This window comes from Paraburkholderia sp., assembly GCF_049581445.1.
Taxonomy (GTDB): Bacteria; Pseudomonadota; Gammaproteobacteria; order Burkholderiales; family Burkholderiaceae; genus Paraburkholderia.
On sequence record NZ_JBAURZ010000402.1, the window covers coordinates 1 to 45127 of the forward strand.

The window sequence follows — 45127 nt, forward strand, 5'->3', positions numbered from 1 at the left end:
CCCACCGCCTCCGCCGCTCATCATCACGCGGCTGATCGATCGCGCTCAGGCCCATGGCCTGCTGGATGCCGACGTGCAAAGGGCGGACGGCAAGGTCGTTGGCCGTGCAGTGGATATGGTCGCGAACGCGGCTGGCAAACCCATCGAAATGGTCGTGAATCTGCAGGGCTTCCTCGGCGTGGGCGATCGCAAGGTCAACTTCCCGTGGAACCTGTTCCGCTTCACACCGAACGCCAAGGGCGCGACCATCACGCTGAACCTCGCACCGGGACAGTCGGTGCCCGCCGACCGCTCGAAGACCGTCGCGGCCGACACCGCCACCGCCACGCAACTGCCGATGCTCGACGCCACCGTCGAGCGGTCCAATGGAGCGAAAGTGGGCCGCGTGGTCGACGTGCTGATCGACGCGAATGCTCAGCCGCAAGCCGTGGTGCTGGACGTGAGCAGCCTGGTCAGTACCGAGCGGCGCACGATCGCCGCGAACTGGTCGGCGTTGCGCTTCGGCACCCGCGATAAACAGCTCTATCCATTGATGGATCTGAGCGACGCACAGATTGCGGCGTCGCCGTTGTACGCGGCGGGTCAGCCGATTCGCGCCGTCTCGCCAGCTCCACCACCTGCACCAGCGCCGGCAGCGGCGAGCCCGTCGTCTAACGCAGCTGCGGCGTCGAACGCCAGGGCGGCCCGATGACAGGCCGGCTTATGGTTAACGCACGCAGCCTGCGCGCGCTCGACTGGATGAATTTTTTCGTGGCCAATGTGCAGACTGGCTTCGGACCTTTCATCGCGTCGTACCTCGCGTCGCACAAGTGGACCCAGGGCGAGATCGGCATGGCGCTCTCGGTGGGCACCATCAGCGCGATGGTGAGCCAGGTGCCGGCAGGCGCCGCCGTCGATGCCATGCGCAACAAGAAAGGCGCGGCGGCATGGGCGATTATTGCGATCATCCTGAGCGCGGTGCTGCTCGCCAGCAGCCCAACCGTGCTGCCGGTGATCGCCGCCGAGGTCTTTCACGGCTTCGCCAGTTGCATGCTGGTGCCAGCGATGGCCGCGATCTCGTTTGCACTGGTTGGACGCCAGAATCTCGGCGACCGGCTGGGCCGCAATGCCCGTTGGGCGTCGATTGGCAGCGCGGTCGCAGCCGGTCTGATGGGACTGTTCGGCGAGTACTTCTCGTCACGCGCGGTATTCTGGCTCACCGCCGGTCTCGCGATGCCCGCGCTCGTCGCGCTCAGCATGGTCCAGAATACCGGCACGGTCAGCCCGATGCCGCAGGCCGCGCCCGAACCGGATGCAAAAGAGAAGCGCGAGAGTTTGATCGAACTGCTGCGCGACAAGCGGATGCTGACCTTTGCCGCCTGTATCGTGCTGTTCCACTTGTCGAACGCGGCCATGCTCAACCTTGCCGCAGGCGAAGTGACGGCGGGCATGGGCGACAACGTGCAGCTCGTGATCGCGGCTTGCATCATCGTGCCGCAAGCAATCGTCGCGATGATGTCGCCGTGGGTAGGCCGCTCGGCGCAACGCTGGGGACGCCGCCCCATTCTGCTGTTCGGCTTTTCTGCGCTGCCGGTTCGTGCATTGCTGTTTGCAGGCGTGAGCAGCCCTTACCTGCTGGTGCCGGTGCAGATGCTCGACGGTTTGAGCGCTGCGGTGTTCGGCGTGATGTTGCCGCTGATCGCGGCGGACGTCGCCGGCGGCAAGGGACGCTACAACTTGTGTATCGGGCTCTTTGGACTCGCGGCGGGCATCGGCGCGACCTTGAGTACGGCGGCAGCGGGCTTTATCGCGGATCGCTTCGGCAACACGACGAGCTTCTTTGGCCTTGCGGCGGCCGGGGCGTTGGCCGTGCTGCTGGTATGGGCGGCCATGCCGGAAACGCGCGAGAGCGGCACGGAGCAACCGGCGCAGGGTGTACCGGAGGTGCATTAGCGGCTTGTGACGAGCGGGCTGCGCTCAATCCAGAAACTCCGCTGCCCGCTGCCGCAACATCGCGCCAAAGTCGTCGAGCCAGCCAATCGACAGGCGCCAGCTTTGCCAATACAGGTCGACGTCGAGTGGCCTGGACGGCGCCATGTCGACGAGTTCACCCCGTTCGAGGTGCTCCACAATCATGCGCTCCGGACAGGTCCCCCACCCCATTCCCGTGGCGCACACGCGTAAAAACCCCGCGACGTGCGGAATCCAGTGCAGCGGCGGATCGAGTTCTGCACGCGTGATGCGGCGCATGAAGCGCTTTTGCAACTGATCCTTCGGATTGAATTCGACGCAGGGCGCATGCCGCAACGATTCACGCGTGACGCCCTGCGAGAAATGACGCGCGAAAAATTCGGGAGAACAAACCGCGCGGTAACGCATGCGGCCCAGACGCGTTGAGCGGCAGCCCTGCACCGGCTCCGCTTGTGTTGTCACCGCACCCTGCACACTGCCGTCGCGAATCCGTTGGGCGGTGTGATCCTGATCGTCAATCACCAGATCGAGCAGCATCTCCCGCTCCACGCAAAAACCCGCGACTGCATCAATAAACCACGTTCCCACGCTGTCATCATTGACCGCCACCCGCAGCGTCGGCCACGCTTCAACCAGCGCGCCCGGCAGCGCGGGCAAACGCCCGCTCAATTCGGATTCGAGCAATTGCACCCGTTCGGTGTGGCGGCACAAGAGTGCGCCAGAGGAGGTTGCCACGCACGGCTGGCCGCGTTTCACGAGCACACTGCCGACCCGCTCCTCCAGCAATTTGACGCGCTGCGACACGGCCGAAGGCGTCACGTTCAGCTCGCTCGCCGCCCGGTCGAACGACCCGTGGCGCACCACAGCGGCGAGGGCATCGAGCAAGGCATAGTCCAGCATTAGCGTTCCTTAATCGGCATTAAGTAAATTAGCTTCTCTTATGATCCGCATGACCGCAGACTAACGCCAATTCGTCTTACGCGTCTACTGGACTACTTATGGATTGGCTCGCTTTTTCCCATGGAGCGGCGCTGTGCGCGTCGCTGATCGTTACCATCGGCGCACAGAATGCGTATGTGCTGCGTCAGGGCATCATGCGCTCGCACGTCGGCAAGATCGTGCTGCTGTGCACGCTATCGGACTTCATCCTGATTGGCGCGGGCGTGGGCGGCGCATCGGTGCTGGTCGAACGCTATCCGGTGTTCGTCCATATGATGCTGTACGTCGGGCTCGCATACCTCGCATGGTTCGGCATTAATGCGCTGCGCCGTGCGTTGCGTCCCGGTCACGCCGTGCTGGACGTGGATGCCAACAGCAATCGCGACTCCGGAACACCCGCTGCCGCCGCTGCGCAACGCGCGCTGCCCATCATTCTGATGACGCTGGCTTTCACATGGCTCAACCCGCATGTCTATCTGGACACGTTTCTATTGATCGGCACCGCCGGCGCACGTGAGCCGGAAGGCAGCCGGGTGGCGTTTGCGGTTGGCGCCATGGCCGTGAGCGCGGTCTGGTTCGTCGCGTTGGGCTTTGGTGGCCGGGCGCTCGCGCCGCTGTTTCGCCGTGCGATGGCCTGGCGCGTGCTCGACGGCGCCATCGGCGGCATGGTGTTGCTGATGGCCGTGACGCAATTTCGCTAGCGGCTGGGGCAAGCACGGGGGTTTGCGGCCTTCCGCGTCCTGAACGTGCTGCAAGCGGGCTGAAGGAAGCCTCGAAGAAGCCTGGATGATGCCCGGATGAAGCCGTAGAATCAGGGCTTCCGGCCCGAATTTGGCCACTCGGATCTGGCCACCTTTTCGGCCCCGTGCTAAGCCACGCTTTCCGCTACCTGCCGCTTCTTATGGTCAATCCGACCCACTTCGATCTGCAGTCCCTGCGCGTCTTTCTGACGGTTGCTGAAACCGGGAGTCTGACACGCGCCGCCGAGCGCAGCCATATGACGCTCTCCGCGATCAGCAAACGCATCGCCGAACTCGAACGTGCCACCGATTGCACCTTGCTCGTGCGCCTGCCTCGTGGCGTCGAGTTAACGCCTGCGGGCCACGGCCTGCTGAATCACGCGATACAGGTACTCGATCACGTCAACCGGATGGCAAGCGAGATGAGCGACTTCGCCGTCGGCGTGCGCGGCCATGTGCGCGTGTGGGCCAACACGTCGTCGATCGTGCAGTTCCTGCCCACTGATCTGCAACGCTTTCTCGACGACAACCCCAGCGTCAAGATCACGCTCGAAGAACGCCAGAGCGGCGAAATCATCGAAGCGCTGGGCGACGGCCGTGCGGACCTCGGCATATTCGCCGACAACGTGCCCGCGCCGCTCGTCGACAAACGGGTCTATCGCCGGGATCAGCTGATTCTGCTGGTGCCCGCGAACCATACGCTCGCTGGCGCGACGCAGATTGCCTTCGCTGACACGCTTGACTACGACTATGTGGGCCTGAACGCCGGCAGTTCGTTGCTGTTACGCCTGATGGACGCCGCGCTCACCGCCGAGCGTCCGCTGCGGTTGCGCATCCAGGTGCGCAGTTTCGATGGGATTTGCCGGATGATCGAAGCGGGTCTCGGGATCGGTATTCTGCCCGTGGCCGCCGTGCGACCTGAGTTGCTGGCTGCGGGTTTGCGCGCCGTGCAATTGACCGACACATGGGCCGAGCGCACGTTATGGGTTGGCGCAAAGGACGCTCAGGCGCTGACGCCCGAAGCGGCGAAGCTGTTTGAGTTCATGTCGGGCGTGCCGCCGATAGAGTAACCCAGGGCTCGCTTAGTTAAGCCCTTGCCTCGGCGCCACCTCTATTGCCCCGTTTGCTGCGCGCTGAGCAGCGCCTTCACCAGGTCCGGTGAAACATAATGCGGCCCGTCGAACAGGTAGATCCGATAACCGTGATACGCCTGCAATTGCGGCATGAGTTCCGCAGCGCTCGCTGCGCGAAAGCCTCCACCCTGCGCGGGCCTGAAGGCTTCAGCGATGATTCTCACGCGATCCTTGCCAAGCCGTGCCGAAAGCGCATCGGCATAACCGCGCGCTGCCACCGGTCCTCGCGCATACACGCCACAGCCGTCCTGCAGAAACACACCGACATCATGCGGCAACCAGCTATCGAGCCACGCCGCCAGTGCCGGGCCACCAATGTTCGAGTTGTCGTAGACGCTGATCCATAGCGGTCGTGGCAGCGTCTCGAGCAAAGGCTTGAGCGCCGCGGCACCCTTCCACGTGGGGTCGACTTCAACCGGGAAATACCAGCCGTCGACATGCACAGGCGGACGCACTTCCGCCAGCTTGCGCGACTGCTTGACGAGTTGTGCGACCTGCGCGCGTGCCGAGCTCTCGTCGAAGCGACCCGCGAGGCCGACGATCACATTTCGGGCCCACGGTTCGTCTGCGATGCGGGTCCAGTCCGGCAGACGCCTTGCATCCGGCAGACCAGCTCCTTGCAGAAACGACGTATCGTCTACCGCCGTCCACTGCACCAGCAGATCACGCACGCCGAGTTTGTCCCAATCGCCGTGTGGATCGATATGATCCTCGTCCACCTGCCAGACCACGCCTTGCGCGAGCGATCCAGGCTCGGCCGTCTGCATTGAACAGCCGCAGAACAGCGCGGCGAGCATTGCCGCTGCGATCGTGCGTCGGCGCAGCGGTGAAGGCACGCGTGTTAGCGAGCCGCGTCGCGTCCGGTTGTGCTGCCCTGCGGCTGCACTACGACTTGAGATGAGCGTCACGATAATCCTGAGCAAGCTGGGTCCGATCGATCTTGAAGTTGACCGACACCGGCAGCACACGGCAGCCGAGCAACTCAGACGGAATCATATAGGAGGGCAACCGCGCGGCAAGCCGCGCCTTCCAGTCGTGCAGATGAGCGGGCAAGTGTGTCGCGTCGTCGCCGGTCTCGACGAATGCCACGATGCGCGCGACGGAGCCATCGGGCCGGCGTAACGGCACTGCGGCAGCCGCCGGCACACCTGGCAGCGCGCGCAGGGCTGCGTCGATTTCCAGCAGCTCGATACGGTATCCGCCCACCTTCACCTGATCGTCGATACGTCCGTGGCAAAACAGAAGACCCTGTGCATCAACACTGCCCAGATCGCCAGTGCGAAAAGCGCGCCGACCGTCGTGTGTGAACATACGAGTCGCGTTCAGGTCGTCGCGGTTCAGGTAACCGCGCATCACGTGCGGGCCGGCAATGCATAGTTCGCCGTCGTCGATGAACACCTGACTGTCACGCTTGGCCCGCCCAATCGGCAGACGAGGATGCTCCGCGAGGACGGCATCGTCGACGACGATCCATGTCGTCGCCACCGTGGCTTCGGTTGGGCCGTATGTGTTGATGATCCGCGCGGCCGGGAAGCGTTGACGTAGCTGCCTCGATAGCGCAGCCGGTAACACTTCGCCGCAGAACAAAAACGTGCGCAAGCTCTTGAGGCCTTGCTCCGAAAACTGCGGATTAAGCAACTGCTGCTGCGCGAACGAAGGCGTTGAGACCCACGTCGTGACCTGATGGGTAGCCAGCGTATCGAGCAGTGCCGCGCCTTGCGAGCATAAGGTGCGCGACGCGAGGACGATCGTCCCGCCGAGGGCGAGCGTGCCAAACACCTCGTACATGGACAGATCGAAACTGAACGGCGCCTGATTCAGAAATACCGGCGCGGTGCCGAGCGCGAAGTCGGCTGACATCCAGTCCACCAGCGCCTGCACGCTTTCGCGGCCGATTTGCACGCCTTTAGGCGTGCCGGTCGTGCCTGAGGTGAACAGCACATAGGCGAGGCCAGTTTCGCGCAGCGGAGTTGCTGTGGTGGACTCGGGAGGTACCCCCACCTTCGCCGCCGCTTCCCCGTTAGTTCGAAACGCAGCAAAGCGTTCGGCGCTCGCGTCGTAGTACATCGTTGCGCCCAGTTCGTCCGCAATGCGCCGCATGCGTTCGTCGGGGTAGATCGTATCAAGCGGCACGAACGGCGCGCCCAATAACAGCGCACCCGCCATCGCTACGAAGAACGAAGCTTCCTTGTGGCCGCGCAGGATCACCGGCACGTCGGCGGCGAACCCGTGAGCGCGCGCCGACTCGCACCACGCGTCAGCTTCCGCTGCCAGTTCTGACCAGCGTAACGAGCGATCCGCACCGATCACAGCCCACGCATCCGCGGCCACATCGGTTTCGACGAAGCGGTTCTCAGCGAGATCGAAACGCATGGTTCTGTTAGCGATGTGCGGCGATAAACGCGCTCAGTGCGTCCACCGAGACCAGGTGCTCCGCAATCTCGGTCGGAGGAATGCGCACGCGGAATTGCATCTCGACGCCCATCACGATCTCAACAGCCAGCACCGAGTCGACCAGACCGGTTTCGAGAAGCGGCGTATCGCCATCCACGGGACGCAGCACGATGGCTTCCACCAGCGCTGCCACCTCGGCATGTAACGTATCGGTTTGTGTCATTGAGTGATCCTTCTGCAAGCTTCGTTCTGCCAATCAGAACTGGAAATAGAGGAAACGCACTTCACCGTGCAACTGGGCGAGGCCGAACAGCAGCACAGCGACCATCGCCGCGCTCCAACCCAGTGACGGTCGCCACGTCAATACCGCCCCCGCCCGCTCGGCACTGCGTTCAAGCGCCGGCGAGAAACGGCCCATCAGTTGATGCGAGTTCGGCATGCACCAGACAATCGCCAGCAGCGCGACAATCTGCAGTGCGAGCGTCGAACGGCCCGCAACCAGGCGTAACCAGGAGAGCGCATCCATATTGACGACGCCCCATGCCGGCCAGTCTAGCGATTCGATGCCGCGCATGCCGGCCATGCCCTGCAGCAACGCGACGGCATCGCTGACACCGTGGGCGCGGAAAAATACGAACGCGACAAGAGCCGCGACGAAGGTGAGCAACACGCTCGCTGCGTGACGCAACGCTGCCAACCAAGGGGACCTGGTCACGTCCACGTTAAGCGCGTCACGCGGCGCAGCCACGGCAGGCTTGAGCCTGGCGGTTCCGGTTCCTCCGGTAGCCTTCTGCGCCCGCATCCCGCTCCACGCTCGCCACGCATGATTCACCGTCAAATAGGCAGCGTGCAGGAGTCCGTAAATAAAATACTGCAGTCCTGCGCCGTGCCAGATTCCGGCAAGCGCCATCGTGTAGAACGTCGGCACCGCCACCGTCGACGCAAACCCGCTCGCCGAGTGCTGCGCGAGCCGCCCGATCGGCAATCCGCGAAACGCCCGGCTGCGGTTGATGCGCATCGCCAGCGGGTAATACAGATAAGCGGTCAGGTAACGCGTGAGCGTCATGTGCCAGCGCTGCCAGAAATCGATGATGCTCGCTGCCTTGAACGGCGAGTTGAAGTTCAGCGGGAAGCGCACGCCGAACATCTTCGCGAGCCCCACGGCCATATCCGAATAGCCGGAGAAGTCGAAGTACAGTTGCAGCCCGTACGCGAGACACGTACCCCACGCTGCCAGCCACTGCAGATCGTGCGGCGCGGCAAAACCCGCATCGGCATACGGCGCAATGGTGTCTGCCAGCAGCACCTTCTTGGCGAGGCCAATTGTGAATAGCGCCGCGCCAATCGACAGGTTCTCCGCCCGCAGCCGGTAGGTGGCAGCCTGCGCGAACTGAGTCATCATTTCCTTGTGATGCAGGATCGGCCCGGCGATCAGATGCGGAAAAAACGTCACGAACTGCACGTAGCCAAGCGGATCGCGTTCCTTGACGATGCCCGCGTTACAGTCGAGCAGATAGCCAATCTGCGTGAACGTGAAGAACGACACGCCAAGCGGCAGCACCACTTCCTGCATGCCGCGTGCGAGCCATTCCGCTGGCACGACACCGGTTGCGTGGACAAGAGCAGCGAGCAACGTCGCGAGATACTTGTACCGCACCAGCAATGCCAGATCGGCAGCGATAGCCAGTCCCAGCCACCAGCGGCGGCGCGCGGACTGCATCGGGGCCGCGACGATCAGGCAACTCATCGCGTAGTTGAAGACGATCGACCCCGCCAGCAGGCCGACGAAGGTCGGATTCCACCAGCCGTAGAATACGATCGATGCGCCACACAGCCATGCTGCCGCCGCACGCGGCAAACGCATGCCAAGCAGGTAGTAACCAGCCAGTGCGAGCGGCAGGAACAGCGTCAGAAAGATGAACGAATTGAATAGCATGGTCAGCGTGCCCCCTCAAGCGGCATCGACAGTGCATCCTCCGACATCTCCCAGATCACCACGCGCAGACTATGCGGCCAGTTTGCGCGGTCGTGCCAGATCGACTGCAACGCGCGGTCGAACTGGCCGTCGTCGAGGCTCACATTCCAGACCTCCTGTCCAAGCCGCTCGCCGAGGCGCTCGGCAAACGCACTGCGGCGCGAGAACGAACTCCCCGCCAGCAGCACTTGCGCAGCCGGTCCCGCATCGAGCAGCCCACCGCTGTGCTGTGCCTGCAGCGTCTCGTTTGCCACGATATCCGGCGCAGGACGCCACGCGTCGGGCACGTCCGCGAGTCCCGCAAGCGTGAGAAGATCACCGATACGCGGCGCGGCGGGTTCGGTGGCGTGTTTAAAGCGCGCGTCGCCTGCCGCGCCAAGCAGCGGCAACACGGCAGCGCCCACGACCTGTGCCGCGGCCTGTGCCCCGCGTGCGTTCCAATGCACGTCGGTGCGGAAAAAAGCTGGACGTGCGGCCTGTAACGCCGGCAGCAGATCGACGCGAGCGACTCCGCTCTGGTCCAATGCACGCTGCCAGACGGCGAGACGCTGCGTCATCCGCGCGTCCTGATTCAGCCCGCACAGAGCTTCTGTTTCGACGCGCGATTTGTCAGGCACCGTCACGACCACCAGCCGTATGCCCGAGGCCCGCAATGCATCTGCGTAGTGGTGTAACGAGGCAATGCGAGCGTCGGTCAGCACGTCGCTGCCGTCGGCACGCGCAGGCGTTTCCTGACCAGCCTGAACCGGGGCATGCAGACCGTCGGCATAAAACAGCCAGCCGGGACAGCCTTCCCGAACCTGTCGTCCGAGATCGCCGAACACGCGATAGCGCACCGCATCCTGCCAGCGATGCAGCGCAGGCGCATACGGCACATCGATCGCACGGTCCATGCTGTGCCCAAGACTGCCGTCGCGCCAGCCATGCAGATCGAACGGCTTGCCGTCGCGAGCCTGGGTTACGAGTGAAGTCACTGCCGCCAGGCAGCCCATCGCTAGCAAGAACGCGACCAGCCATGCGAGCCGTCGATGTCCGCGCGACAGCGCCTGCACCGACAGCACATTGTTGGCGGGTGCGGTGACGCCAGCGCCACCGGCCGCCTTGCGTCCGACCGACTCGCTCATCCGCCCGTCACCTTCGTGACCCGCGCGAGCCATGCATCGTCCGCCATCACGGACGACGCATCCCACATCCCCGACGCGCTGGGCAGATTCATCATCTGCCCTTCGTTGAACTGCCACACCAGCGCCTGCGGCGGATGCGCCGCAAAATCAGGCCCTTCCAGATAATTGAGCAGCGTCTTCCACGGACCCGTGTCACCAAAGGTCCAGGTCAGGCCCACTTGCCGCTCCAGCAAGTTCGACAGCTTTTGCGGAAAGCCCAGATACGGCTGAACCATGCTATTGCCGACCACCTGCACGAGCGGCGGCGCGCTATCCAGCAGCGCTGTCGCAGGTACGACCGTACGGATCACGAAATGATCCTTGCCGATGGCTTTCTTGCGATCGGGTGGCAACAGTTCGGCGAGGTCGCCGTAATGCACTTCAGTGTTCCATACGCCGAGCTTTTCACCTTCGCCCGGCGCGCCTTTGGTTACACCCACCTTGATAAATTGTGCCGCCGCGCGGGTCGCGAAGGCCTCCGCCGAATGGGCAGTCCAGTGATAGTCGGCGCGAAGGAAGGCGTGCTGGTCGGTGGCGAGCGTGGCGAGCGCGGCGTCGCCATCGATGATCGGCAAGCCAATCGACTGCCCGTGCGCACGGATTGCCGCATACCGCTCCTGCACGGCGTCCGACAGCGTCGTACCGTCCGGCAGGTTGGCCGCAGCGGAGCGCGCCTTCAGCGGGGCAATCATGACAAGGCAGCGAATACCGCGCGCTTCCAGCTTTTGCGTCGCAAGGTGGATCAGATCGAGCGCCTTGAGACAATTGGGCATCGCATCAACGGTGAGGCTTTCCCAGCCGGGATAGAGCCAGCGGTTGCGGCCTTCAATGACACTCGTTGTCGAGGCAGCGCGCGCGTTGCGCGGCAGCCACGCGAGTGTCGGCGCGAGCGTGGCCGCGCCGAGCGCGAGCAGCACGCGCCGGCGGCCGCGATTGACCGGCGCGGCGAGAGAGGATATTCGGCGGCAAGAACGAATTAGGTCGGTCATTGCGATATTTTTTATTAGTTAAACAAAGCAGTACACGGCCTCGATACCGTGCATCACGACATCAGCGCGTCAATCAATGCGCCGTTGGCGGCCATGCGAGTGCATCGCGTACACCGATGAGTTCGGGCTTCGCGGCGTCACCCGTCAAAAACAGGCTGTAGCTGTCACCGGCCGCGAGCGGCGGCAGGGTAAGCGGTGCGCTTTTAGCCGTGCCGCACTGCCCTACCAGCGTCGCGCTGACCGGGTTGATGGCGCGCGAAGTCTGCGCTCCCGTGCCCACCTGATCGAATACAGTGGGACCATCGCCGCCGAGGCTGATCTTCGCGCTGCAACCCGGCGTGAAATTGAACGCATGCAGGGTCGCCTTCAGGCCATCAACGTGCCCGTAACGTCCGCTGACGCGGGTTGCGTGCCAACCCTTCGAATCGTGTGCGAGCGCGATGGTGAGCGCATCGCCGTTGGCGGCAACGCCGTCCAGCGGCAGCGCGTGACCGTCAATCGTGACCCGCACCGGCGTGCCCTGAGTCAGCACGCTAAAGCGCGTGTCCGCGCCCGGCGCCAGCGTTTGCGCGGCCACGCTACCGCTCAGCGCGACCTGCGCGGATTGAGCCGACACGTTGAGCACGCGCAGGTAAGCGGCGTTGGCAGGAGGTTGCGGAGCATAGAGGCTCGCGACGTCATCAGCGGCCGCGCAGGCAATGCCTGGCAACGCCATCACGAGCGCAGCCCCGGCAATCACTTTTACCACCTGGGCCTGCAAGAACATTTTCTTCTTCATCTCAGTCCTCCTGGTTCGATACACCCTCGGTCAATACGCGTGCCTCAATACTCCCGCTTCAATACGAGTAGATCGCGCCGAAGAACACGCCGCGTCCGCGGTCGTCCCCGGCAATCCTCAAGCGGTATTGGACCGACAGATCGACATACGAACGCGGCGCGTCATACTTGCTGTCGCGGAACCAATAGCGGGTCGACACACCAACGCCAGCGCCGAAGGGGATGCTGTGGTCGACGGTCGAGTCGTAGTCCGCGCCGATCACTGCGTACGGGAAAACAGTCCAGCGCGGGCTGAAACGATCCAGCCGGTAGGTGCGGCCCAGTTCGATCGTGCTCGTGCCGTAGGTCGACTCCCTGTTCAGGTAATAGCCGCCTTCCGCGTAGATCTGCGCGGTCCACCATGACGGCACATCGATGCGCCGTTCAGTTCCATAGCCGCCCGAATACGCGAGCCGCGCCAGCCAGTCCGGATTCACCTGATCGCCGATCGGGATGATGCGTTCGAACGCGAAAATCGCATCGATATCGGCGAACGGCTTCACCCGTGCGCCAACCGCAGCCTGCAACGTATCCACGCCGCTCGGCTGGTCATCCTTGACACCAAAGCTTTCGTAGGCGCGCGCATAGACTTCGAACATCCGGTCACCCAGACTTCCGAAGGGCCGCCAGTACGCTTCGGCGCCCGCCTGCCAGTTGTTGGAGACGCCCGGCGTGGGCGTGGATGCGAAGCCCGGCTGCATGCCCGCGCCGCGATAGTTGAGCGAGGTGTCGAAGCCCCAGTTGCGAGTGACGTCGGCGTGCGCGCTGCGCATTTCGTACAACTGAGCGGGCGTCGCCGGAGGATTGCCGTCGGTGGGCTCGAGGGTGGCATCAATGCCACGTTCGAAGTACGCTGCGGCGTCGCTGTTACGGTGGGCCTGCAACGACGCATACGCAGCATCGGCCGCGGCACTGGGCGGCAGCTTGCCCGCCTTGTCGGCCTGCTTGAAGCGCTCGGCCGCGATGCGGTTGTTGCCCGCGCGTTGCGCAATGTAGGCGGCGGTCAGGTCCGGCATCGCCGCAAGCAGACCGTCGCTGATCGCCTGACGGGCCTGCTGGGTGGCCTCGCTTTGTTCGTCTGCATTGGTCAATGCGTTGATCAGCTCGACGCGATGCTCGGCGTCGTTCGGGGCAGCCTTCACTGCCTCACGCGCGAAACCGACGGCAGCCTTCTTGTCGCCGTTTGCCGTCGCGGTTGCCGAGGCGCGTGCCGCGGCAAAGCCAGGATCGGCAGCATAGACGTCGCAGTTGGCGCCGAACTCGCTGACGCTGCAATCGAGTACAGGACGCTTCGCGGGATCGAGTGGTGCTGCGCTCTGGGCGGCCTGCTTCGCCTTCGCCAGTTGCTGACGCGCTTCGTACAGTCGCTGCGCGATCGGCCCATCAGTGGCATCGCCACTCTCCTTGAGCGGCGCGAGCAGATCCACGACGCGTTGAGCCTCCCCTTGCGAGAGCCACACATCGGCGATGATCACCCGTGCCGTGCGCTGATTGCGGGGCGTCGCATCGTTGGCATGCAGCGCCTTCGTAAAGTCAGCGTCGGCCGGCTCCGCCTTGCCCTGCGCCGCGCGCGCATAACCGCGCAACGTGAGCGGCATGATTTCGGTGTCGTCGGTGGCGATCGCCGCACTCGCGGCCTCCTCCACCGCCGGGAGATCGTTTGCCGCAAACAGCACTTCAAGCAACTGCAAGCGGTAGGCAACCTGGTCCGGTGCGTACTCGACCGCCTGACGCGCCAGCGCAGCCGCTTTCGCGAGATCGCCCTGGTTGCGGGCCGCAAACGCGGCAGCTGAGCTCTTCGGCGCGAGACGGTTGCCTATGAACGTGCGGCGCAAGCGCAATTCGTCGGTATCCCCGAAGCGTTTGACCGCATCGAGGTCGGCGTCCCATGCCACCGAGTCCTTCCCACCTGCGCTCGCCGCATCGATCAGCAACAGGCGCAAACGCAGCAGATCGGGACGCAGTGCGATAGCGTCATTAGCGTATTTAACGGTGCCCGCGTAGTCCTTTTTCGCATACGCCTGATAAGCCGCTTGCCCGGCGACGAGCGCCGCGCCAGTCAACGCGTCCGGATCGCTCGGCTTCGCGGGACGGGTGCGCGCCACGGCAAGCGTCGAGATGCGCAGCGCGTCGATCTGTTTGCGCCGTATCACCAGCGCCGGATCGTCGCCCACCTGGGCCATTGCCTCGGTCAGGCTGTGGCTTGCTTCGGTCAGACGGCGTTGCGCCGCAAGTGCATTGGCAAGCAGCAAACGCAACGAGACCACATCAGGACGCTGGCGAATGGCTTCGCGTGCCTGGGTCACCGCGCCGCTGTAGTCGCCGCTTGCATAGTCCGCATACGCCACCTGCGCCACGCGATACGCGGCGCCGCTCAAGGGTAACGGCTGCGCGTCCGAGGCCGACGAGGGGGACGATGCAGACAAGGCGGACGATGAAGCCGCAACAGCCGTCGCATGTGCCGATGCACTCTGCGCGTGGGCTGGGTGAGCGGCACAGAGCGCGACCGTCACAAAGGCCGCGCCGGCACAAGCATGCGCAGTAGGTGCGGCGAGCCTTCGCCAAGTGGGATGGAAATCGATCATTCGGAGGCCACCACACCGCCACGCAGGCGATGCTGTTGCTGGATAACGTTGTCGAGTGCAGCACGCGAAATCACTTCGCGGGCCACCATGTAATCGCCGATACGCCCATGCCGGTCGGGCCGGTAGTGCTGTAGCGCCGCTTCGAATGCTTCGCGCCGCACGTGTCCGTGCTCGATCAGCAGGTCGCCAAGCAGCGGTACGCCGCGCACCGGCGGCGCCGCTTCCTCGGCTTCGGCCTCGGCCTCGCGCTGTGCCGTCTCGACACCGCGCAGCAAGCGCAATCCCGCTGCGATCTCACCTTCGCGGACGATTTCCTGCGTCACAGGTGTGCCGACCAGTGTCTTCAGTTCTTCGAGCACCGTGTCCGGCAGCGGACTCGCCGTCAACAGCACAGCCTCGCCGTTTGGCCCATCGCCTTGCGGAAGCGTCCGATGCCGCACGATCGCTTCGAGAGGTAAGCGCGTAGCGTCGTGCTGCAACTGTGCTGCACGCAGTCGCCCACGCGGCAAATCGGACTGGAACGCGATTGCCTCCGCGAGCGTTTCCTCGTCGAGCCAGCCTTTGGCCATCAGCACGCGGCCAAGCGGTGCCTCACGCGCATGGCTTTCGCCGAGCGCCTGCTCCAGCTTGTCGGGGTCGATGGCCTGCCACGACACCAGCAATTCGCCAAGACGCTGCCGCCGGTCGACAAACCCATCGGCCGACGGGAAGTCGTGCATGGTCTTGTCCCATGCGAGGCGCTTGCCGGTCACGAGGTGCGTGAGGAACAACTTCCACGCCCGCGAAACCGCCATGAAGTTGATGAAGTTGCCTACCACCATGCGCGGCACCGACAACAGGCCGTGCTCCCAACCGTACAGGCGGGTGACGAAGTAGATCCGTTGCACGACGCGCAGAACCAACGCGACGCCGTTCGCCCACAACAACCCCTGCACCCACGGGGAATCGGCAAACGGTGAGGCAATCAGATCGGGCAGGAGCCCGAACAGATCGGCTGCGGCAAATAACAGAAACTGCAGAACCAGCACGTACGCGATCATGCCGATAAAGGCCGTCACCGTGCCCTTGCGGTCGCGCGCCAGCAAATAGCGGTTCGCCAGTGACCCGCTCCAGCCGGTCTGCTTCCAGCCCTGCAAGCCAATCCCTAGCGCCCAGCGCGCACGCTGCCGGTAGGCGGTGCGGAACGTATCGGGAAAGAATTCGCGCACGCACAACGGCATGGTCAGCGTGAACTCGCGTTCCTTACCGAACCCGAACCACGACTTGCGGCGGGTTGAGAACTGCACCGGAAAGCGCGCGAAAATCGAATGCATGCCCATTTCGCCGAGACGCGTGCCTACGTCGTAGTCCTCAGTGAGACTTTCCGTATTGAACGGCTGATTGCCTGTCGCTTCGATCAGCGACAACAATGCGCGCCGCGAAAAGCAGGTGCCCACGCCCGCCGACGGCACGCTGCCCGCGAGGCTTTCGCGCACCACGAGATCCTTCGCATGCCACTCGGCGAACTCGTCCATATAGGTGCCGGCCACCAGTTCGAACCAGTTGCGCTCGAGGGAGGCCACTGGCAACTGGATCATGTCCTTGCGCGGCAGCAGATAGTTGAAAAAGCGCAGCTCCACCGGATGCAGCACGTCTTCACTGTCGTGCAGCACGACACCGGCAAACTCGATGCCGGCTTCCTGCTCGTGACGGAAGATCGCCTGGATGACCCAGTTCAGACAGTCCGCCTTGCAGGTCGGACCATCGTGCGGCACTTCCACACGCCGCAACTGCTTGTAGCGGCGGCGCATACGTTCGACTTCCGCAATGGTCTGCGGGTCGTTCTGGTACGTGCCGACAAACACGATGTAGTTGCGATAATCGAGCACCCGCACCATGTCTTCGATCATTGCCGCAATCACGTCGTACTCATGCCATGCAGGCACCATGATCGCGAGCGGCTGCTCTTCGTTCGCATACAACTGCGCACTGGTGAGCGGCTTGTAGGTGCGCTGCACGGTGAAGCGCCGGATGATAAGGCGCGCCCAGTACCAGACATCCACGAACAGGTCGTCGAGACTCGACAGCAGAATCAGGAACGCCACCGCCGCCGCAACGTATTCGAGCCCGTGGTAATAGTGGGCAACGAAGTAGCCCCCATACCATTTGATGAGTGCAATGCTCACGACTTGTCCTGATTCCTGCGGCGCGCAATCCGGGCGACCAGCAACAGCACGATAAACAGCGCGACCAGTACCGTCGGCACGCCCCAACGCAGCCAGTCGAGCGCCAGCCAACGGCCATTGCCCTCACCCGCGTCCGGCACTTCGCCAGGATGACGCGTATCGAACTGGCGCAACACGCCGCTGCCGTCGACGATCGCCACGTCGCCACGCGACAGTTGCAGCGAGGTCGGAATGATCGGCGGCGTATCGCCTACCGTGCGATAGACGATGCCCGATACGTCACCGGCCTTCACGGTTTCGATCACGCCAAGGCGGTTCAGGCCGGAAACGTCGGCAAGCGTCTTGCCGGATGCGTCCGTGAGCGACAGACGGTCGCTCGCAAGCCGTGCGACGCTGTGCTCGTCGTTCAGCGCGACATCCGCGGCAAGGAACGCGTCCTTCGGGCTGACGGCCTGGCCGTCAGCGGCCACGCTCAATTCAGCGCGCGTCGGGGCGATACCCGTGGCATTGGCGAGACTCGCTACACGTGCGAGGACATGCGGCGCATCATTCAGATAGGCATTCGGCACGATCACGGTCGCGGCCGTTGCGAAGCGCGCCACCATGCCGGTGAAGTCGTCATCGACGCTCGCCTCGACCAGCGATAGATGGCTGCTCGGCAACACGGCAATCGGATGGCCCGGATCGCGCGCCTGGCAGCCGGCATCCGGCTGGCGCTGGAACACGACGCGCAACAGATTGCTCGGCGCCAAGGCATAGCGCGGAATATGTGCGGTGATGCGCTGCGGCTTGCCGTCGGCGTTCAGCAATTGCGAGCCGATCAGCACGTCATTGAAGTAAACGGAGGCGGTCTGGGCGCTGCCATTTGCCGTCGGCGAGGCGGCAACGTCGAGCACCACATCGCCCGGCAGTTTGCCGTTGCCGGAAGCGGCACCCAGATCGAAGTTCGCATCCCACGTGGCGCGCCCTTTCACGTCGAGCGTGCGCGGTTCGCCGCCGAGCAGCGCCAGTGCAATCTGGTCCGCGTGCGTATTCGGCGAGTTGTCGATCTCATGCACGACCAGTTGGCTCGACACGTCAATCGGCAGCCACGCGTGCGCGAGCACCGCCACACCGGCGTTGTCACCCACCACGATAGCCGTCTGTCCACCTAGGTGCGCAAGGCGCACTTCGCCGGCGGCGAGCGGCTTCGCGATCGGGTCCATCGCGCGCACGCGCCATGCGTCGAACGCATCAACGGCATTCGGGGCGGCGCTCACGACCTGTACGCGCAACGCATCAAGCGTGACCTTTAGGGTATTGCGCACGTTGTCGTCCGCGACGATCACGTCAGGCGCGAAGGCCGAACGCGGCGAGAGCGCGACGAGCGCGCCGACTTCCGCCGGATTCGCCAGCTTGTGTGTCCCGCCCGCGGCCAGCGCGGCAAACGCCGGAATCGTGCGCAACGGTCCCGGTACATCGAGGCTGCCGAGTTCGACGGTGTCGCCAACGGCCGGCCATGCCTGGCTGACCGGGCCGTGACCTTGACGCTGCATCAGCGCTTCAATGCGCCAGCCGGCATCGAACGCAGGCGCGCCCAAGGCGCGGGCGCCCACCATCACTACCGGCTTGTGCGGCAGTGCGCTCCACGCGCCGCGCAGATCGCCGATCGCATCCGGATCGAAGCTGTATGTGAGGCGCGTCGTCGGCGCAATGCGCCACACGTTGCCGATCGCGGTCTGATCAGCACAGACGTTATCGCTCAACACCGACGACCAGTCGAGGCCAACCCGCACGAAGCCCGTAGGACGCGCGCTGCCATCCACACCGAGGTTCGCTGCGGCATCGCCCTGCGGATCCGTGGGCGTGCGCGAGAGAACCGGTGAGCCATCCAGCGACAGCAGCATGGTCGTGCGTCCGCCATTGCCGCGCAAATAGCTGCCATCAAGCTGCAAGGCCGCATTGGTGAGCGGCAAGCCGGCCGGCACCGGCAGATACAGTTCCTGGCGTGAGTCCGGCGCGTGCAGCACGATCGGGTCGCGCATGCCGAGTTCGGCAAGCGATACGGTGCGCGTCGCCAGGCGGCCGCTGCCGAGTTGCGCGAAGTCGCCGGCCACATCAACCGGTTGGGCGTGGGCGGCGGAGCATAGAACCATCAACGCGGCGAGTGCCGTCAAGCGGGGGCACGAAAGCTTAGAGGGAGTCACGGTGGTTAGTCTTGAAAATAGAGCGCACCCCATGAAGCTCTGAATGTGCGCTGCTTGGTTTAGCTGAAAATGGTTATGGCCCCGGGGTCCGGGGCTTGCGATCCAGGGGAACGGCGCTTGCCTCTACCGTGTCGCCCGCGGTGGCCTTACTGCACTGTCGCGGCCAGCGGAATACGTCGGCTCTGCGTGGCGGCCACGCTGCCGAATTCGTCGTACGGTCGGCCAGCCAGGGCGGCGACGATGCGCTCCGATGCGCGGCCATCGCCGTACGGATTGACACGGCGCGCGAAATCGTCGCGCTCGCGGGCGTCTTCGAGCAGATCCGTCACCGCGCGCACGATCACTTCGCGCTGTGTGCCGACGAGGCGCACCGTGCCCGCGCTTACCGCTTCCGGGCGCTCGGTGACGTCGCGCATCACGAGCACCGGTTTGCCGAGCGCAGGAGCTTCTTCCTGCACGCCGCCGGAGTCGGTCAGGATGATCGACGCGCGCTGCATCAGGCGAACGAAGCCGAGATAGTCGAGCGGCTCGATCAGATGCACATTGCGTGCAGCGCCGAGCGATTCCTGTACCGGACCGCGCACATTCGGATTCAGGTGCACCGGGTAGACGATCTGCACCGCATTGGTTTTGGCCAGGTCGCTGAGCGCCGCGCAAATGTTGGCAAAGCCTTCGCCAAAGCTCTCGCGGCGGTGTCCCGTGACGAGCAGAACCGGCAGGGAGTTATTCAGGAAGTCGAAACGTGCGTCGAGTTCGGCACGCAGCGCGGCATCGCCGTCAATGCGTGCGATCGTCAGATTGAGTGCATCGATCACCGTATTGCCCGTGACGATGACCCGGCCGTGCAGCGACTCGCGCGCGAGGTTAGCCTTCGAACTGGCCGTGGGCGCGAACATCAGGTCGCTCATCACGTCGACCACGCGGCGGTTCATTTCTTCCGGCCACGGCTGCATCAGATTGCCCGTGCGCAGGCCGGCTTCGACGTGGCCAATCGGAATGCGGCGGTGAAAGGCGGCGAGCGCGGCGGCCGAGGCGGTCGTGGTGTCGCCATGGACAAGCACGCGATCCGGCTGAGCGGCGGCGAGCACGTCGTCGAGCGAGCCGATCAGACGCGACGCCAGGCTGTTGAGCGTCTGATTGCCGGTCATGAGCTTGAGATCGTAGTGCGGCACGATCGCGAACAGATCAAGCACCTGGTTGAGCATCGACTGATGCTGGCCAGTCACACAGACAATTGATTCGATATTCGCGTCGGCTTCGAGACACTTGACGAGCGGCGCCATCTTAATGGCTTCAGGCCGTGTACCGAATATCGATAGGATTCTCGTTGGCATATTATTGTTGCTCTTCCCTGGTGTATTTATCGGCGGCGAGGGCACAGGATTTTCGCAAACTGCGAATGCGTAAAAATTCCCGATCCTGGCCTCTGCGGCACCGATATTCGCCGCCCTCCCAGATAAAGGGAGCCGACTAACCGAACGCTTTGGCCTTGCCTGCTGGATTCATCCGGACCCACCGAAGTGGCCCCTGCCCGGCTTTTTGAATCGCCGGCGAGTATAACGTGTGTTTACGGCAGAAACGCCAAAGGATTTAGGCGCTTTGCGAACTTCGCCACGCGCGATCGCCGCGGCCTGGCGCCTGTTTATCAGCAGTTGCCGGATAAACGCAGACGCGCAAACGTTTTACCGACGCCATTCGCCGTCGGTAAAATCTGTTGTTATTTGACAATGGTTAACCTTCGGATTTAAAGCGGTCGCTTCGACGCGTTGGTCGATACCGATTTAAAGGGGCACATTGGTGTTTACGCGCAAACGTTACAAAGCGGCTAATAGAACGAAGTTATTCAAATGGAGTTTCTCTTGAAGCGAATTTGATTCATTTTTGAATCATTTTCGAACGCGGTTTGGTTTCAACCGCTGGCATGGTTTTGCTCTGACGGTGTCATCCTGGGCACAGCAGTTGCTGTTGTACGCTCGGCGGCACAGACACGACGAACCGGTTCAGGCGCGCGTGAATGACGAAAGCCAGCCGGTTTCACCATCTCAGGAATCCATCGAGGAGAGGCCCATGCTTCGCTACGCAGCAATTTTCTTTATCATCGCCATTATCGCGGCGGTGTTCGGCTTCGGGGGTATCGCCGCGGGGGCGGCCGAGATCGCCAAGGTCCTGTTCTTTATCTTTATCGTGATCTTCCTCGTGACCCTGCTGATGGGTGTCGTCAGACGCTAACGGCAAGAGGAACCGGCTGTGGGCCGCCTCGCATTGCAATAGTTTCCGATCCTCATTGCAATAGTTGCGGCCCGACGCCACAGCGCCGGACCAGACAGCATCGCGCTCGCGCTAAGCGGCCGCAGGATTCAGTTCAACATGCAGTATCACAAGCCAGCGGTGTGGACAGTCGGCCGCAATCTGCGGCCCCACCTCTCCATCACGTGCGGCGCCGACAAAGCCCTTTTCTTTTGCCAGGCAGAACGCGCGGCGCGCATCGGCTTGCAGCCACATCGACACCAACCCGCAGGTCACGAAACCGAACACCGTAACTATCTGCGGCGACAGAGCCGCATCGATCTGCCGCGCGAGCAGCGTGAACGCAGTCGTTAATATCTGGGACGTTGCGATCGCAATCAACACGATCTTCAGCATGCCTCGGAACATCATCCCTGGTCGCGTGCGTACCATTGTTTTCTACTGTCCTTCTGAAAGTTCGATTAACACGTCCTGTGAGGACCGCTTAGCTTATGCAGCACGCGCGATGGGACCGCGCGGTAATTCGAGCCGTCGCGACCACGTCGCAAGAGTGCCAGCAGCCACCGCCGGTTTGCACAGAATCGCACTGTCGTAGCGCTTGCCGTCAAAGTGCAGAAAATCGGTGATGCGAAAGCCGTGGTCACGATAAAACGCAATCAGATGAGCGGCCGGTTGCGGCGTATCGAGCGCCAGTTCCGCATAGCCGCGCGTGGCCGCCCAGTGATCCGCAAATGCCAGCATCAGTGTGCCGATGCCGCGCGACTGCCACGCGGGTTCGACGCCAACCGGTCACATCTGCGTTCTGATTGACGCGTGTGCAGTTCAGGCGCTGCGCGCCGAGCCGCGCAAACGCGCGATGCAGCATCGCCGTGCGCGCCCCGTAGGAGTCGCGCGCCGGATCGAAACGGCGCAATTCGATGCCGCCAAAGGCGCGCCGCACATAGCGGATGGGTATGGGGTGCTGCCGGACTGAGCGTGGGTTCACCGTGATCATCCAGGGTCATCAGGATGATTGAAGTGTAGATTTGGCGGCCTGGCGCCCGCAAGAAAAAATGTCGTAAAAACTGGTGTAAAACCGGCGGCGCACGGCTTCGCGCGCACCGTTTCCAACCGCTGCACTCACGCGTAATGCTCGGCCGCGTAAAGCAGCTTGCCGGCTTCGTCCTTGGGCGCGAGGATAGGCGCAAACTCGATCGGCCAGTCCACGCCGATGTCCGGATCGCTCCATAGAATGCAGCGCTCGTGTTCCGGATACCAGAAGTCAGTCGCTTTGCACAGACACTCGGCCGTGTCCGACATCACCACGAATCCATGCGCGAACCCAGGCGGCACCCACATCTGCCTGCGGTTGGCCGCGCTCAGATGCACGCCGATCCACTTGCCAAAGGTATGCGAACTCAGGCGGATATCCACGGCCACATCGAACACGTCGCCCACCACCACCCGAATCAGTTTGCCCTGTGGATGCTGGATCTGATAATGCAAGCCGCGCAACACACCGCGCCGCGAGCGTGAATGATCGTCCTGGACGAATTCGACGCCGCCGGTCACGCGTTCGGCAAACTCATCCGCATTGAACGCTTCGAATGAACTGCCCAGGTCGTCGCAGAACAGATCCGATTCGACGATCTTGACTTCCGGCAGTGCGGTACGCGTTACCTTGATGCCCATGCCACTCGACCCATGAAGAGAAATCGGCAGCCCCCGATGAGGCCCCGCCCTGCGACTCGCCATCCGCACGCAACTGCGCCGCGTCGTATGTAGCACACCTTGCCTTACCGGCGATGTATAGCGGGCATTCATGCGAGCGCCCCTGCCACCCGGCGCGTAATGGCCAGATACTGCTGCGCTGTATCGTTCAGTGTGAGACCGTCGAGCGAGCGCGCCACGCGTGGCTCGTGCAGTGCGCTGACAAGCGCTTGTCCGTATGCCGAGGTGTCCGTGGTATCCAGCATCTGCACGCCAGGGAAGTCTCGCGCGAACGCAAAGGCTTCAATACGGCTCGCCACCACCGGAATGCCTGTCGCGAGCGCTTCGAGAAACGCAATGCTGTGCCCTTCCGAGCGCGACGGCATAGCGAATACGCTCGACTCGGCAAGCAGCCGTGAGACGTCCTCACGCGGACCGTCGACGACGACCCGCCCGCCAAGCCCTAGCTCGTTCACCAGCGCGTTGACCGCAGCAAAATACGCCGTGTCTTCGACCACGCCGACGAGCAATAGCCGGGCATCGGGGACGACGCGCACCGCCTCGGCGAACGCGCGCACCGTCTGCAACTGATCCTTCACCGCGTTGTAGCGACCAATCTGCACGATCTGCGGCGCGCCGTCCTTGCCACTGCGTGCAGCACCCGCTGTGCAGACGAAACGGCGCGTATCGACACCATTGGGAATCACCTGCATCAGGGGATGGCGGCCAATTGCCGCGACATAGTCCTTGAGATTGGCTTCGGATACGCCGACCACCGCACCCGCCCGGCGCGACAAGACGCGCTCGACCCGGCGAAACAGGGAACGCTCGAAGTCGTTGGCCGCCGAATGCATCACATAGATCACCGGCACGCGAACCGGCAAAGCGCGTGCGTAGAAAGCCGGAATGGTTGCGTGCGCAAGCAGCACGTCCGGCTTGAAGCGACGAATCACCTGGTACAAATGCCACAGCTTGCCGAGACCGCCGTATCTGCGCGCTGGAAACAGACACGTGACCGCGTGCCCATCGAGTTCGTTACGCAATGCGCTGAAGTCATCATGTTGCGGGAGCAACGAAGCGATCGACACTGCATCGCCATGCATGCGTTGATGGATCGCGAGATCTTTGGCCAGCACTTCGGCGCCGGACAAACGCGGCGCGAGAACCAGATGAAGAATCCGCATCACGACCTCTTGATGATCCGGTAGAACATCCATGCCGCGGCGGCGCTCAAACCCGCCGTCATGGCCCATGCTACGCCCGTCACGCCCCACAGATGCGTCGCGGGCGGCACGATGATCACGAGCGCGATCACCTGCAGCACCGAAGCCTGCGTGGCGGCCTTCGGCGCGCCAATCGCGCGCAGGTAGGCAACCAGCATCGCGATCACCGCTCCAATCGCCATGTTAATGACGAAGATCCTGAAGAGCGGGACCGCGGACATCCATGCCGGTCCGAGCACCAGCATGAAAAGCGGCGCAGCGGTCGAGCGCAGCACCAGCACGACCGCCACCAGACCAATGACGATCACCGTCAGATAGCGCGCAAACAGCCTGGCTGCCGAGCCATCCTCGCGACGAAAGTGCGCGGAGAAAGTCGGGAACAGATACTGACTCAGCGCGATCGCAGCATCCGCGAGCAGCATCTGCGCGAGCTTCGACGACATCTGATACGCACCGAGCGCGATCGGGCCGAGCAGCTTCGCAACCAGCACCTTGTCGAACTGGTTGAGCACCAGATTGACGACACTGCCCGCCCAGATCCAGCGGCTGAAATTCACGTAATGGCCAATGCCATGCCACGCAAGCCGAATGGGCGGGCGCGGCCCCATCGTGGTCCATGTCAGCACGGTCTTGAGCGACTCGCCCGCAATCATGCCTACCAGTACCGCAAACGCGCCCAAACCGCCCCATGCGCATGCAAGGCCGACCGCGCAATCGGTAAATGCAGCCGACGTTTCGACGCCAGCCAGTTGCTGAAAACCACGCTCACGCTGGATCATGTAATACGCCGGCGACGCAATACCACGGATCAAGGGCAGCGCGGCCGCCATTTGCAGCAGCACCAGCGACCCGCCCAGATGAAATTGCGCGTTCATCAACGGCGCGAGCGCAATCAGCAGGAGCGCGATCAGGGCGCCGCGCGCGGTGAGCGTGGTCCAGACTGCGCCCAGCTCCGCACGGTTCGGCACGCTCTTCGCCTGCACCACTGCTTGTGCCAGGCCCGTGTCGCTCAGCGCTTCCGCAATCGCCACTGCCAGCAGCGCCACGCTCACACTGCCGATCGCCGCCGGACCTAGCATGCGGCCGATGGCAAGGAATTTCACCGCGACCAGCCCGCGCACCACCACCTGCTGGAGCAATACCCAGGTAGCCGCGCTACCGCCGAATGCAGGCCTCATCGAGACAAGCGGAAGCCTGATCGATCTCACGGATGCCCTCCCCTTTAGCATGCGCCAATCCATGCCTGACACGGTAACGCGGCTGTTTATGCGGGGACCGCCATCTCATAGCCGATATCGGCCCCTGAGCGGATCGCTGTCCTGTTTTTCGCTACCTTGCCGGTATGACAAAAGACACTGTCCTGATCATCGAGCCTGACTTCTCCGGACACCGGTGGCGCTACGCCGAATGGGCCGCGCAGGCCGCTATCGAAGCGGGCTACGCCTGCGTTATCGCGACCGCCTCGGCCAACGCGCCCCATCCTCTTGCGCAACGTATCGCCGCAGCTAGCGAACACAGCGAACACCCTGCAGATCTGCAGATCACGTTTGTCGACCCGCCGGCGCGAGCGCAACGCCGCGGCCCCGGCTCGCTCAGCTATGTGCAATTTTTTCGCTATTTCCAGCATATTTATCGAACCATCGGCAGGGAGTATGGCGTGGTGCGCGTGATCGTGCCGTATGCCGATTACTTCCTGTATGCGCTCCCCGTGCTTGGCTCGCCGTTTGGCTCGATGCCATGGGTTGGCATCACGATGCGCGCCACGTTTCATCATCACGAGGCCGGGGTGCATGCGCCGCGCCGCCCGCTCGTCAATGCGCTCAAGGCACAGTTGTTTCTCCGTGCGCTGCGCACGCCTGGCCTGCGGACTTTGCTAACCATTGATCCGACGCTCGGCGACTGGTGTGCCAAACATGCCACGCCGGATAGCGCGCCGGTTCAGTATCTACCCGACCCCAGCCCCGATACGCCAACACCGGATCCGCAGGACGCGAGAGACCGGCTCGGCTTGACGCTATACGGTCAGCACGTGCTGGTGTATGGCGCAATCAGCGAGCGTAAGGGCATTTACGAACTGATCGATGCGCTAACGGCCCGTGCTGACGCACCTACGCTGGTGATTGCCGGCGCACAGGACATGGACGTGCGTGCGCCGCTCAAACGCCGTCTTGCGCAACTGACGCAGCCGCCCATCGTGCTCGATCACTTCATCTCCACTGAAATGGAGAGCGACCTCTTTTCCGCCTGCGATGTGGTGTGGCTCGGCTACAAAGGGCACTACGGCATGAGCGGTGTGCTGGTGCAGGCCTACCGGTCAGGCACGCCGTTGATTGCGACCGCGGATGGCCTGATTGGGTGGTTCTGCCGGGACGGGGCACTGGGGCCCGTTATCGACGATCTTTCGGTTGATTCGATCAATCAGGCGCTAGACCAGGCACTCGACTGGTCTGCCGAGAATCCGCATGCAGCGAGCGGGCATCTGCTCGAACGCAATACGCTGAGTCACTTCAAACAGACCCTGCAGTCTGCGATCCGCGAGAACCCCGAAGTCCTGTCGACGGATGAATGCAGCCAAGGGGCTGCGGCTTGACGCCTGACTTAGGCAGTCTGACTTAAGGCAGGTTTAGTCAGGCCGTTTGACTCAAGACAAGTTGACTTAAGTACGACCGATGGTCGTGTTCCGGCGCGCGTCACTTACAGCACGTGCCCACCCACTGCCGGCACTTCCAGTTCCTCGGGCATCCCCTCTCCTCTTGCCCCTTTGCGGCGCGCCGGGAAAATCGCATCGCGGATACGCAGGAAGGGAAATTCGATCGCCCGCGTCGTCACATAGCCAATCCCGACAGCGATCACGAACTGTGCGACCAGCACCGGTGCCCACGCCGCGATAGCCGGCACATGCCAGGCCTCGAACTTGCGAATCAGCATGTCGCCCGGGGCGAGCGCGAGTGAGTGCCACAGATAGATGCCGTACGAATAGACGCCAATCCACGCCACGGCGCGAAATAGCCAGGCCTCGCGCAGCGTCTGCGAATACTCGATCGTCAACACGATCAGCGCACAAAAGCCCAGCGCCTGAAGCGTATAGCCAATGCTTTCATCAAGCGGCACATTCTTGGTCGCCAGCACGAGCCATGCAACGAGCGCCAGCACCAGCACGATCAGCGTCTTTTTGTGCGCCGCCATGCGCCGGTACACCTCAGGCTTCATCCAGTAGACGGCCGCCAGAATCACGCCAAACAGCAGACTGTCGATGCGGTATTGCGTATAGAAGAAGGCGGCATCGAGATCGCCTTTGGACACTACTACGCAACGGGCCGCCAGCACGATCGCGCAGATCGATAGCAGAATGGCGAGAATGGCATTCGCGCGCAGTTTGAGCATGGTCACCAGCAACAGCAGCGCTGGCAGGAACAGATAGAAATGCTCCTCAACCGCGAGACTCCATGTCTGGGTAATCGACGAACCCAGGTAGTTCTGCATGTGCGTGAGGTTCTGCACCAGAAAGGTACTGGTCGGATGGCGCCCGGCGAACACATGAAACAGGATCAGCACGTAATACGCGGGCCAGATCTTGAAGATCCGTCTGATGATAAAGCGCCGCGCATCGATGCGGCCCACCTTCGCATACTGCTTGAGCAGCAACCCGCCCACCAGAAAGCCGCTCAACGTGAAAAACAGGTTGACGCCTTCCTTGCCGAAACTCTTGAGCGGGTATTCGATCGCTGCGACGATCGCGCTACCTGTATGCACCGTATGGAAATGAAAGCCCATCACGGCGATGATTGCGATACCGCGAATGAAGTCGAGTTCAATTGACCGTTGCGGCCCTTTGGTGTTTTCCGTGCCGAACCAGCGCATGATTCCCCCTTTCACGGAATGAACGTATCCAGACAGATTTCCGCCATCTGTCCTCATATCTTCTTGTGCCAGGTCCGGTTCCATCCGCCACAATCGCGGCATTCACGGCCATGCGCAAAGGCTGTTGGCAAGTACCAACACGCGCTGCGCGAAGCCGTACCGGCACGGCTGGCAATTCGCGCCGAAGACTAGTCGTTGCACGCCTGCGCAACCGGACGTTAATTTCCCCGCTGCTATATTCGGCTTAATGAATGGGGGAATCGGGGGCCATGGGATTGACCATGCGACACCCCGCCATCGCACTGCCAGCTCCCTACGAGCCCGCACGGTTGCGCCCTTTTCGCCAAGGAGAAGCCGGCCGTGCGCAACAAGTTTACCGTCATCTGGATCTGGCTGTTCCTCGTGCCGTTGGCTCTTGATTTCAAGGGCTCAGAGGACGCCTCCAGCCATCTCACGCAAATTCTGCTGGTAGCGCCATGCGTTGGCGCCGGCTGCCTGCTCCTCCTGATCGCCCCCCGCTTCGAACACCGCTCGCATATGCGCAAGCTTGTCACGTTCGGCATGTTTGCCACCATTGTTGGCAGTGCTTTCACGCAGGCATTGCAAGGTAACGATTTCGGCAATTACCTGCGCGTACTGCTGCCGTTCTTGCTGTTTTTCCTCGGCTACTTCGTCGCCTGTCATCCATGGAGCGATGTACGGCTCGCGCAAATCGAAAAGGCGCTGTTCTGGGCCATGGTGATATCGCTCGCGTTCAGCTTCGCATATGGCGTTGCAACCGGCGGCGGCCTCGACAAGGTGCGCTTTCGCATCGTCTCCGTCACGTTTCTCGGCTTGCAGGCTATTCTGCTGCACGAATTCGTGGTGGCGCGGCGTCACCCTCGCTTCGCGCTGGCGCTCTTTATCGCCACACTCGTGATCGAACTGCTCAGCGTGACACGCTCGCTACTACTTGGCACTGCGTTGCTGTTCGTCCTCGCGACGTGGCTCAGCGCGCCGTCGTTGCGGCATCTGTTGCGCGCAGCTACGCGTGCGATCGTGATGGGCATGCTCGTCGCCGTCACCGTGGCGGGTGTTGCGGCATTGATGCCAAGCGTGTCGGCCCACTGGGTGCAGCGGATCTTTGCCTCGAAGGAAACTGAAGCCGGCGTCGATCCCACCACCATCACGCGCCTCGCCGAAATCAAGAACCAGTACGATCAGGTCACCTCCTCCACCGTTTCGTTGCTGGCCGGTGAGGGGTATGGCCACGCTTATCGCTATTCGCCGAGTTACCTGCCCGACCTGCTAGGCCAGATGAGCGCGAAGGACTTCTTCTCCATACATGAATGGGTAGCCGGCCATAATTTCTGGGTCTATCAACTGTTTGCAGGTGGGCTGCTGTTCGGTATCGGCATGCCGCTCGCCATCGTGTATGCCCTCTATAAAGCATCGCTCGCACATCGTGAATGGCGGCGGCGGATGCCGAACCTGTTATATCTGCCCGTGCTGGGCCGTGCAATCCTGCTGCTCGCTGCGCTACCCGCTACCTCAATTGGCGGCAACCCGCTTGGCCCGCGTTTTTCCGGGCTCATATTCGGCGTTGCGCTAGGACTGGTGGTAGCCACCTACGCACGCATCGCGCAGACCCTGCGCGTCAGGGCCGCGCGCCACGTTCGGCGTCCTCGCAGCGCGCCCGTCATGTCACCCGCGCCACCGTCGTGGCCCGCGGGCAACCTCGACGGTCACTCCGGCGTTGCGCAGTTGCCGCATGGCCTGCATGGCGAGGCGCGGTCATGAAACTTCTGCATCTGCTCTCCACCCTGGATCCGCGTGCAGGGGGGCCCACCGAAGGCGTGCGGCAAAGCGGTATCAACATGACGGCACTTGGCCATCTGGTCGAAGTCGCGTGCATCGACGATCCTGCCGCCGCGTGGCTCAGCGAGTTTCCGCTGCAGGTGCATGCCTTGGGACCAGGCAAAGGCTTTTACGGTTACACACCCAGACTCATACCGTGGCTCGCCACGCATGCGCAGTCGTACGACGCGGTGATCGTCAACGGTCTGTGGCAATACCATAGCTACGCCACCTGGAAAGCACTGCGCCGTCTCGACGTGCCCTACTATGTGTTTCCGCATGGCATGCTCGATCCCTGGTTCAAGCATATCTACCCGCTCAAGCATCTCAAGAAGTGTCTGTATTGGCCGTGGGCAGAATATCGCGTGCTACGCGACGCCACGCGCGTCGTGTTCACCACCCAAGAAGAATGCCGGCTGGCGCGACAGTCGTTCAGACTGTACCGCGCACACGAAGAGGTCGTCGCGTTCGGGACGAGTCGTCCTCCTGTCAATGCGATGGCGTTGCGCGAAGCGTTCTATCAAGCGCACCCGGCGTTACGCGGCAAGCGCCTGCTGCTGTTTCTGGGTCGCATTCACCCGAAGAAGGGTTGCGATCTTTTATTGAAAGCATTCGCTGCCGTGCATCGGCGCGACGCGTCGACTCACGTCCTGATGGCGGGACCCGACACCAGTGGCTGGCTGCCCGCATTAAAGACACTTGCAAACGGGCTGGGCGTAGCCGAACACGTTACGTGGACCGGCATGCTGCAAGGCGACGCAAAGTGGGGAGCATTTCACGCCAGCGATGCGTTCGTCTTACCGTCGCACCAGGAGAATTTCGGCATTGCGGTGGCCGAGGCACTCGCCTGCGGGTTGCCGGCGCTGATCTCCGACAAGGTGAATATCTGGCGCGAGGTCGCCGCGGACGGCGCCGGTTTCGTCGCGCCCGATACGATGGAAGGCACGCTCGATAGTCTGACACGCTGGTTGCAACTCGACCCGCTAGCGGCTGCAGCGATGCGTGAGCAGGCTTCGCAGTGTTTCGAGCGTCACTTTACGGTCGACGCGATGTCGGCTGATCTGCTGCGGGTCGTGCAGCAAGGCCGCCTCGACCATGCTGCACGGCAACGCTCATTAGCGATGGGATAGGGTTCGCTGAGCGCGTCTCGCGCGGTGCGGCACAGCAGCGTCGCACTGCGCCACCAAGGCGGCGCTGCTGCCCTCACTTCTTGACCAGAAACAGCAGGTCCTCACGCACCGGCCGCACCTCCGCTGCGAACGGCAATTTCTCTCCGACGGGCTCGCCTGCGGCGGGCAGCGCATGAGTCAGCGTCGCCACATCAGCCAGCGACGTTGCGTTGCCTGCATGCAGCGTATGCGCGATATGTTCGGCGAGACGCAGCGTTAGCGCGGTGATCGTGATGGTCGGGAAATTGGCCCCCACCGTCGGAAACACTGAACTGCCGGCAACGTACAGGTTCGACATGCCATGTACCTTGCAATCTCGATCCACCACACCGCACTTCGCAGAATCGTGCATGCGCGTCGTGCCCATGTGATGCCACGTCCCTTCCAGTTCCGCGGGCCATGCCCGGCCTTCGAGCGGCGCATCGAGCGTTACCTTCGCGACACCCGCGTTCTCCATCTCCTGGGCGAGTAACGTGTTGGTGCGATCGAAGGTACGCTTCACCAGTTCCGTCAACTGCCAGTCCACCTTCACTCGATTCATACCGAGCCGGTCGCGTTGCGTCGACAAGGTCACACGGCTGTTTCGATTCGGTTCCGCTTCGACGATGGTCTGGAATTTCACGTCAGTAATCAACGCACGCGGCTGGAACAGGCGCGCCGCACCAAACGAGCCGGCTTCCAGCGGATGCAATGCCATCGTCATCAGGTCGCGGCTCAAGCTCCAGCCTGGTTGGTCTTTTTTCAGCACCGCCTGCTTGCAACGGATCAACGCTTCGGCACCCGCCGTGTTCTCGCCGTAGAACATCGAATAGAACCACACGCGTGCATTGAGCAGTTTCTCGCGTTCGAGCACCTGTTGGGTCAGCGCAAACTGCGACGAGATATGCTGACCGTGCGCCTTCACCGCATCGTTCTGGTAGTGATATTTGATGTCGTAGAGCTTGTTGCGCGCCCATGCCTTGCTAAAGCGGATGCTGCCCGACATGACCCGCGGATGGTCCATGAAGTAGCGCCCCACGAGATCATGCCCGTTACCGAGGCCTGATGGCTGTACACGGTTGGCGGCCAGCAGGAGCCGCGCATTTTCGATGCCGCCTGTGGCCAGCACAAACACTTTGGCGGCCACGGCGAAGCGCTGTCCGCTTAACGTACCCACCTGGATGCGCGTTACCTCTTGTGCCTGCGGATCGGTTTCAATGTCGAGCGCGTTGGCGTGGAGCAGCACGCGCACATGGCGCGATTTGATCAATTCGTTGCGATATTGTTTGCCGAAACGAACCGGCGGGCTGAATTGCGAAATGGTGTCGCGCACATTGCCGCTTGGCAGCGGATGACGGCGCACGTCAGCGCGATTGATGGCCGCTTCCCAGTGTGCCGGATCGAATTCCTGCGGGCCGAGTTGCAGCAGGGTATGTGTGCGCGCGTAATAGGGCTGGAGTTCCTCGAGGCCGAACGGCCAGCCACTGTCCTGCACCCAGTCACGTTTCTCGAAGTCCCACGGGTCGAGCGGGCGGCACCAGCCACCCCAGCAATTGCTGCTGCCGCCCAGGAAGCGGCTGCGACTGCCATCGGCGAAGGTGTAGGGAATGCCGACGTTTTCGCCGCGATACAGATCACGGGTATCGTCATCGGGCTTGTACCCGCCGCTTTCGAGCACACAGGTATCAATGCCCAGCTTGTCCATTTCGAGGGCGAACGTAATGCCGGCCACGCCTGCCCCGATAATGCAGACGGTCGCTTCGAGGACCGATCGATTTTCAACACTCCGGCTGTCGATAAACATCCCCGCTCCCCTGATTCTTGTGCAGCCGCCGTCGCACTAGCGTGCGTTACTGCGCACGTGCCTGAGGAAACCGCTTCTTGATGAACTGCGCCGGATTGCCACCGTAGATACCCTCGGCCTCCAGCGAGCGATGCACGACCGACAGCGGCGTCACCAGCGCCGAACGTCCGATCGTCACCCCCATCTGCACCACACACTTCGACGCAATCCAGACACCGTCTTCAATCACGATGGGCTCGACGTGCAGGTCCATCGTGGTGGCGTAATCGTGCGACCCGGTCGTGAGAAAAGCGCCCTGCGAAATGCACACATTCGCGCCGATCCTGATTGGGGCCTGGTTGTAGATCCATGCGTCGACACCAAACCACGAGTTCGCACCCACTTCGAGATTCCACGGCGCCTTCACGCGCAGCGGATGCACAAAGCGGCAGTTCGGACCAATCTTCGCGCCGAACAGACGCAGTAGCGCGACACGCAGCGCCGACACCGGCACCAGCTTGTTATTGATCACGCAAGCCTCGACGATGAACCACATGACCTCAGTCAGGCGCCCCGCGCGCCGCACATAATTTCCCTTGCCGGCCTGGCTCAGATCGATCACACGTGGCACGGGTGCGGCCGCGGCTCGCACGTCCGGATCCCACTCTACCGAGGCATTGAGTTCATCGCGTTTCATCTGAATTTCCGCTCCACTTGCATCCAGTTCGCCTCACCGGAAAACCACGGTACAAGCCCCCTGTTACGCACTTTCAGCATTCGGGATCATGCAATAAATTGTGCACAGTCCGCGTCCGGTTTCGATATTGCAGCCCGCGATTGGCTTGATGTGCACAGGCTTTGTCGGCTTTCGACTGACCTCTCGTTCAAGCTGTGGGACAGTTACCACTACCATTAACCTAAAGGGGCACGCCTGCCCGTTGGCGTGTCGAATCGCACTGGAATTAATCATGAACGCTCTTGACTCCCGCGTCCTGCTCATCGTTCTGCTCGCGCTGGGTGGCAGCGTCGCGCACGCGCAAATGATCGATACCTACGGCGATGCCCCCGCTGCGGAAGCGGCCGGCGCAGCCGACGCTGCGAATCGCGCAGCCAACGGCGCCGGTATGAAGGCAGGTGCGGACGACATGCAACTCATGGGCGGCCCCGCCGCCTACGGCGATGTGTATCAGGCGCAGACCAACCCCGGTGGCCCCCAGCAAAGACTTCCCGCCGCCGGAAACGGACAAGGTGCGACCTCATTCGAACACATGCTCAACAATCCAGGCGCCCCGCAGCAGGCGGGAAATGCAAACCTTAAAGCAGCCGCGCCGGCCAATGCGGCCAATGGCGCGGGTAACGCAGCCCTGCAACTCTACGGCGATGGAACCGCAAACGGCGCCCCGCGTCACGAGATCTACAAGTCGCCCTGGTAGGCCCTCATAGCCTTTCGCAGACGCGACGCGAGCCGCACCGCACTCTCAATCCACCTGCGTCGATTCCAGCGGCGCCTTGGCATGCTTGTCGCACGATACCGCGTTCAGCACGGCAGGCATGTTCTCGCCACGCGTGGCGACTGGCCCGTTTCCACACAGGTGCGCCAGCTGCACACTTAACGCCTCGAACACTTTCGCACTCGACAAGCTCCGTTCGGCGTATTCGCGTCCCGCTGCACCCAACACCGCACGACGTCGTGGATCTGCAGCAAGGGACTCGATTGCCTGAACCAGTGCGCCGATGTTTTCTGGTGGCACGACGACGCCGCGCGGCGCCACCACGTCGTAGAGTTCCGTGCCTGGACACGCCATCGCGACAATGGCGCGGCCACTCGCGAGCATGCCGCCAAGCTTGGACGGCATCACAAGATCGGCGGCGCCGCCGCGCTGCGGCAACACGTGGATGTCAGCGAGGTTGAGCAACTGATTCAACTGATGCAACGGTTGCAGGGGAATAAAGCGGCAATTGGGTGAACCCGCACAGCGTGCTTCAAGCTGTTCACGCATGGGCCCGTTGCCACAGAACACAAAACTGATATCAGTACGACGTACCAACTCGACAGCGGCCGCCACGACGATCTCAAGCCCTTGTTTGGAACCCATGTTGCCGGCATACAGCACGACCGTTTGTGCGACCGGGCTGCCTTCCAGGGCAAGGAGCCGGCGGTAATGGTTGGCGTGCACGAGCGGCACGATAGCGTGTGTGTCGACCCAGTTAGGCAAACAGAACGTCTTGAGCGGATCGACACCTTTGGCCACCGCACGCTCGATCATTTTCGACGACAGGCTCGACACGACGTCAAAGCGCTTTAGCAGCATGCGCTCCACTGCCAGCGCGAATCGCCGCGAGCGCTGTCCCTTGATGAGGCCCAGATCGAAAGCGGCATCCACCTCGTAGTCCTGAATGTGCAGCCACGACTTCGCACCGCACAGGCGCGCAACCAGCCATGCGCCAGGCGCACTCATCAGATTCGGCGCGATGCTCATCACCACGTCGGCACGCCATGCGACCAACGCGGCAAGCACCGGCAACGAGCTGACCGCGAAACTGGCGAGATGCAGCATGCGCGACACGCCCGTCGGTTTGGCGGGCACCCACAACGGTACGCGCATCACGCGTACGCCGTCGCGCACCTCCCGGCGATAGCGCAACGCGCTGAAGCCATCCGCAATCTTCCATTGCGGATAGTACGGCGGCCCGCACACGACGTGCACGTCGTGTCCTTCGGCGGCCAGCGCTTCAGCCATCTCTGCGGTGTATTTACCGACACCTGTGAGCTCCGGCGCGTAGTTGAGCCCCACAATTAATATTTTCATACCCCTCCCTCCGATACATCGTGCGGCGCGCGCCAGCGCCACACTTCCATCTATTTGCTTTCACGTCTACTGCATACCGCTAGCGCGTGAGCATCATGGCGCAGCCGCGTGCTATGTTCGAAGCCGCATGCGGCGGATCGAAGCGTCCAATCACCTCCATGCAGGCGCGGGCCGTTTTTGCCGTGTCGGCAAACGCCTCCAATGCGCTCATCAAGGTGCGCTGCAAGGAAGCTGCATCGCCCGAACGGAAGGCGTAGCCGGTCACGCCATCGATCACCAGCTCCGGCACGCAGCCACAGTTATCGCTGACGACTACGGGGCACCCATGACTCAACGCCTCATTGACGACGAGGCCCCACGGCTCACGGAAACTTGGCAGCACCATACATGTCGCGCCGAAATACTCGCGTGACAAGGCCTCATCCTGCAGACTGCCGACGAAGCTCACGGCATGGTCGAGCCCGGCATCGCGCGTGGATTTTTGCAAGGCCTCGCCTTGCGGGCCTGTACCGACAATACGCAGCCGCGCCTGCGGAATTCGCCGCACGATGTCACCGAAGGCATCGAGTAGCGCGTCAACGCCCTTCTCTTCCGACAGCCGACCCACGAACAAAAACACCGGTTCCTGGCCGCTACGCGCGCGCACCCGCTCATCAAGCGCGCGTTCCGGTACGAACGACAGGGGCAGCGCCGCCGCCTGACAAGGAATGAAAATGCGCTCGCGTTTCGCGCCAAGCGACATCAGATAGTCGCGGCTGCGTTCGCCGAAGCCGAAATAGCCATCGCAGAGGGAGAAAAACATCCGCTTAGGGATAGACGTCAGCAGACGGCGAGGATTGTCGCGTCCCGTCGAATCGCAAAACACCGCCCGGCGCTTGCCCGTCAGAATGCACGCCACCAGCATGGCCCAATACTCCGGCCGGTGGTAACCAGGCAGCACCACAAGGTCCGCTCGGGTACGCAAGACTTCCATCGTGAGGCGATACGTCATGCGCCACGTCGGGACGTCCTCGTAGCAGCCGTCAAACAGTTTGCGCATCGGATAACGGTGGTACGCATAATCCACATCGGAAAAGCCGAGCCTGAAGTGTTCGGTCTCGGAGATCTGTACGATCGAGTATTTGATCGGGCTCGCCGCCGAGATGCTGTGCAGCGCCGAAAACACTACGCCTTTATGGCGCGACCACACTACGTTGTGGAAGATCATCACAGATGCGCTTGCCATGTCAGACCGTCCCTTCGGAGAGCGTCGTCGCGTCGAAATGCGCGACGAAATCCCGATACGTCGCTTCGATACCCTCCTGCAAGCCGATCCGTGCACGCCAACCGAGACGCGTCAGGCGCGATACATCCAGCAGCTTGCGCGGCGTGCCGTCCGGCCGCGACGGATCGAACTCGATCTGACCATCGAAACCCACCGCCTGCGCGACCCGCTGCGCGATCTCGCGAATGGTCAGATCCTCGCCCACGCCCACATTAAGCAGGCCATCGGCGACCTCCCGTTCCAGCACAAACGCGGTCGCGGCGGCCAGATCGTCGACATGCAGGAACTCGCGCCGTGGCGTGCCGGTACCCCACACCGTCAACACGCTATCGCCGTGCAGCTTCGCTTCATGTGCCTTGCGAATCAGCGCCGGCAGCACGTGACTGGTGCGCAGGTCATAGTTGTCGTTGGGACCGTAAAGGTTGGTTGGCATCAGCGCGATGAACTTCGTACCGTATTGCCGGTTATAGGCTTCGCACAACTTGAGCCCAGCAATCTTGGCGATCGCGTAGGGCTCATTGGTCGCTTCAAGCGCAGAACTTAACAGATATGCTTCCTTGATCGGCTGGGCACAGGCCTTGGGATAGATACACGACGATCCGAAGAAGACGAGACGCGTCACGCCTGCCTGATACGCGGCGTGAATCACGTTGGTTTCAATCGCGAGATTCTGGTAAATGAAGTCTGCCGGCTGGGAGGCATTGGCGAGAATCCCGCCCACCCGCGCCGCGGCGAGCAGGACCACATCCACGCGCTGGCTGGAGAAAAAGCGCTGCACCGCTGCCTGATCGAGCAGGTCCAGTTCCGCGTGGGTTCGGGTCAGAATCTCGGTGTAGCCGTCGGCCTGCAGACGGCGCACGAGGGCCGAGCCCACCATGCCCCGATGCCCAGCGACGAAGATGCGCGTGCCTTTATCCATGGCCGTTACTCGTGGTGTTCGAGCGCCGTGAAACCGGCAAGCGTCACCAGCGCATCGCGGCGCGCGATCTGGTAATCGGCGCGCACCATTTCTTTCACCAGTGCGTGGAATGGCGTCGACGGTTTCCAGCCAAGCCGCGCGTGCGCTTTGGACGGGTCACCCAACAGCGTCTCCACTTCCGTAGGCCGGAAGTAACGCGGATCCACGCGCACGATCACCTTACCCGGCGAGAGCCGGGTCTCCTTGCCCTCGACCTTCTCGACCACGCCGACCTCGTCCACGCCCTCGCCTTCGAAACGCACTGTCACGCCCAATTCAGCGGCTGCCGCCTGCACGAACTCGCGTACGCTGTACTGCGCGCCGGTGGCGATCACGAAGTCCTCGGGGCTTTCCTGCTGCAGCATCAACCACTGCATCTCCACGTAGTCACGCGCGTGGCCCCAATCGCGCAGCGCGGACAGATTGCCGAGATACATATCGTCTTGCAGGCCCACCGCAATGCGGCCAATCGCGCGAGTGATCTTGCGCGTGACGAAAGTCTCGCCCCGCACCGGCGATTCGTGATTGAACAGGATGCCATTGCACGCATACATGCCGTAGGCTTCGCGGTAGTTCACGGTGATCCAATAAGCGTAGAGCTTGGCTACCGCATAGGGGCTGCGCGGATAGAACGGCGTCGTTTCCTTTTGCGGCACTTCCTGCACCAGCCCGTAGAGTTCGGAAGTGGACGCCTGATAGAAGCGGGTCTTCTTTTCCAACCCGAGAATGCGCATGGCCTCAAGAATACGAAGCGTACCGAGACCATCTGCATTAGCGGTGTATTCCGGCTCTTCGAACGACACGGCAACATGGCTTTGCGCAGCCAGGTTGTAGATCTCGTCCGGCTGCACGCGCTGGATGATACGCACGATACTGGACGAGTCAGTCAGGTCGCCGTAGTGCAGGAAGAAATGCCGGTCCGCGACGTGGGGATCGCAACACAGGTGATCGATACGATCGGTGTTGAAGAGTGACGTACGCCGTTTTATGCCATGCACGTCGTAGCCTTTGGACAGCAGCAGGTCAGCCAGGTAAGAGCCGTCTTGCCCTGTCACGCCAGTAATCAAAGCGACCTTTCGATCCATTGTGTTCCCCTCTCCAGACGTTCGACTGCAATACCGCGCGCCGGGTGCGTCGTCCGACACGCAAAAGAAGCAAGCAACGTTGCTGCGGTGTAATGGCCGCCGTCAATCTGCGCGGCTCTCGTATCCGTAGTAGCCGGTATAGCCGCCCAGATTGAGCTTGGGTGGGGGCACGTCGGTAAGCAACACGCCATGCAGATTCACACCTGCGTTGATCAGGCGCTTGAGCGCTTCGGAGATTTCCATCGCCGGATGTCGTCCGTGCCGCACCACCATCAGCGTCGTACCCGCGTGCTTGCCGATCAGCGCGGCGTCGGTCACGGCCAGCACCGGCGGCGTATCGACAATCACGAGGTCATATGAGCGCGAGAAGTGTTCGAGCAAAGTGCGGAAGCGGTCACTCATCAGCAGTTCGGAGGGGTTACCCGGCAGGCCACCCTTGGTGAGCACGTCGAGCCCGGGCAGCACGTCGCGCAGTACGCACTCCTGCGGATCCGCGCCGTTCAGCACATCGGAGAGGCCCGGCGTGTGCGGCAAACCGAAATGCTTGTGGATGTCGCCGCGCCGCATGTCACCGTCGATTAGCAGCACCCGCTTGTGCGCCGAGGCCACCAGTGCCGACAAGTTGACCGACATGAAGGACTTGCCCGCATCGGGCCGCGAGCCGGTCAGCATGACGACGTTGTTGCGAGCCGATACCAGTGCGTATTGAAGCGTCGTGCGCAAGCTGCGCACGCCTTCAACGGCCACATCGTCCGGCGCCTGCGCGGCCAGCACATGAACTCCCGCCCGGCGCAAGCCGACATTGCGTTGCACACGGTTCTGCAAGGTGCTGCGCGGCACCACCGCGCACACGGGCACGCCCAGCAGGCCCTCGATTTCCGTCGTATTCTGCACGCCGCCGTACAGGGTCTTGCGCGTGAATGCCGCCAGAATGCCGAGGATCAGGCCGAGACCGCCGCTAATCAGGATCAGCAGTGCGCGCTGCGGGCGCACAGGGTCATCAGCAGGCTCTGCGTAGTCGACCACCCGCACACTGCCAACCTGCCCAGCCTTGATGATGCGCAACTGCTGGGCACTATTGAGCAGGTTCGTATACAGCTCAGTATCGACGCGTACGTCACGCAACAGGCGCAACGCGGTTTGCTCGGTATCCGGTAGCGTCGACACGTTGTGCGTTAGCGAACCCTGCACGCTTTGCAACTGGGCAATCTGAGCATCGAGTGCGGCGACCGCAGGGTGCGCGGCAGTAAACCGCGTGGCGAGTTCCGCTCTCTGCTGTTGCAGATCCACGAGCTTGGTCTTGTTCTCCACGATCTGTTGCAGCAAGAGCCGGCTTTCCTCACTCAGATCCACCGTGCCCTGCTTGTTACGGAAAGTGTTGTAACGCTGCTCAGCCTGATCCAGTTCGCTGCGCAGTTGCGGCAACTGTTGATCGAGAAACGCCAACGTGTGTTCCGCCTCAGCCGACTTGCGATCGATATCCTGCTGCACATATTGCCGCGCGATCCCGTTGACGATCGCCGCAGTCAACTCGGGGTTGGCCCCTTCCAGCGTCACCGCGATAATCCCCGACTGCACGCTCGTCTCGACAACGTTGAGATCCTTTTGCAGCTTGTTGACCGTATCGAGCGTCGACCAGCGCGTCAGATCGTACTTCGTGCCGGGGCGTCCCACCAGTTGATCGACCTGCAAGCGCACCGGGCCACGCGGGGTGCTGCCTACTGCAAGCTGTCCGGCGCGTGCCCGCAGCACTTCCGCGCCAGTCTGATCGGTGAGCACATACTCGTCATCCTGCGTCACGGTTAGCGCGAAGGGCTTGCCGTAGAGTTCTTTCGGCGTATCGAACAGCGTCACGTTGATCTGTTCGCCGCCCCACCCGTACTCCGGCAGGCCGAACAGCGGTGTGGCAAGGCCATCGCTGCCGCGCCAGCGCGCAAGCAGGTTGCCGATCAGCGGAAAATGGCGCGGTGTTGCTGCGATATCCAGGTGAAGCTTGTTCACCGTCTCGTCGATGACAAGGCGCGAACGGATCAGTTCGATCTGCGCCGACGTAACCGCTTTCGTATCGAAGATCGACGCCATGGTTTGCAACGCGTCCTTGTTGCCATTCCCGTTGCCGTTACCATCGTTGGCGGTGTCCTCCACCTGGATCATCGCGTCGGCGCGGTACACCGGCGTTTGCACGAACGCCACCGTGGTGCCGATCACCAATGCCAGCAACGTCACCAGCAGAATCATCCGCCAGTGTTGCGAAATGACGGACAGGTAGTCCGAAAGCCGCAACTCATCACTGCTCTGGACATCGACATAGCGGTTTTCAAAGTTGGTAGCCATAGTGTCATCAATCCCGCACAACAATTGTGTTGACCTGTCGCGCCGGGTCCGTGACTGCGCCACGGACCCGGCTGCGGCTTACTTCGTGACAACCGCCGCGGTCAGCCCTGCATTGACCAACGGCAACAACAGATTCAGCACACGGCTGAAGCGCACGAGGCCGCCGGCATCGAGATACACGATGTCCTTCGGCTCGAGTTCGAACTGGTTGGCAAGCAGCATCGACACCGGCGAGGTGGCGTCGAGGTGATACACCTGCGGCTTGAGGCCAGGGCCGCCGCGAATCACGTACAGCTCCTTCGCGTCAGCCGTGCCGTTGTTGATACTGCCGGCCTGCGAAATCGCGTCGGCGAGCGACAGCTTGCCATTTCGCATCGGCAGCACGGTGCCCGGCTTGTTGACTTCGCCCATCAGATACACGCCGTAGTCTTCACGCGCCTCGATGCGCAGAATGTCGCCGTTTTTCAACACGATCTTCGACGGGTTCTGGTTGTTGTGCAGCATCTGCGCGACGTTGACGTAATAGGTCTTGTCATTACGCACGATCACGACATGACTCTGGTCGGCGGTCGGGCTAAAGCCGCCCGCGCGGTTGATGGCCTCGGTCAAGGTCATCGGAATGTCGTTGATGGACTGCGAACCGGGCGTGCGCACTTCGCCGTCTATATAGATCTGCGCCGAACGAAACGACGCGACCCGCACAGTGACCTGGGGCTTGACCATCAACTTGCTCAGGTTTGTGTAGATTTTGCGCTGTACCTGCTCAACCGTGTCGCCGGCGACGTGTAGCGTGCCCACATAGGGAAACTGAAGATTGCCGTCATGATCGACGATAAAGCCCAGCGCCGCATCCGACGGACGCGTGGACGCAGTCGGATTGCCCAACGCGGCGTTCAGTTCCGGGTGGTCCCATACGGTAATCTGCAACACGTCGCCAGCGCCGAGCTTGTACGGACCGGCATCGCCGAACAGCGGCGTCAGATCGTTGGCGTCGCCCTGCACGTATGATTGCTGGGCCTGCTGCACGGTGGCCAGCGTGATGTCGGTGATCGGCACCTGCTGGGCGCCGGTTGCCGTGCCATCGTCGGCGTTGCTTACGGGCAGCGTGGGTGGCTGCACCATGCGCTCGCCTGGTACGATCGAGCATGCCGCCAGCATCGCGAAGGTTGTTAAAAGCCCCAGCGTACGCACACGTTGAACGATTGCATGCGTGACGCCATCCTTATTCACTGACTTGGTTATTTGACACATATTAGTCTCCCTCAGTGCGTCAATAAGCGTTGTTATGCATCAGGCCCTTAACGATTGTGGCCGCGATAATGCGCATGTCCAACCCGAAAGACCAGTTGCCGAGGTAATACAGGTCATGCTCCACACGCCGCTCCATCTTTTCGATGCGATCGGTTTCGCCGCGAAAGCCATTGATTTGCGCCCATCCGGTAATGCCAGGCTTGATCCGGTAGCGCTGGATGTAGCCCGCCACCACCTTCTGATAAAGATCATCGTGTTCGAGCGCATGCGGGCGCGGCCCCACCACCGACATATCACCGCGCAACACGTTGAAGAATTGCGGCAGCTCATCCAGACTCGTGCGCCGCAAGAAGGCGCCTACCCGCGTGATGCGGGCGTCGTGACGCGTCGCCTGATGCAGCGAACCGGCTGCCTCGCAGTGCAGGCGCATCGAGCGGAACTTGTAGATCGTGAAGACGCGACCGTCTGCGCCTTTACGTTTCTGTTTGAAGATCACCGGCCCGCGCGACGAGAGTTTGACGGCGATGGCGATCGCCATCAGCAATGGCGCGAGCGAAACCAGCGCTAGCGCGGCAAAGAGGCGATCGAACATTTCTTTTTGCAACTGCGCGGTTTGCGATAAGGGCGATGCGACCAGGTTGATGGCCGGCACGCCGAGCAGATCGATCATGGTGCTGTCGAACATCGCCACACTGCGCAGATCGGGCATGAAACGGATGTTCACCAGATCCTCGCGCAACTCTTTCACGCATTCGTAAATGGTGTGCTCTTCCGAAAGGGGCAACGCAAGCCACAATTCGTGGACGTCCTGGGCGCGCAGGTAGTCGGCGAATGCGGGCAATTCGTTGAAGGCGCGTGCGCCCGCGATGGCATCGCTCAGGGCGGGTTCGTCGTGCGACACATCAAGCACGGCGACCGTGCGAAAGCCCGCCGCCGTGCAACCGTCAATTTTTCGCACCAGCGCAGCAGCATGCGCACCGCGCCCGACAACCGCAACCTTGCGAAGATTCAGCCCGGACTGACGCACACGAGCGAGCACCCGATGCACCACGATCCGCGCGACGATCATCAGCGTGCCAGTCGTGCCGGTCCAGTAGGCCAGCCACAGACGCGAAACAAAGTCGCTGCGATGCAAGGTGTACATCAACACCAGCGCGCAGATCTGCACAGTGATCCAGGCGAGCGACACCTGGCCGATCAGTTCGAGCTTGGAACGGCCCCGCCATGACACGTAGACGCCGAAAGCCGGAAACAGCGCCAGCGCGAACGCCGCAGAGAAGGCCACAAACGCATAATAGATATTGCTCTGCCCGAGTTCATCAAAGCGGACATGAGACGCTATACCCGCGCCGGCAACGATCAACGTGACATCCACGAGGCGCGCGGCCAATGCTGAAGGCTTGATCATTTTTCTCTCCCCACCCGCATCGAAACAGATTCGCCTACTACGCCAAACTTAATTGCAGCGACCGTACGTATCGTCAAAACGGACGATGTCGTCCTCGCCGAGATAAGACCCCGATTGAACCTCGATGATTTCGAGCGGCACCTTGCCCGGGTTCTCCAGCCTGTGCCGCACACCCAGCGGAATGAACGTCGACTCGTTTTCACTCAGCAGAAAATGCTCGTCGCCACGCGTGACCATTGCGGTGCCCCGCACCACGACCCAATGCTCAGCGCGATGGTGATGCAATTGCAGCGAAAGCCGCGAACCCGGATCCACCACGATGCGCTTCACCTGAAAACGTTCGCCGTGATCGATCGAGTCGTAAAAGCCCCACGGGCGGCGCACCTTGCGATGCTCGTCCGCTTCAGGCGAATGCTGTGCCTTGATGCGTGCAACCAGTCCCTTGACGTCCTGCACATGCGAGCGATCCGCCACCAGTACCGCGTCTGCGGTTTCCACCACGACGACGTTGGTGGTGCCCACACACGCGACCAGCCTCCCTTCCGAATGCGCGTACGACGAACTCGCTCCTTCGAACAGCACCCGGCCGCGTCCGACATTGCCGGCCGCATCTTTATCGAGCGCATCCCATACCGCATCCCACGAGCCGAGGTCGGACCAGCCGGCCACCAGCGGGACGACGACACCCTCAAAGGGTGCGCCCTCTGGACCGGCCACGCCAAGCCGCTCCATCACCGCATAGTCGATCGAATCCGCCGGCGTTTTAACAAAGGCTTCGGCCTGCGGCCGGAAAAATGGTCCGTCCGCGTGTCCACCGGCGATCGCTGCAAGACAGGCCTCAGCGATAGCCGGTTGCAGGCGCGTGACAAGTTCGAGCCAGACCGACGCCTGCACGATAAAAATGCCGCTGTTCCACCAGTAAGCGCCCGACGCGACGTATTGCGTCGCCAGTTCGAGCGCGGGTTTTTCGACGAACCGTTCGATACGGAAGGCGCCACAGTCAACTTCATCGCCGAGGCGAATGTAGCCGAAGCCAGTGTCGGGCCGGGTGGGCGGCACGCCTAACGTAGCAATGGCGCCGCGCTGGGCGTGCTCAGCCGCGCGCGCAATCGCTTGCTGAAACGCTGCGGTATCGAGGATCGCGTGGTCGGCCGGCATGACCACCAGAATCGCGTCTTCGCCATCGCGCACGGCG

At 62.4% G+C, this 45127-nt stretch carries 38 protein-coding genes; 10 read left to right on the forward strand and 28 right to left on the reverse strand.

Going from position 1 to position 45127, the window contains the following annotated elements; all coding sequences use genetic code 11:
- Positions 1-691: PRC-barrel domain-containing protein (locus WCA85_RS34785; protein WP_424070244.1), on the forward strand; the 691-nt coding region annotated here is incomplete at its 5' end.
- Positions 688-1932 carry an MFS transporter gene (locus WCA85_RS34790; RefSeq protein ID WP_424070246.1) on the forward strand — a complete coding sequence of 415 codons (1245 nt, stop codon included), beginning with the start codon at positions 688-690 and terminating at the stop codon, positions 1930-1932. The genes WCA85_RS34785 and WCA85_RS34790, both read left to right, overlap by 4 nt.
- A 24-nt stretch (positions 1933-1956) precedes the next feature.
- Here WCA85_RS34790 and WCA85_RS34795 read toward each other — a convergent pair whose 3' ends face one another.
- On the reverse strand, positions 1957-2850 hold the full coding sequence (locus tag WCA85_RS34795; RefSeq protein ID WP_424070248.1) for a LysR family transcriptional regulator ArgP: 894 nt from the start codon (positions 2848-2850) through the stop codon (positions 1957-1959).
- Between the two features lie 98 nt (positions 2851-2948).
- Between WCA85_RS34795 and WCA85_RS34800 the strand changes: the two genes are divergently transcribed.
- Positions 2949-3590 (forward strand): LysE/ArgO family amino acid transporter, encoded by a 642-nt coding sequence (locus WCA85_RS34800; protein WP_424070250.1) that lies wholly within the window; start codon positions 2949-2951, stop codon positions 3588-3590.
- A gap of 200 nt (positions 3591-3790) precedes the next feature.
- Positions 3791-4699: a LysR family transcriptional regulator gene (locus tag WCA85_RS34805; RefSeq protein WP_424070252.1), complete on the forward strand. Its 909-nt coding sequence runs from the start codon at positions 3791-3793 to the stop codon at positions 4697-4699.
- A 41-nt stretch (positions 4700-4740) separates the two neighbouring features.
- On the opposite strand, the gene WCA85_RS34810 is transcribed toward WCA85_RS34805, so the two are convergent.
- The 11 genes from WCA85_RS34810 to wecB form a co-directional block, all read right to left on the reverse strand.
- A complete protein-coding gene (locus WCA85_RS34810) occupies positions 4741-5676 on the reverse strand; it encodes a hypothetical protein (RefSeq protein WP_424070313.1) in 936 nt (311 codons plus the stop codon).
- On the reverse strand, positions 5648-7135 hold the full coding sequence (locus WCA85_RS34815) for a D-alanine--poly(phosphoribitol) ligase (protein WP_424070254.1): 1488 nt from the start codon (positions 7133-7135) through the stop codon (positions 5648-5650). The genes WCA85_RS34810 and WCA85_RS34815 overlap by 29 nt, the downstream gene beginning before the upstream one ends.
- 7 nt (positions 7136-7142) lie before the next feature.
- A complete protein-coding gene (locus WCA85_RS34820; RefSeq protein WP_424070256.1) occupies positions 7143-7379 on the reverse strand; it encodes an acyl carrier protein in 237 nt (78 codons plus the stop codon).
- A gap of 33 nt (positions 7380-7412) precedes the next feature.
- Entirely contained in the window at positions 7413-9092 is a 1680-nt protein-coding gene (locus WCA85_RS34825) for an MBOAT family O-acyltransferase (protein ID WP_424070258.1), read from the reverse strand.
- A 2-nt stretch (positions 9093-9094) separates the two neighbouring features.
- Positions 9095-10255 (reverse strand): alginate O-acetyltransferase AlgX-related protein, encoded by a 1161-nt coding sequence (locus tag WCA85_RS34830; protein WP_424070260.1) that lies wholly within the window; start codon positions 10253-10255, stop codon positions 9095-9097.
- Positions 10252-11283, reverse strand: a complete 1032-nt coding sequence (locus WCA85_RS34835; protein WP_424070262.1) for an alginate O-acetyltransferase AlgX-related protein — start codon at positions 11281-11283, stop codon at positions 10252-10254. The genes WCA85_RS34830 and WCA85_RS34835 overlap by 4 nt, the downstream gene beginning before the upstream one ends.
- Positions 11284-11356: 73 nt before the next feature.
- On the reverse strand, positions 11357-12061 hold the full coding sequence (locus WCA85_RS34840; protein WP_424070264.1) for an alginate O-acetyltransferase AlgF: 705 nt from the start codon (positions 12059-12061) through the stop codon (positions 11357-11359).
- Between the two features lie 58 nt (positions 12062-12119).
- A complete protein-coding gene (locus WCA85_RS34845) occupies positions 12120-14477 on the reverse strand; it encodes an NfrA family protein (RefSeq protein ID WP_424070266.1) in 2358 nt (785 codons plus the stop codon).
- A gap of 203 nt (positions 14478-14680) precedes the next feature.
- Complete coding sequence (locus WCA85_RS34850) at positions 14681-16849, reverse strand: glycosyl transferase family protein (protein ID WP_424070268.1); 2169 nt, start codon at positions 16847-16849, stop codon at positions 14681-14683.
- Positions 16846-19005 carry a cellulose synthase gene (locus WCA85_RS34855; protein WP_424070270.1) on the reverse strand — a complete coding sequence of 720 codons (2160 nt, stop codon included), beginning with the start codon at positions 19003-19005 and terminating at the stop codon, positions 16846-16848. Before WCA85_RS34855 ends, WCA85_RS34850 begins: the two co-directional genes overlap by 4 nt.
- 176 nt (positions 19006-19181) lie before the next feature.
- On the reverse strand, positions 19182-20369 hold the full coding sequence (gene wecB, locus WCA85_RS34860) for a non-hydrolyzing UDP-N-acetylglucosamine 2-epimerase (RefSeq protein ID WP_424070272.1): 1188 nt from the start codon (positions 20367-20369) through the stop codon (positions 19182-19184).
- A 733-nt stretch (positions 20370-21102) separates the two neighbouring features.
- On the opposite strand from wecB, the gene WCA85_RS34865 reads away from it, so the two are divergent.
- Entirely contained in the window at positions 21103-21264 is a 162-nt protein-coding gene (locus WCA85_RS34865) for a DUF1328 family protein (RefSeq protein WP_074265082.1), read from the forward strand.
- Positions 21265-21375: 111 nt separating this feature from the next.
- On the opposite strand, the gene WCA85_RS34870 is transcribed toward WCA85_RS34865, so the two are convergent.
- On the reverse strand, positions 21376-21693 hold the full coding sequence (locus tag WCA85_RS34870; protein WP_424070275.1) for a hypothetical protein: 318 nt from the start codon (positions 21691-21693) through the stop codon (positions 21376-21378).
- Positions 21694-21771: 78 nt separating this feature from the next.
- Positions 21772-22023 carry a hypothetical protein gene (locus WCA85_RS34875; RefSeq protein ID WP_424070277.1) on the reverse strand — a complete coding sequence of 84 codons (252 nt, stop codon included), beginning with the start codon at positions 22021-22023 and terminating at the stop codon, positions 21772-21774.
- A gap of 10 nt (positions 22024-22033) precedes the next feature.
- On the opposite strand from WCA85_RS34875, the gene WCA85_RS34880 reads away from it, so the two are divergent.
- Positions 22034-22255 (forward strand): hypothetical protein, encoded by a 222-nt coding sequence (locus tag WCA85_RS34880; protein WP_424070279.1) that lies wholly within the window; start codon positions 22034-22036, stop codon positions 22253-22255.
- 146 nt (positions 22256-22401) lie between these two features.
- Here WCA85_RS34880 and rfbC read toward each other — a convergent pair whose 3' ends face one another.
- The 3 genes from rfbC to WCA85_RS34895 form a co-directional block, all read right to left on the reverse strand.
- Positions 22402-22953 (reverse strand): dTDP-4-dehydrorhamnose 3,5-epimerase, encoded by a 552-nt coding sequence (gene rfbC / locus WCA85_RS34885; protein ID WP_424070281.1) that lies wholly within the window; start codon positions 22951-22953, stop codon positions 22402-22404.
- A gap of 128 nt (positions 22954-23081) precedes the next feature.
- Positions 23082-24155 carry a glycosyltransferase family 4 protein gene (locus tag WCA85_RS34890; RefSeq protein ID WP_424070283.1) on the reverse strand — a complete coding sequence of 358 codons (1074 nt, stop codon included), beginning with the start codon at positions 24153-24155 and terminating at the stop codon, positions 23082-23084.
- Positions 24155-25402 carry an oligosaccharide flippase family protein gene (locus tag WCA85_RS34895; protein WP_424070284.1) on the reverse strand — a complete coding sequence of 416 codons (1248 nt, stop codon included), beginning with the start codon at positions 25400-25402 and terminating at the stop codon, positions 24155-24157. Before WCA85_RS34895 ends, WCA85_RS34890 begins: the two co-directional genes overlap by 1 nt.
- A gap of 134 nt (positions 25403-25536) precedes the next feature.
- Between WCA85_RS34895 and WCA85_RS34900 the strand changes: the two genes are divergently transcribed.
- Positions 25537-26784, forward strand: a complete 1248-nt coding sequence (locus tag WCA85_RS34900) for a glycosyltransferase (RefSeq protein WP_424070286.1) — start codon at positions 25537-25539, stop codon at positions 26782-26784.
- Positions 26785-26888: 104 nt separating this feature from the next.
- Here the strand turns inward: WCA85_RS34900 and WCA85_RS34905 are convergent, their stop codons facing one another.
- Positions 26889-28055 (reverse strand): acyltransferase family protein, encoded by a 1167-nt coding sequence (locus WCA85_RS34905; protein WP_424070314.1) that lies wholly within the window; start codon positions 28053-28055, stop codon positions 26889-26891.
- A gap of 360 nt (positions 28056-28415) precedes the next feature.
- Here WCA85_RS34905 and WCA85_RS34910 point away from each other — a divergent pair, with 360 nt between their 5' ends.
- Positions 28416-29834 (forward strand): hypothetical protein, encoded by a 1419-nt coding sequence (locus WCA85_RS34910; RefSeq protein WP_424070288.1) that lies wholly within the window; start codon positions 28416-28418, stop codon positions 29832-29834.
- On the forward strand, positions 29831-31021 hold the full coding sequence (locus WCA85_RS34915; protein ID WP_424070290.1) for a glycosyltransferase: 1191 nt from the start codon (positions 29831-29833) through the stop codon (positions 31019-31021). Before WCA85_RS34910 ends, WCA85_RS34915 begins: the two co-directional genes overlap by 4 nt.
- Before the next feature lie 73 nt (positions 31022-31094).
- On the opposite strand, the gene WCA85_RS34920 is transcribed toward WCA85_RS34915, so the two are convergent.
- Entirely contained in the window at positions 31095-32843 is a 1749-nt protein-coding gene (locus WCA85_RS34920) for an FAD-dependent oxidoreductase (RefSeq protein WP_424070292.1), read from the reverse strand.
- A gap of 46 nt (positions 32844-32889) precedes the next feature.
- Positions 32890-33519 (reverse strand): putative colanic acid biosynthesis acetyltransferase, encoded by a 630-nt coding sequence (locus WCA85_RS34925; protein WP_424070294.1) that lies wholly within the window; start codon positions 33517-33519, stop codon positions 32890-32892.
- Positions 33520-33790: 271 nt separating this feature from the next.
- Here WCA85_RS34925 and WCA85_RS34930 point away from each other — a divergent pair, with 271 nt between their 5' ends.
- Positions 33791-34255 (forward strand): hypothetical protein, encoded by a 465-nt coding sequence (locus tag WCA85_RS34930; protein WP_424070296.1) that lies wholly within the window; start codon positions 33791-33793, stop codon positions 34253-34255.
- Between the two features lie 45 nt (positions 34256-34300).
- On the opposite strand, the gene WCA85_RS34935 is transcribed toward WCA85_RS34930, so the two are convergent.
- The 8 genes from WCA85_RS34935 to WCA85_RS34970 form a co-directional block, all read right to left on the reverse strand.
- Positions 34301-35632, reverse strand: coding sequence for a glycosyltransferase WbuB (locus tag WCA85_RS34935; protein WP_424070298.1), 1332 nt, complete (start codon positions 35630-35632; stop codon positions 34301-34303).
- A gap of 79 nt (positions 35633-35711) precedes the next feature.
- Entirely contained in the window at positions 35712-36857 is a 1146-nt protein-coding gene (locus WCA85_RS34940) for a glycosyltransferase family 4 protein (RefSeq protein WP_424070300.1), read from the reverse strand.
- A gap of 1 nt (position 36858) precedes the next feature.
- Entirely contained in the window at positions 36859-37815 is a 957-nt protein-coding gene (locus WCA85_RS34945) for a GDP-L-fucose synthase family protein (protein WP_424070302.1), read from the reverse strand.
- A gap of 5 nt (positions 37816-37820) precedes the next feature.
- The gene (gene gmd, locus WCA85_RS34950; protein WP_424070304.1) at positions 37821-38939 is read right to left on the reverse strand and encodes a GDP-mannose 4,6-dehydratase; all 1119 of its coding nucleotides are present in this window, start codon (positions 38937-38939) and stop codon (positions 37821-37823) included.
- Between the two features lie 102 nt (positions 38940-39041).
- On the reverse strand, positions 39042-41273 hold the full coding sequence (locus tag WCA85_RS34955; protein WP_424070306.1) for a polysaccharide biosynthesis tyrosine autokinase: 2232 nt from the start codon (positions 41271-41273) through the stop codon (positions 39042-39044).
- A gap of 78 nt (positions 41274-41351) precedes the next feature.
- Complete coding sequence (locus WCA85_RS34960) at positions 41352-42524, reverse strand: polysaccharide biosynthesis/export family protein (protein WP_424070307.1); 1173 nt, start codon at positions 42522-42524, stop codon at positions 41352-41354.
- A gap of 19 nt (positions 42525-42543) precedes the next feature.
- Entirely contained in the window at positions 42544-43932 is a 1389-nt protein-coding gene (locus WCA85_RS34965) for an undecaprenyl-phosphate glucose phosphotransferase (RefSeq protein WP_424070309.1), read from the reverse strand.
- Between the two features lie 48 nt (positions 43933-43980).
- A partial coding sequence (locus tag WCA85_RS34970; protein ID WP_424070311.1) for a mannose-1-phosphate guanylyltransferase/mannose-6-phosphate isomerase occupies positions 43981-45127 on the reverse strand: 1147 nt, incomplete at its 5' end.

What these genes read in the sequence shown, in the direction of transcription:
- WCA85_RS34880 (WP_424070279.1), top strand. Translation starts at nt 22,034, where the DNA reads ATGCCGCGCGACTGCCACGCGGGTTCGACGCCAACCGGTCACATCTGC.
- WCA85_RS34955 (WP_424070306.1), bottom strand. Translation starts at nt 41,273, where the DNA reads ATGGCTACCAACTTTGAAAACCGCTATGTCGATGTCCAGAGCAGTGAT.
- WCA85_RS34830 (WP_424070260.1), bottom strand. Translation starts at nt 10,255, where the DNA reads ATGAGCGAGTCGGTCGGACGCAAGGCGGCCGGTGGCGCTGGCGTCACC.
- WCA85_RS34835 (WP_424070262.1), bottom strand. Translation starts at nt 11,283, where the DNA reads ATGACCGACCTAATTCGTTCTTGCCGCCGAATATCCTCTCTCGCCGCG.
- WCA85_RS34965 (WP_424070309.1), bottom strand. Translation starts at nt 43,932, where the DNA reads ATGATCAAGCCTTCAGCATTGGCCGCGCGCCTCGTGGATGTCACGTTG.
- WCA85_RS34805 (WP_424070252.1), top strand. Translation starts at nt 3,791, where the DNA reads ATGGTCAATCCGACCCACTTCGATCTGCAGTCCCTGCGCGTCTTTCTG.
- WCA85_RS34790 (WP_424070246.1), top strand. Translation starts at nt 688, where the DNA reads ATGACAGGCCGGCTTATGGTTAACGCACGCAGCCTGCGCGCGCTCGAC.
- gmd (WP_424070304.1), bottom strand. Translation starts at nt 38,939, where the DNA reads ATGGATCGAAAGGTCGCTTTGATTACTGGCGTGACAGGGCAAGACGGC.
- WCA85_RS34915 (WP_424070290.1), top strand. Translation starts at nt 29,831, where the DNA reads ATGAAACTTCTGCATCTGCTCTCCACCCTGGATCCGCGTGCAGGGGGG.
- WCA85_RS34820 (WP_424070256.1), bottom strand. Translation starts at nt 7,379, where the DNA reads ATGACACAAACCGATACGTTACATGCCGAGGTGGCAGCGCTGGTGGAA.
- WCA85_RS34800 (WP_424070250.1), top strand. Translation starts at nt 2,949, where the DNA reads ATGGATTGGCTCGCTTTTTCCCATGGAGCGGCGCTGTGCGCGTCGCTG.
- WCA85_RS34815 (WP_424070254.1), bottom strand. Translation starts at nt 7,135, where the DNA reads ATGCGTTTCGATCTCGCTGAGAACCGCTTCGTCGAAACCGATGTGGCC.
- WCA85_RS34825 (WP_424070258.1), bottom strand. Translation starts at nt 9,092, where the DNA reads ATGCTATTCAATTCGTTCATCTTTCTGACGCTGTTCCTGCCGCTCGCA.
- WCA85_RS34795 (WP_424070248.1), bottom strand. Translation starts at nt 2,850, where the DNA reads ATGCTGGACTATGCCTTGCTCGATGCCCTCGCCGCTGTGGTGCGCCAC.
- WCA85_RS34940 (WP_424070300.1), bottom strand. Translation starts at nt 36,857, where the DNA reads ATGGCAAGCGCATCTGTGATGATCTTCCACAACGTAGTGTGGTCGCGC.
- WCA85_RS34890 (WP_424070283.1), bottom strand. Translation starts at nt 24,155, where the DNA reads ATGCGGATTCTTCATCTGGTTCTCGCGCCGCGTTTGTCCGGCGCCGAA.
- WCA85_RS34905 (WP_424070314.1), bottom strand. Translation starts at nt 28,055, where the DNA reads ATGCGCTGGTTCGGCACGGAAAACACCAAAGGGCCGCAACGGTCAATT.
- WCA85_RS34840 (WP_424070264.1), bottom strand. Translation starts at nt 12,061, where the DNA reads ATGAAGAAGAAAATGTTCTTGCAGGCCCAGGTGGTAAAAGTGATTGCC.
- WCA85_RS34935 (WP_424070298.1), bottom strand. Translation starts at nt 35,632, where the DNA reads ATGAAAATATTAATTGTGGGGCTCAACTACGCGCCGGAGCTCACAGGT.
- WCA85_RS34920 (WP_424070292.1), bottom strand. Translation starts at nt 32,843, where the DNA reads ATGTTTATCGACAGCCGGAGTGTTGAAAATCGATCGGTCCTCGAAGCG.
- wecB (WP_424070272.1), bottom strand. Translation starts at nt 20,369, where the DNA reads ATGCCAACGAGAATCCTATCGATATTCGGTACACGGCCTGAAGCCATT.
- WCA85_RS34870 (WP_424070275.1), bottom strand. Translation starts at nt 21,693, where the DNA reads ATGATGTTCCGAGGCATGCTGAAGATCGTGTTGATTGCGATCGCAACG.
- WCA85_RS34945 (WP_424070302.1), bottom strand. Translation starts at nt 37,815, where the DNA reads ATGGATAAAGGCACGCGCATCTTCGTCGCTGGGCATCGGGGCATGGTG.
- rfbC (WP_424070281.1), bottom strand. Translation starts at nt 22,953, where the DNA reads ATGGGCATCAAGGTAACGCGTACCGCACTGCCGGAAGTCAAGATCGTC.
- WCA85_RS34930 (WP_424070296.1), top strand. Translation starts at nt 33,791, where the DNA reads ATGAACGCTCTTGACTCCCGCGTCCTGCTCATCGTTCTGCTCGCGCTG.
- WCA85_RS34960 (WP_424070307.1), bottom strand. Translation starts at nt 42,524, where the DNA reads ATGTGTCAAATAACCAAGTCAGTGAATAAGGATGGCGTCACGCATGCA.
- WCA85_RS34865 (WP_074265082.1), top strand. Translation starts at nt 21,103, where the DNA reads ATGCTTCGCTACGCAGCAATTTTCTTTATCATCGCCATTATCGCGGCG.
- WCA85_RS34900 (WP_424070286.1), top strand. Translation starts at nt 25,537, where the DNA reads ATGACAAAAGACACTGTCCTGATCATCGAGCCTGACTTCTCCGGACAC.
- WCA85_RS34925 (WP_424070294.1), bottom strand. Translation starts at nt 33,519, where the DNA reads ATGAAACGCGATGAACTCAATGCCTCGGTAGAGTGGGATCCGGACGTG.
- WCA85_RS34875 (WP_424070277.1), bottom strand. Translation starts at nt 22,023, where the DNA reads ATGCTGGCATTTGCGGATCACTGGGCGGCCACGCGCGGCTATGCGGAA.